The 54,316-nt window shown below is 71.8% G+C and carries 55 protein-coding genes (1 of these 55 cut by a window edge); 16 read left to right on the top strand and 39 right to left on the bottom strand.

All coding sequences use genetic code 11. The annotated features are described in order from the left end of the window. The 10 genes from ACIREE_RS29430 to ACIREE_RS29385 form a co-directional block, all read right to left on the bottom strand. Nucleotides 1-1,086, bottom strand: partial view of an NADP-dependent succinic semialdehyde dehydrogenase gene (locus tag ACIREE_RS29430; RefSeq protein WP_404158565.1) — the 5' portion only. The gene continues 309 nt to the left of window position 1, outside the view; the window shows 1,086 of its 1,395 coding nt (coding positions 1-1,086); the start codon lies at nucleotides 1,084-1,086; its stop codon lies beyond the left edge, outside the window. Nucleotides 1,087-1,182: 96 nt separating this feature from the next. Then, nucleotides 1,183-1,659 (bottom strand): NUDIX domain-containing protein, encoded by a 477-nt coding sequence (locus tag ACIREE_RS29425; protein ID WP_404158562.1) that lies wholly within the window; start codon nucleotides 1,657-1,659, stop codon nucleotides 1,183-1,185. A gap of 4 nt (nucleotides 1,660-1,663) precedes the next feature. Next, entirely contained in the window at nucleotides 1,664-2,311 is a 648-nt protein-coding gene (locus tag ACIREE_RS29420) for a response regulator transcription factor (RefSeq protein ID WP_404158559.1), read from the bottom strand. A gap of 92 nt (nucleotides 2,312-2,403) precedes the next feature. Further along, nucleotides 2,404-3,693, bottom strand: coding sequence for a sensor histidine kinase (locus ACIREE_RS29415; RefSeq protein WP_404158556.1), 1,290 nt, complete (start codon nucleotides 3,691-3,693; stop codon nucleotides 2,404-2,406). A 133-nt stretch (nucleotides 3,694-3,826) separates the two neighbouring features. After that, complete coding sequence (locus ACIREE_RS29410; protein ID WP_404158553.1) at nucleotides 3,827-4,354, bottom strand: GAF domain-containing protein; 528 nt, start codon at nucleotides 4,352-4,354, stop codon at nucleotides 3,827-3,829. 129 nt (nucleotides 4,355-4,483) lie between these two features. Next, on the bottom strand, nucleotides 4,484-6,016 hold the full coding sequence (locus ACIREE_RS29405; protein ID WP_404158551.1) for an MFS transporter: 1,533 nt from the start codon (nucleotides 6,014-6,016) through the stop codon (nucleotides 4,484-4,486). A 140-nt stretch (nucleotides 6,017-6,156) separates the two neighbouring features. Then, nucleotides 6,157-7,443, bottom strand: coding sequence for a cation:proton antiporter (locus tag ACIREE_RS29400; protein WP_404158548.1), 1,287 nt, complete (start codon nucleotides 7,441-7,443; stop codon nucleotides 6,157-6,159). 4 nt (nucleotides 7,444-7,447) lie between these two features. Next, the gene (locus ACIREE_RS29395) at nucleotides 7,448-7,918 is read right to left on the bottom strand and encodes a cation:proton antiporter regulatory subunit (protein WP_404159086.1); all 471 of its coding nucleotides are present in this window, start codon (nucleotides 7,916-7,918) and stop codon (nucleotides 7,448-7,450) included. A gap of 166 nt (nucleotides 7,919-8,084) precedes the next feature. Beyond that, entirely contained in the window at nucleotides 8,085-9,641 is a 1,557-nt protein-coding gene (locus tag ACIREE_RS29390) for an ATP-dependent DNA ligase (protein ID WP_404158545.1), read from the bottom strand. A 113-nt stretch (nucleotides 9,642-9,754) separates the two neighbouring features. Then, the gene (locus ACIREE_RS29385) at nucleotides 9,755-11,392 is read right to left on the bottom strand and encodes a sigma factor (protein ID WP_404158542.1); all 1,638 of its coding nucleotides are present in this window, start codon (nucleotides 11,390-11,392) and stop codon (nucleotides 9,755-9,757) included. A gap of 212 nt (nucleotides 11,393-11,604) precedes the next feature. Here ACIREE_RS29385 and ACIREE_RS29380 point away from each other — a divergent pair, with 212 nt between their 5' ends. Next, nucleotides 11,605-12,048, top strand: a complete 444-nt coding sequence (locus ACIREE_RS29380; protein ID WP_404158539.1) for an SsgA family sporulation/cell division regulator — start codon at nucleotides 11,605-11,607, stop codon at nucleotides 12,046-12,048. 197 nt (nucleotides 12,049-12,245) lie between these two features. Next, nucleotides 12,246-12,410 carry a hypothetical protein gene (locus ACIREE_RS29375; RefSeq protein ID WP_404158536.1) on the top strand — a complete coding sequence of 55 codons (165 nt, stop codon included), beginning with the start codon at nucleotides 12,246-12,248 and terminating at the stop codon, nucleotides 12,408-12,410. Between the two features lie 16 nt (nucleotides 12,411-12,426). Here ACIREE_RS29375 and ACIREE_RS29370 read toward each other — a convergent pair whose 3' ends face one another. Both ACIREE_RS29370 and ACIREE_RS29365 read right to left on the bottom strand, forming a co-directional pair. Then, nucleotides 12,427-13,938 (bottom strand): MFS transporter, encoded by a 1,512-nt coding sequence (locus ACIREE_RS29370; RefSeq protein WP_404158533.1) that lies wholly within the window; start codon nucleotides 13,936-13,938, stop codon nucleotides 12,427-12,429. A gap of 45 nt (nucleotides 13,939-13,983) precedes the next feature. Then, entirely contained in the window at nucleotides 13,984-14,532 is a 549-nt protein-coding gene (locus ACIREE_RS29365) for a chloramphenicol phosphotransferase CPT family protein (protein WP_404158530.1), read from the bottom strand. A gap of 69 nt (nucleotides 14,533-14,601) precedes the next feature. Between ACIREE_RS29365 and ACIREE_RS29360 the strand changes: the two genes are divergently transcribed. After that, nucleotides 14,602-15,153: a YciI family protein gene (locus tag ACIREE_RS29360; protein ID WP_404158527.1), complete on the top strand. Its 552-nt coding sequence runs from the start codon at nucleotides 14,602-14,604 to the stop codon at nucleotides 15,151-15,153. Between the two features lie 55 nt (nucleotides 15,154-15,208). Here the strand turns inward: ACIREE_RS29360 and ACIREE_RS29355 are convergent, their stop codons facing one another. Together ACIREE_RS29355 and ACIREE_RS29350 are read right to left on the bottom strand one after the other, a co-directional pair. Beyond that, a complete protein-coding gene (locus ACIREE_RS29355) occupies nucleotides 15,209-15,898 on the bottom strand; it encodes a hypothetical protein (protein WP_404158524.1) in 690 nt (229 codons plus the stop codon). Between the two features lie 41 nt (nucleotides 15,899-15,939). After that, nucleotides 15,940-16,458 carry a methanogen output domain 1-containing protein gene (locus ACIREE_RS29350; protein ID WP_404158521.1) on the bottom strand — a complete coding sequence of 173 codons (519 nt, stop codon included), beginning with the start codon at nucleotides 16,456-16,458 and terminating at the stop codon, nucleotides 15,940-15,942. Between the two features lie 160 nt (nucleotides 16,459-16,618). Between ACIREE_RS29350 and ACIREE_RS29345 the strand changes: the two genes are divergently transcribed. The 3 genes from ACIREE_RS29345 (at nucleotide 16,619) to ACIREE_RS29335 (ending at nucleotide 17,627) form a co-directional block, all read left to right on the top strand. After that, nucleotides 16,619-16,822, top strand: coding sequence for a hypothetical protein (locus tag ACIREE_RS29345; RefSeq protein WP_404158518.1), 204 nt, complete (start codon nucleotides 16,619-16,621; stop codon nucleotides 16,820-16,822). Between the two features lie 10 nt (nucleotides 16,823-16,832). Next, nucleotides 16,833-17,027, top strand: a complete 195-nt coding sequence (locus tag ACIREE_RS29340; protein ID WP_404158515.1) for a hypothetical protein — start codon at nucleotides 16,833-16,835, stop codon at nucleotides 17,025-17,027. 111 nt (nucleotides 17,028-17,138) lie between these two features. After that, complete coding sequence (locus tag ACIREE_RS29335; protein WP_404158512.1) at nucleotides 17,139-17,627, top strand: glutathione peroxidase; 489 nt, start codon at nucleotides 17,139-17,141, stop codon at nucleotides 17,625-17,627. Between the two features lie 68 nt (nucleotides 17,628-17,695). On the opposite strand, the gene ACIREE_RS29330 is transcribed toward ACIREE_RS29335, so the two are convergent. Both ACIREE_RS29330 and ACIREE_RS29325 read right to left on the bottom strand, forming a co-directional pair. After that, complete coding sequence (locus ACIREE_RS29330) at nucleotides 17,696-18,106, bottom strand: hypothetical protein (protein WP_404158509.1); 411 nt, start codon at nucleotides 18,104-18,106, stop codon at nucleotides 17,696-17,698. 175 nt (nucleotides 18,107-18,281) lie between these two features. Continuing rightward, on the bottom strand, nucleotides 18,282-19,076 hold the full coding sequence (locus tag ACIREE_RS29325) for an ABC transporter permease (protein WP_404158506.1): 795 nt from the start codon (nucleotides 19,074-19,076) through the stop codon (nucleotides 18,282-18,284). A 156-nt stretch (nucleotides 19,077-19,232) separates the two neighbouring features. Here ACIREE_RS29325 and ACIREE_RS29320 point away from each other — a divergent pair, with 156 nt between their 5' ends. Both ACIREE_RS29320 and ACIREE_RS29315 read left to right on the top strand, forming a co-directional pair. Then, nucleotides 19,233-20,318, top strand: coding sequence for an S-(hydroxymethyl)mycothiol dehydrogenase (locus ACIREE_RS29320; RefSeq protein ID WP_404158503.1), 1,086 nt, complete (start codon nucleotides 19,233-19,235; stop codon nucleotides 20,316-20,318). Continuing rightward, complete coding sequence (locus ACIREE_RS29315; protein WP_404158501.1) at nucleotides 20,318-20,965, top strand: MBL fold metallo-hydrolase; 648 nt, start codon at nucleotides 20,318-20,320, stop codon at nucleotides 20,963-20,965. Before ACIREE_RS29320 ends, ACIREE_RS29315 begins: the two co-directional genes overlap by 1 nt. A gap of 114 nt (nucleotides 20,966-21,079) precedes the next feature. Here ACIREE_RS29315 and ACIREE_RS29310 read toward each other — a convergent pair whose 3' ends face one another. From ACIREE_RS29310 to ACIREE_RS29295, 4 genes are all read right to left on the bottom strand, one after another. After that, the gene (locus tag ACIREE_RS29310) at nucleotides 21,080-21,481 is read right to left on the bottom strand and encodes an ATP-binding protein (RefSeq protein WP_404158499.1); all 402 of its coding nucleotides are present in this window, start codon (nucleotides 21,479-21,481) and stop codon (nucleotides 21,080-21,082) included. Between the two features lie 5 nt (nucleotides 21,482-21,486). After that, nucleotides 21,487-22,083: a VanZ family protein gene (locus ACIREE_RS29305; RefSeq protein ID WP_404158496.1), complete on the bottom strand. Its 597-nt coding sequence runs from the start codon at nucleotides 22,081-22,083 to the stop codon at nucleotides 21,487-21,489. A 48-nt stretch (nucleotides 22,084-22,131) separates the two neighbouring features. Continuing rightward, on the bottom strand, nucleotides 22,132-22,419 hold the full coding sequence (locus tag ACIREE_RS29300; protein ID WP_404158493.1) for a hypothetical protein: 288 nt from the start codon (nucleotides 22,417-22,419) through the stop codon (nucleotides 22,132-22,134). Between the two features lie 87 nt (nucleotides 22,420-22,506). Then, nucleotides 22,507-24,069, bottom strand: a complete 1,563-nt coding sequence (locus ACIREE_RS29295) for an FMN-binding glutamate synthase family protein (protein WP_404159084.1) — start codon at nucleotides 24,067-24,069, stop codon at nucleotides 22,507-22,509. 132 nt (nucleotides 24,070-24,201) lie between these two features. On the opposite strand from ACIREE_RS29295, the gene ACIREE_RS29290 reads away from it, so the two are divergent. Further along, nucleotides 24,202-24,897, top strand: a complete 696-nt coding sequence (locus ACIREE_RS29290; RefSeq protein WP_404158490.1) for a DUF2470 domain-containing protein — start codon at nucleotides 24,202-24,204, stop codon at nucleotides 24,895-24,897. On the opposite strand, the gene ACIREE_RS29285 is transcribed toward ACIREE_RS29290, so the two are convergent. The 6 genes from ACIREE_RS29285 to ACIREE_RS29260 form a co-directional block, all read right to left on the bottom strand. Then, nucleotides 24,878-25,972 carry an acyltransferase family protein gene (locus tag ACIREE_RS29285; RefSeq protein ID WP_404158487.1) on the bottom strand — a complete coding sequence of 365 codons (1,095 nt, stop codon included), beginning with the start codon at nucleotides 25,970-25,972 and terminating at the stop codon, nucleotides 24,878-24,880. The two genes, ACIREE_RS29290 and ACIREE_RS29285, sit on opposite strands and share 20 nt — an antisense overlap. Nucleotides 25,973-26,193: 221 nt before the next feature. Beyond that, entirely contained in the window at nucleotides 26,194-26,985 is a 792-nt protein-coding gene (locus tag ACIREE_RS29280; RefSeq protein WP_404158484.1) for an SDR family NAD(P)-dependent oxidoreductase, read from the bottom strand. Between the two features lie 8 nt (nucleotides 26,986-26,993). Continuing rightward, nucleotides 26,994-27,665 carry a TetR/AcrR family transcriptional regulator gene (locus ACIREE_RS29275; RefSeq protein ID WP_404158481.1) on the bottom strand — a complete coding sequence of 224 codons (672 nt, stop codon included), beginning with the start codon at nucleotides 27,663-27,665 and terminating at the stop codon, nucleotides 26,994-26,996. Between the two features lie 96 nt (nucleotides 27,666-27,761). After that, nucleotides 27,762-28,811 carry a PhlD gene (locus ACIREE_RS29270; protein ID WP_404158478.1) on the bottom strand — a complete coding sequence of 350 codons (1,050 nt, stop codon included), beginning with the start codon at nucleotides 28,809-28,811 and terminating at the stop codon, nucleotides 27,762-27,764. Between the two features lie 83 nt (nucleotides 28,812-28,894). Beyond that, nucleotides 28,895-29,716, bottom strand: coding sequence for a helix-turn-helix domain-containing protein (locus ACIREE_RS29265; RefSeq protein WP_404158475.1), 822 nt, complete (start codon nucleotides 29,714-29,716; stop codon nucleotides 28,895-28,897). A 449-nt stretch (nucleotides 29,717-30,165) separates the two neighbouring features. After that, a complete protein-coding gene (locus ACIREE_RS29260; RefSeq protein WP_404158472.1) occupies nucleotides 30,166-31,356 on the bottom strand; it encodes a DUF4032 domain-containing protein in 1,191 nt (396 codons plus the stop codon). Between the two features lie 79 nt (nucleotides 31,357-31,435). Here ACIREE_RS29260 and ACIREE_RS29255 point away from each other — a divergent pair, with 79 nt between their 5' ends. Then, nucleotides 31,436-32,362: an aminoglycoside phosphotransferase family protein gene (locus tag ACIREE_RS29255; protein ID WP_404158469.1), complete on the top strand. Its 927-nt coding sequence runs from the start codon at nucleotides 31,436-31,438 to the stop codon at nucleotides 32,360-32,362. Here the strand turns inward: ACIREE_RS29255 and ACIREE_RS29250 are convergent. After that, a complete protein-coding gene (locus ACIREE_RS29250; RefSeq protein ID WP_404158465.1) occupies nucleotides 32,357-33,256 on the bottom strand; it encodes a Gfo/Idh/MocA family protein in 900 nt (299 codons plus the stop codon). The two genes, ACIREE_RS29255 and ACIREE_RS29250, sit on opposite strands and share 6 nt — an antisense overlap. Before the next feature lie 242 nt (nucleotides 33,257-33,498). Between ACIREE_RS29250 and ACIREE_RS29245 the strand changes: the two genes are divergently transcribed. Together ACIREE_RS29245 and ACIREE_RS29240 are read left to right on the top strand one after the other, a co-directional pair. Next, on the top strand, nucleotides 33,499-34,962 hold the full coding sequence (locus tag ACIREE_RS29245) for an MFS transporter (protein WP_404158462.1): 1,464 nt from the start codon (nucleotides 33,499-33,501) through the stop codon (nucleotides 34,960-34,962). Nucleotides 34,963-34,966: 4 nt separating this feature from the next. Continuing rightward, nucleotides 34,967-35,578, top strand: a complete 612-nt coding sequence (locus ACIREE_RS29240; protein WP_404158459.1) for a TetR family transcriptional regulator — start codon at nucleotides 34,967-34,969, stop codon at nucleotides 35,576-35,578. Between the two features lie 35 nt (nucleotides 35,579-35,613). Here ACIREE_RS29240 and ACIREE_RS29235 read toward each other — a convergent pair whose 3' ends face one another. The 9 genes from ACIREE_RS29235 to ACIREE_RS29195 all read right to left on the bottom strand — a co-directional run bounded on the left by ACIREE_RS29235 (nucleotide 35,614) and on the right by ACIREE_RS29195 (nucleotide 45,537). Further along, nucleotides 35,614-37,497, bottom strand: coding sequence for a DUF2264 domain-containing protein (locus tag ACIREE_RS29235; protein WP_404158456.1), 1,884 nt, complete (start codon nucleotides 37,495-37,497; stop codon nucleotides 35,614-35,616). Beyond that, the gene (locus ACIREE_RS29230) at nucleotides 37,494-38,474 is read right to left on the bottom strand and encodes a hydroxyacid dehydrogenase (protein WP_404159081.1); all 981 of its coding nucleotides are present in this window, start codon (nucleotides 38,472-38,474) and stop codon (nucleotides 37,494-37,496) included. Before ACIREE_RS29230 ends, ACIREE_RS29235 begins: the two co-directional genes overlap by 4 nt. 23 nt (nucleotides 38,475-38,497) lie before the next feature. Next, the gene (locus ACIREE_RS29225; RefSeq protein WP_404158453.1) at nucleotides 38,498-39,370 is read right to left on the bottom strand and encodes a carbohydrate ABC transporter permease; all 873 of its coding nucleotides are present in this window, start codon (nucleotides 39,368-39,370) and stop codon (nucleotides 38,498-38,500) included. Continuing rightward, complete coding sequence (locus ACIREE_RS29220; protein WP_404158450.1) at nucleotides 39,367-40,350, bottom strand: carbohydrate ABC transporter permease; 984 nt, start codon at nucleotides 40,348-40,350, stop codon at nucleotides 39,367-39,369. Before ACIREE_RS29220 ends, ACIREE_RS29225 begins: the two co-directional genes overlap by 4 nt. Nucleotides 40,351-40,381: 31 nt before the next feature. Next, a complete protein-coding gene (locus ACIREE_RS29215; protein WP_404158446.1) occupies nucleotides 40,382-41,725 on the bottom strand; it encodes an ABC transporter substrate-binding protein in 1,344 nt (447 codons plus the stop codon). Nucleotides 41,726-41,828: 103 nt separating this feature from the next. After that, nucleotides 41,829-42,971, bottom strand: a complete 1,143-nt coding sequence (locus ACIREE_RS29210) for a substrate-binding domain-containing protein (RefSeq protein WP_404158443.1) — start codon at nucleotides 42,969-42,971, stop codon at nucleotides 41,829-41,831. A gap of 86 nt (nucleotides 42,972-43,057) precedes the next feature. Next, on the bottom strand, nucleotides 43,058-43,870 hold the full coding sequence (locus ACIREE_RS29205) for an arylamine N-acetyltransferase (protein ID WP_404158441.1): 813 nt from the start codon (nucleotides 43,868-43,870) through the stop codon (nucleotides 43,058-43,060). Nucleotides 43,871-43,880: 10 nt separating this feature from the next. Beyond that, on the bottom strand, nucleotides 43,881-45,179 hold the full coding sequence (locus ACIREE_RS29200; protein ID WP_404158438.1) for a cytochrome P450: 1,299 nt from the start codon (nucleotides 45,177-45,179) through the stop codon (nucleotides 43,881-43,883). A 100-nt stretch (nucleotides 45,180-45,279) separates the two neighbouring features. Then, complete coding sequence (locus ACIREE_RS29195) at nucleotides 45,280-45,537, bottom strand: hypothetical protein (RefSeq protein WP_404158436.1); 258 nt, start codon at nucleotides 45,535-45,537, stop codon at nucleotides 45,280-45,282. A gap of 112 nt (nucleotides 45,538-45,649) precedes the next feature. Between ACIREE_RS29195 and ACIREE_RS29190 the strand changes: the two genes are divergently transcribed. Further along, on the top strand, nucleotides 45,650-46,393 hold the full coding sequence (locus ACIREE_RS29190; RefSeq protein ID WP_404158434.1) for an MgtC/SapB family protein: 744 nt from the start codon (nucleotides 45,650-45,652) through the stop codon (nucleotides 46,391-46,393). A 50-nt stretch (nucleotides 46,394-46,443) separates the two neighbouring features. Here the strand turns inward: ACIREE_RS29190 and ACIREE_RS29185 are convergent, their stop codons facing one another. The 3 genes from ACIREE_RS29185 to ACIREE_RS29175 are packed head-to-tail and all read right to left on the bottom strand — an operon-like array spanning nucleotide 46,444 to nucleotide 51,481. Then, a complete protein-coding gene (locus tag ACIREE_RS29185; protein WP_404158432.1) occupies nucleotides 46,444-48,189 on the bottom strand; it encodes an ABC transporter ATP-binding protein in 1,746 nt (581 codons plus the stop codon). Next, a complete protein-coding gene (locus tag ACIREE_RS29180; protein ID WP_404158430.1) occupies nucleotides 48,186-49,988 on the bottom strand; it encodes an ABC transporter transmembrane domain-containing protein in 1,803 nt (600 codons plus the stop codon). Before ACIREE_RS29180 ends, ACIREE_RS29185 begins: the two co-directional genes overlap by 4 nt. A 38-nt stretch (nucleotides 49,989-50,026) precedes the next feature. After that, nucleotides 50,027-51,481, bottom strand: a complete 1,455-nt coding sequence (locus tag ACIREE_RS29175) for a cytochrome P450 (protein ID WP_404158428.1) — start codon at nucleotides 51,479-51,481, stop codon at nucleotides 50,027-50,029. 154 nt (nucleotides 51,482-51,635) lie between these two features. Between ACIREE_RS29175 and ACIREE_RS29170 the strand changes: the two genes are divergently transcribed. The 3 genes from ACIREE_RS29170 to ACIREE_RS29160 all read left to right on the top strand — a co-directional run bounded on the left by ACIREE_RS29170 (nucleotide 51,636) and on the right by ACIREE_RS29160 (nucleotide 54,226). Beyond that, nucleotides 51,636-52,262, top strand: a complete 627-nt coding sequence (locus ACIREE_RS29170) for a TetR/AcrR family transcriptional regulator (protein ID WP_404158425.1) — start codon at nucleotides 51,636-51,638, stop codon at nucleotides 52,260-52,262. 78 nt (nucleotides 52,263-52,340) lie between these two features. After that, nucleotides 52,341-52,796 (top strand): MarR family winged helix-turn-helix transcriptional regulator, encoded by a 456-nt coding sequence (locus ACIREE_RS29165; RefSeq protein WP_404158422.1) that lies wholly within the window; start codon nucleotides 52,341-52,343, stop codon nucleotides 52,794-52,796. Further along, a complete protein-coding gene (locus tag ACIREE_RS29160) occupies nucleotides 52,793-54,226 on the top strand; it encodes an MFS transporter (protein ID WP_404158419.1) in 1,434 nt (477 codons plus the stop codon). Before ACIREE_RS29165 ends, ACIREE_RS29160 begins: the two co-directional genes overlap by 4 nt. The last annotated feature ends 90 nt before the right edge of the window (nucleotides 54,227-54,316 follow it).

Genomic DNA, 54,316 nt, shown 5'->3' with positions numbered 1-54,316 from the left:
CATCTCGGGCCTGATGTCGGCGAGCACCGTCGGCTCGTAGAACCAGCCGCGGTCCGCGAAGTCCTTCGGCCGCTGCCCGCCGCACAACACGGTGGCCCCGGACTCGACGGCGTCGTCGACCAGCTCCTCCAGGTCCTTCCTGCCCTGCTCGCTGGCGAGCGGACCGATGTCCGTCGACTCGTCGAGCGGATCGCCCACGCGCAGCGCCCGCATGCCCTCCACGAACGCGTCCCTGAACTCGGTGAAGACGTCCTCGTGCACGATGAACCGCTTCGCCGCGATGCACGACTGCCCGTTGTTCTGCGTACGGGCCGTCACCGCCGTCTTCGCGGCCTTGGCGACGTCCGCCGACGGCATGACCACGTACGGGTCGCTGCCGCCCAGCTCCAGGACCGTCTTCTTCACCTCGTCACCGGCGATCGAGGCGACGGACCGGCCGGCGGGCTCGCTCCCGGTGAGGGTCGCCGCCGCCACGCGTTCGTCGCGCAGGATGCCCTCGATCGCGCCGGAGCCGACCAGGAGCGTCTGGAAGCAGCCCTCGGGGAAACCGGCCCGGCGGAACAGGTCCTCCAGGTAGAGGGCGGTCTGCGGGACGTTCGACGCGTGCTTGAGCAGGCCCACGTTCCCGGCCATCAGGGCGGGCGCCGCGAAGCGGACGACCTGCCACAGCGGGAAGTTCCACGGCATCACCGCGAGGACCACGCCCAGCGGCCGGTAGCGCACGTGCGCGCGGGCCGCCCCGGAGTCCTTCACGTCCGCCTCCGCGGGGTGCTCGTCGGCCAGCAGATGCTGCGCGTTCTCCGCGTACCAGCGCATCGTCTTGGCGCACTTCTGCGCCTCGGCGCGGGCGGCCGCGACCGGCTTGCCCATCTCCGTCGTCATGACGCGCGCGATGTCCGGGGCGTCCGCGTCCAGTAGATCGGCGGCCTGCTGCAGCAGCCTGGCCCGGTCGAAGAACGTCGTCGTGCGGTACGTGTCGAACGTCCGGGCCGCCAGGGCCAGCTTCTGCTCGATGTCCTCGGGGGAGAGGGCGTCGTACGTCTTCAGTGTCTCGCCGTTCGCGGGGTTGACCGTCGCGATGGGCATGGGGGCGACCTCCTGTGCGCGGATCCTTCGACCTTCCCGCGCGGCGCGGGGCCGCGCAACGCGGGGGGTACCTCCGCGTACCCGGACAAGCCACGGTCAGACCTGCTCGGCGAGCCGGTCCAGGAACACCGACTGCGCCTTGACCACGGCCGCCCGCGCCGCGTCCAGGCCGAACCACGCCACCCGGTCCAGCTCGGGGAACTCGGCGATCCGGCCCGAGCCGCGCGGCCACTCCATCGTGAAGGTGCCCGCCACCATGTCCGCCGGATCGAGATCGGCCTCCACCGCCCACACCGTGACGTGCTTGCCGCCGGACTGCACCGTGTCGCCGAGCGGCAGCGGCGTCCCGTCCGGCGCGGGCAGGCCCAGCTCCTCGCGGAACTCGCGCCGCGCCGCGTCCCAGGGCGCCTCGTCCGCCCCGTACTCGCCCTTCGGGACGCTCCACGCGCCCGCGTCCTTGCGCGCCCAGAACGGGCCGCCCATGTGACCGAGCAGCACCTCGGGCCCGTCAGGAGTGCGGCGGAAGAGGAGCAGCCCCGCACTGCGTCTCGTTCGCTTCGTCGCGTCGGCCATGCCCTCAGTCTCGGTGCAGATACCGGATGACCGCGAGTACGCGGCGGTTCCGGTCCTCGGACACGGGCAGGCCGAGCTTGCCGAAGATCGCCGCCACGTGCTTCTCCACGGTGCCCGCGGAGACGTGCAGCGACTGGGCGATCGCGGCGTTCGAGCGGCCCTCGGCCATCAGGGTCAGTACGACCCGCTCCCGGCCGGTGAGCGAGGCCAGTTCCTCGGTGCGCCGGCCCGCCCCGGCGAGCTGTGTCACCACCTCCGGGTCCAGGGCCGTCCCGCCCGACGCGACCCGCGAGAGCGCGTCGGTGAACTCGGCGACGTTCGAGACCCGCTCCTTCAGCAGATACCCGACGCCCGCCGAGCCCTCGGCCAGCAGACGGGTGGCGTACTTCGTCTCGACGTACTGGGAGAAGAGGAGCACGCCGGTGCCGGGGTGTTCCCGCCGGATGTCGATCGCGGCACGCAGTCCGTCGTCGGTGTGCGTCGGGGGCATGCGGATGTCCACGACGGTCACGTCGGGCCGGTGTGCGGCCACCGCTTCGCGGAAGGCGTCCGCGTCGGCCACGGTGGCGCAGACCTCGTGGCCGCGCATGGTGAGCATCTGGGCGAGCAGCTCGCGCAGGATGGCGGCGTCCTCGGCGATCACTACGCGCATGGGTGCAGCCTTTCACGTGTGCGGGCCCGCGTTCGAGCTCAGGCCTCGGGGCTCCGCCCCGGACCCCGCTCCTCGATCGCCGGAGGGGCTGATCATGCGTGCGGCGGCAACCGCACGGTCACCGATGTCGGCCCGCCCGTGGGACTGGCCACCTCCAGCACCCCGTCCACCGTCCGCACCCGCCGCACCAGCCCCGCAAGCCCCCCGTCCGAGACGATGTGCGCGCCGCCCCGCCCGTCATCGGACACCCGTAACCTCAACGTCCCGCCCCCAGTGGACAGTTCGACGCGGCAGCGCCCCGCCGCGCTGTGCTTGATGACATTGGCCAGCAGCTCCGCCGTGCAGAAATACGCGAGGGACTCGATCGCCGGGGTCGGCCGTACGGGGACGTCCACGGTCACCTCGACCGGCAGTGCGGACCGCGCCGCGAGTGTCGTGAGGGCGTCGGCGAGACCGCCGTCGAGGGCCGCCGGATGCAGGCCCCGCGACAGGTCACGCAGCTCGGTCAGCGCCTCCGAGGCGTTGTCCCGGGCCGACTCCACCAGGCGGCGCAGCTCCGGCCGGTCCCGGTCGTCGAGCTGTTCGCGGACCATGTCCAGGCTCATCGCCAGTGCGACGAGGCGGACCTGGGCTCCGTCGTGCAGATCGCGCTCCAGGCGGCGCAACCGCTCGTTCGCCTCGTCCACGGCGAGCGCCCGCGTCTCCTCCAAGTCCCTTACGCGATCGGCCATGTGATCGGGCCCGAGCAGTCCACGTACGAGACGACGGTCCACGGCGACGATCCCGCGGGTCAGCCACGGAGCGGCCACGAGGATCACGCATCCCGCCATCGTCGTGCCCAACGAGGCCCCAAAAGAGTGCAGTTGCGGGGAGCCGCCCCACGGCAGCGGTGTCACGAGGTTCAGGTCGTCCGGCGTGAACGCCCAGCGCACCGGCGCGATCAGGTTCACCGCGCCGACCGCCCACCACGACAGTGCGTAGAGGCTCACCATCGCCAGCGGCAGCTTCGCCATGATGTACGCCACGGCTCGCCACGCCGCTGCGTCCCGCAGCCGTGCCTCCGCGCGCGCGACGAAGCCGCCGACCGCCCGCCGCCCGCTCGGAGTCGTGACCTGCTCGCCCAACAGGCCTACGGCCAGGCGCCGTTGGAGTGCGCCCAGGGCGCGGGCGAGGCCGAGCCCGCCCATCAGGAACAGGACGCCGAGCACCGCCCCGATCAGCGTCAGTGTGAGCGCCGCGCCGAGGGCCAGAGCGACCACCACGAGCAGGAACCCCGCGACCGCGGGAACGTAGGACAGGAGGCTGTACGCCGCCTCCGTCCACGCCCGCCGCATCGGGGGAGCCCGCAGGATCGTGCGGACGACGGTCGACCGATCACGCATGACGGCATCACGACTTCCTGGTTCCGGCGCGCGTTGTGTGTGATCCACATGGTTCACGCTACGAGCGGGGGCCAGGCCGCGGAACGAGGTTGTCCTCCGAACCGGCTGGGGGAAAACCCCCAGCCGGGGCCGGTCAGAAGAGAGTGCGGGGCAGGATGCCGAGTGCGGTGGCATCCGCCAGGTGCTGGCCCAGGCGCAGTTGCAGCGCTCCGGGCGGGCCGGATCGTTCGGAGAGCAGGCTGAGCGAGCCGACCGCCATCTCCGTCGTGCGCAGCGGCACCGCCACCACGCAGGCGAAGCCGAGCGAGCGCGCCATCGCCGTGTACGACGGCCAGTTGGCCCGCGCGTAGGGATGTGCCAGAGGCACGCCACGGATGGGCTGCGCCGAGGCCCGGCAGTCCGCGCCGGGGCCCTCGCCCCAGGACAGCGAGGCCCGCTCAAGGCGCAGGCCCCGATCGTCCGACGCGGCCATCTCGACCCGCCCCGTCGGCGGCTTGAACACGGCCGACGCCGAGGGCACCCCGAGCAGCGATATACAGCTCCCGACCAGGGCCGCCAAGGCCGGCGCACCACCCCGCGCGGCGGCCTCCGCCACGTCGACGAACGCCGTCGCGAGCCGTTCGCTGTCCACCTGGTACGCCTCGTACGGCACGCCGCGCATGGCTGATCCCCCTCGCTCCCCGCCCCTGACCCGTCACCCCGCACAGGCGCCTCCGCCCGCCCGGCGCACGGCCGGGCGGGCGGACTTTGCAGAAGGGGTATGCCCCCTGGATGGCTGATCCGAACCGGATCAGACGTGCACGGCGTCATCGGCCGCGGCCGACTTCGGTACACCCGGCCGGTACAGCACCAGCGTCACCACGAAGCCGACCGCGAAGAACAGCGCCGACCACCAGAACGCGGTCGAGTAGCTCTCCATCGAGGCCTGTGCCTGCACCAGCGGCGAGGGCCGCTTGCCGACGAGGTAGTTCGTGGCGGCGCCCGTCGCGAGCGAGTTCAGCAGCGCCGTGCCGATCGAACCGCCCACCTGCTGGCTGGTGTTGACCATCGCGGAGGCGACACCCGCGTCGTGCGCGGCGACCCCTGCCGTGGCCAGGTTCATCGCCGTCGCGAAGATCAGTCCGAGTCCGAGACCGGCGACGAGCAGCGGCGGCAGCACGTGGGCCGCGTAACTGCTGTGCAGATCGAGCGCGGTCAGCCATCCCATGCCCACGGCGGAGAGGGCCATACCGAGCGGCACGATCGGTTTCGGCCCCAGCTTGGGGACCAGATAGTTCGTCGTGACGACCGAGGAGAACACCATGCAGGCCACCATCGGCAGGAACGCCACACCGGTGATCACCGGCGAGTACGCGAGGATCTGCTGCAGGTAGTACGTCAGGAACAGGAACACACCGAACATGCCCGCGCCGGAGATGAACATCGCGAGGTACGACGCCCCGCGGTCCCGGTCCAGGATCACGCGCAGCGGCAGCAGCGGATGCGGCGCCCGCATCTGCCACCAGGCGAACGCGACGAGCAGCAGTACGCCGATGACGAGGAAGCCCCACGTCAGGAAATCGCCCCAGGCGTGCGACTCGGCGTTCGAGAACCCGTAGACGATGCAGAACAGGCCGACCGAGACCAGCACCGTGCCGGGCACGTCCAGCTTCGGCCGGTCCGTGGGCCGGCCGCCGTGCAGCAGCCGTATCCCGCCGAGGATCGCGACCACCGCGAACAGCAGGTTCACGTACAGGCACCAGCGCCAGTCCAGGTACTCGGTCAGCACACCGCCCAGCAGCAGGCCGACCGCGCCGCCCGCGCCCGCGATGGCGCCGTAGATGCCGAACGCCTTCGCGCGCTCGCGCGGGTCGGTGAACGTCGTCGTCAGCAGCGACAGCGCGGCTGGTGCGAGCAGCGCGCCGAACACACCCTGCAGCGCCCGCGCGAACACCAGCATTCCGAAACTCGTCGCCGCGCCGCCCAGTGCCGAGGCCGCCGCGAAGCCGATCAGACCGGCGATGAACACGGTCCTGCGGCCCACCAGGTCGGCGACGCGGCCGCCGAGCAGCAGGAGGCTGCCGAACGCGAGCGCGTACGCGGTGACGATCCACTGGCGGTTGCCGTCGCTGAAGCCGAGATCCTTCTGCGCGGAGGGCAGCGCGATGTTCACGATCGTCGCGTCGAGGACGACCATCAGCTGAGCGATGCCGATGACGGCGAGGATCAGCCATCGGTGCTCATGGTTCCCACCGCCCGTGTACGGCACCGCGCCGCCCTCGGGTGGCGTGGTGCGTATGCCGGGCTCGGACGATGCCGCGGCGGAGTCGGACGAGCGATCCATGGTGGCCTCCAGACGCCCAGGTGCACCCCCCTGATCAAGCTCCTCCACCACGCTAAGCGCCGGGCTCACGGACGGCGACCGGGGAGGGAACGGCAGCGTTCACCGCTCCGGTCACCGTCCGTGAGCCCGGCCTCGCACGCTCAGCCGATCCGCTTGTCCACCTTCGCGGAGTCGACCTGCTCGGGGTCGACCTGCGCGGAATCCACCTGCGCGGAGTCCTCCGACGCGCGGGGCCCCGGCACCGAGACCGCCGCGGCCGCGGTCTCCTGCGTACGCCGGGCGAGCAGCCGCTGGGCCAGTGGCTGGGTGTACCGGGCGGTGAGCGGTCCCACGATCACCAGGATCAGCACGTACGCGGTCGCCAGCGGCCCGAGTCGCGGCTCGATCCCGGACGTCACCGCGAGCCCCGCGATCACGATGGAGAACTCCCCGCGCGCGACCAGCGCGCCGCCGGCCCGCCAGCGCCCCTTCAGCGAGACCCCGGCCCGGCGTGCGGCCCAGTACCCGGTGAAGATCTTCGTGCAGGCCGTGACCACGGCCAGCAGCAGTGCGGGCAGCAGCACCGGCGGAATGCTCGCCGGATCGGTGTGCAGCCCGAAGAAGACGAAGAACACCGCGGCGAACAGGTCCCGCAGCGGCGAGAGCAGCGTGTGCGTGCCCTCGGCGACCTCGCCGGACAGGGCGATGCCGACGAGGAACGCGCCGACGGCGGCGGACACCTGGAGCTGCTGCGCGATTCCGGCGACCAGGATCGTCAGACCGAGCACGACCAGGAGCAGCTTCTCCGGGTCGTCGTTCGACACGAACCGGGATATGTGCCGTCCGTAGCGCACCGCCACGAACAGGACGAGCCCGGCCGCACCCAGCGCGATCGCCAGCGTGAGCCCGCCCGCGGCCCAGCCGACCCCGGCGAGCAGCGCGGTGATGATCGGCAGATACACGGCCATCGCCAGGTCCTCCAGGACCAGGATGCTGAGGATGACCGGCGTCTCCCGGTTGCCGAGCCGCCCGAGGTCGCCGAGCACCTTGGCGATCACGCCCGACGACGAGATCCAGGTGACACCGGCGAGCACGACGGCCGCGACCGGGCCCCAGCCCATCAGCAGCGCGGCGGCCGCGCCCGGCAGCGCGTTGAACGTCATGTCGACGAGCCCCGCCGGGTACTGCGTCTTCAGATTGCTGACGAGATCGCTCGCCGTGTACTCCAGGCCGAGCATCAACAGCAGCAGGATCACGCCTATTTCGGCGCCGATCGCGACGAACTCCTCGCTCGCGCCGAGCGGCAGCAGACCGCCCTCGCCGAACGCGAGTCCCGCGAGGAGGTAGAGCGGGATGGGCGAGAAGCTCATCCGCCCGGCGAGCCGGCCCAGCAGGCCGAGCGCCAGGATGATCGCCCCGAACTCGATGAGAAAGACAGCGGAATGCATCCGATCACTCCCGACCCAGGATCGCGGCCGCGGCCTCGACGCCCTCGCGGGTGCCGATCACGATGACCGTGTCGCCGCCCGCGAGCCGGAAGTCCGGCGTCGGCGACGGGATCGCGTCGGCCCGGCGCAGCACGGCGACGATCGACGCGCCCGTCTCGGTACGCATGTGCGTCTCCCCGAGCAGCCGGCCGTTCCAGTGCGACACGGCCGGTATCTCGATGCGCTCGGCGACCAGGCCCAGGTCGGTGGTGTGCAGCAGGTTCGGGCTGTGGTGCGAGGGCATCAACGCATCGATGAGATACGCCGCCTCGCCCGAGGACAGCTTCAGCGACAGGGCACAGGCGTCCGGGTCATCGGCCTGGTACGCGCTGAGCGTGCGGCCCCCGTCCCGGTGCGCGACGACCGACAGTTGGCGTTGTTCTCGCGTGGTGAGGTCGTAGCGGAATCCGATCCCCGGCAATGGCGTCCTGCTCAGGCGTGAAGCGGGCACGTCTCTCCCCTTGTCCGTGCATGTCCGGGCTGCGGTCCCGGTGGCCGTTAGGTGGCTGATGCATCTTTCGATGCAAGTGTCACCTTATACGGTTCATGTTTTGGCAAAGAAACTGTCAGCTGTCGAGGGCCGGGTGTACGGCCGGTGCACGTCAGCCGCCGAGGGTCGGGTGCGCCGCCAGGACCGTCTCCACGGTGTCGGCCTGCTCCGGCGTCTTGTCCTCCCGATAGCGCACCACGCGCGCGAATCGCAACGTCACGCCCGCCGGATACCGCGTCGACCTTTGCAGACCGTCGTACGCGATCTCCACGACCAGCTCGGGCCGCACCGTCACCACGTGCCCGTCGTCACCTACCGCCAGCTCCCGCAGCCGCTCCGTCTGCCAGGCGAGCAGCGCGTCGGTGAGCCCCTTGAACGTCTTGCCGAGCATCGCGAAGGTGCCGTCGCCGCGCCGCGCGCCCAGGTGCAGGTTGGACAGTTTCCCCGTGCGCCGCCCGTGCCCCCACTCGGCGGCGAGCACCACCAGATCGAGCGTGTGCACCGGCTTCACCTTCAGCCAGGACGCGCCCCGCCGCCCCGCGCTGTACGGGGCTTCGAGGCCCTTGACGACGACACCCTCGTGCCCGCGATCGAGTGTCGCGGCGAAGAAGTCCTGCGCCGCCGCCCGCTGCTCCGCCTCGGCGGGGCCCTCGACCACCGTCCGCCGCACCCGCATCGGCTCCGGCACGAGCCGGGTGAGGCGCTCGTGCCGCTGGGCGAACGGCAGCGAGAGCAGATCGTGCCCGTCGGCATACAACACGTCGAAGAAGACCGCCGATACGGGCACCGCTTCGGCGGCCCGCGCCACGTCCACCCGGGACCCGACCCGCCCGGCGACCTCCTGGAACGCCCGCGGCCGCCCCGCGTCGTCCAGCGCGATGACCTCGCCGTCCAGAATGAACTGCTCGCTCTCCAACTCCCTTGCTGCCGCCGTCACTTCGGGCAGCCGATCGGTGATGTCGTCGAGCGTGCGGGTGAAGATGTGGACCTCGTCCCCGTCCCGGTGCACCTGGACGCGGATGCCGTCGAGCTTCTCCTCCACCGCGCACGGTCCCAGCTTGGCGAGCTTCTCCAGCGCCTCGCCGACCGAGCCCGCGGAGTGCGCCAGCATCGGCTGCACGGGGTGCCGCACGGTGAGCCGGAACTCCTCGAGAGCGGCCGGGCCCCCGGCGAGCAGCGCCTGCGCGACCGGCTGCAACCCGCCCGCCAGCATCACCGCACGCCGTACGTCCACCGGCGGCGCGTCGGTCGCTCGGGCGAGCCCTTCCAGCGCGACCGCATCCAGAGCGCCCTGGCGTACCTCGCCGGTCACGAGCCCGACCAGGAAACGCTGCTCGTCCTCCGTCGCGGCCGCCATCAACTCACCTACCAGGCGCCGCCGTTCGGCCTGTGATCCGGCGCCGGCCACATCGCCGAGGACGGTCAGCGCCGCGTCGACGTCCCGCACGCTCAGCCGCGGCTCGGCGGCCGGCTCCACGTGCTCGCTCAGCACCCGCCACCCGATGCCGAGCCGCCCCTGGGGGAGGCGTCCCGCCAGGTAGGGGATGACGATCGGCACGTCGTCCGGGTCCGCGTCCCGGAACAGCTCCGCGAGCAGTTCGATCTTCCGGGACCGCGCCGAGGTGGCGGCGACCTCCTGGGACACCTGAGCGAGCCGGGCGAAGAGCATGCAGCCATGGTGCAACGTGTGGTCGCCCGGCGCACCAGTAGGGCCCTGCGGCGGGCGGGGGTGCGGGGGTGCGGGGGTGCGTGGGTGGTTTTGGTTGTGCGGGGTGACCGGGATCAGCCGACGTAGCAGATGTAGATCGGACCGAGCCAAGGCGCGCAGGTTGCGGTGGGTCCAGTGGGTCCAGTGGGTCCGGTGGGTTCGGCTGGTGCGGTGGGCTCAGAAGGCGTCGTGGGCTCAGCGGGCTTAGTGGGCTGGGCGGGCTGAGTGGGTTCGCCGGGTCCAGGGGCCCCAGGGTCGGTGGTCTCGGCCGGGGTCGTCGGTGTCGTCGGTGTCGCCGGTGTCGTCGGGCTCGGCGGGGCGCCGGTCCCGGGCGTCGCCGGCCGGGCCCGGGAGGGAGGGGCCGATGGAGTGTCCGGCGCCTCCGGCGTGACCGGAGCCTCGGGCGTCGTCGGCCGCGGGGGAGCGGCCGGGGCCTTCGGCTGGGCCGGCAGGGTGGGCGTCGCGGGCGCGGCGGGCCGCCGGGTCTGGTTCTTGGCCGGTGCGGACGGTTGCGCCGGCGCCTTCGGGGCGCTCGGCGCCGTAGGTCGCTGCTGCTTCTGCTCTCGCTCTTGCCCCTGCTGAGGCTTGGGCGCAACTGGCTTATCTGAAGGGGGAGTTGACGGGCCGGGCAGCTGCGCCGCTCGCGGGGCCGGGGTCGGTGTGCCGCCCCGTTCGGTGTGTGCGTCGCCGATCGCCGCAGCGGACCGCGGCGGAGGCACCGCGTCCTCGGGCCCGGCGAGCACGAGCCCGGCCGCGACCGCCGCTCCCGCCACCGAGACCCCGAGTACGCCGGCCACCGCTGCCGGAGCCTTGGATCCACCGGCCAGCACGTGCCGCATCCCGTGCAGCACGCCCGACCCGTGCGCGCCGGACACGCCGCCGACTCCCGCACCAGCCCCGGCGGCGAGCGGCAGCAGGAACTTGCCCGCGCCGCCGAGTACGAAGATCAGGAGCGCCGGGCCCACCAGGGCCGGCAGCCGGGTGTTGGCGCGCAGCAGGATCGCGAGCCGGGCCCGGCAGTCGTCGCAGGTGTCGACGTGGGCGAGGAGTTTCTCGGACTGCCGCGCGGACGCGGCGTCACGCACGTGCGCGGGCATGCGATCCCAGTGCGCCTCGCAGGCCGGATCCTCGGGTGTGCCGGGGTGGGCCCGCAGAAATGCCTGGCGCATCCCTTCCCGCGCGCGATGCAGCAGGACGGCCGTGGCCCCGCTGCCCGCGCCGATCCGCCGGCCCACCGCCTCCAGCGGCTGTCCCTCCGCCTCGGCCAGCCACAGCGCTTTCACCCAGCGCTCGGGCAACTGCCCGAGCACCCGGGTCAGCAGATCCACGCTTGCGACCCGGGAGGCCGGGTCCTGATCCCCGTATGCACCCTCCCCGTAGGCGCTCTCCCCGTATGCACTCTCGTATGCGCCGGAGGCCACTTGTGCCGCCTCGACTCCCGTGTGGGGATCCAGCGGGGTCTCCCGTGCGGCTCCGCGCCCGGCCGTGGCCGCGAGATGGCGCACCGTCGTCGTCAGATAGGCGGCCACGTTGTCGATGGTGTGCCCGGCGGAGAGTCGTCGCCACACCCGGAAGTGCGCCTCGGCCACGAGATCGTCGGCGAGCCAGGGGCTTCCCGTCAGCGAGCGGGCGTACGCGACAAGGCGCGGCTGCTCGGCTTCGTAGACACGGGCGTACTCGGATATCGGCGCGGCGGCGGGGCCGTCGGTCATGGCAGGGATCTTCCGTCCGACGTCGGCAGAGGGGCCCGACTGCGGATCGGGCGGCATATTTGAACGTTAAGCCACAAATGTCGGATTATGAAGAGGTGAGAAGATGAGTGGCGTAGGTCACACGGACCTTTTCTGGCTTTGCCGTAATGCGTCGCCCCGCTGTCGCGTCGAACAGGCATCAGGAACCACGCAGCGCAGAAAGGGAGCCTGCCATGCCGACCACGCTGCCCGTCACCCTCGAACAGCCTGTACGGGCCCGTCTCGTCACCGCCGAAGGGCGTGGCGGCCCCGAGCGCGCCGTCACCGTCACCCTTTGCTATGCCTCTGCCGACCCGCTCGCGATTCGGTTGGCCTTTCCCGCCGCGGTCACCCTGGCCGGGGTCGAGGTCGCGTGGTCCTTCGCCCGCGCCCTCCTCGACGAGGGGCTGCGCGCGCCCACCGGAGCCGGGGACGTACATGTCTGGCCGTGCGGCAGGGCCCGTACCGTCGTGGAACTGCACGCGCCGGAAGGGATGGCCGTCGTCCAGTTCGACACCTCGGCCCTGCGCCGGTTCCTGCAGCGCTCGTACGCCCTTGTGCCGGCCGGTGACGAGGACGTGACCGCCGTCGTCGACCGCGCGCTGGCCGCGCTCTTCGGCCGCCCGCAACGCCCGTGAGTCCGCAACGCCCGTGAGTCCGCAACGCCCGTGAGTTCGCAACGCCCGTGAGTTCGCAACGCCCGTGAGTGCGCCACGTCCGTGAGTTCGCCATGTCCGTGGGTCCGGAACGCCCCCTATGTGTGGCCGACCGTCCGTCGCCGCGCGTAAGCTGACGTCCTCGCTCGGCCAACGCCGGGCGACCATGGAGGTGCAGCATGGCTCCCTTCGTTCTTCTCTTCCTCATCGCGGTCGCCCTGGGAATCGTCGGGATCGTCGCCAAGGGACTCTTCTGGCTCTTCATCGTGGGCCTGGTCGTCCTCGTCGTCGATTTCGCGTGGTTCGGATCGCGCCTGCGTCAGCGGGTCGGCCGAAGGTCCTGAGGTCAGACGCCAGGGTTCACCGGCCGTCGCCGGGCTCCAACGCCGGTGCGCCGACCCCGAGATGGGAGCGGCACTGGGGCCGGGGAGCCTCGGCGAGGCGAGGGCGGACATGCCGCGGCCGCACGAACAGCGCGGCCGCCGCGGCCGCCAGGACGAACAACAGGGCACACCCGTAAGCCGCGCGGTGGAACGAGGTGTTCACGGCGGCGGGCCGCGTGTAGGCCGCGCCCGACAACCCCACGGCCAGCGGCAGTCCGGCGACGACCAGCAGCTGCGCCACCCGCGCCGCCGTGTTGTTCACCCCGCTCGCGAGCCCGGCGTGCTCCGGGTCCACCGACGCCAGTACGGTCGCGGTCAGCGGAGCCACGAACAGGCTCATCCCGAGGCCCAGCACCGCGACAGCGGGCAGCACATCGGCGACATACGAGGAATCCGGCCCGACCCGCAGCATCAGCAACGCCCCGGCCGCGGCGATGACCGGGCCGATCACGAGAGGCGGCGTCGGCCCGACCCGCCGTGCCAGATCGCCGGCGCGGGCGGACAGCAACAGCATCAGCGCGGTCACCGGGAGTGTCGCCGTCCCCGCCTGCAACGCGTCGTAGCCCAGGGTGATCTGCAGCTGGACCGGCAACAGGAACAGGATCCCGCCGATCCCCGCGTACAGGCACAGCGTCATCCCGTTCGCCGCGCTGAACAGCCGCGACGCGAACAACGACGGCGGCAGCATCGGCGCCGCCCGCCGCCGCTCGACGCGCACGAACGCGACACCCGCGGCGACGCCGACGGCCGCGGGCAGGCCGGTGGACACGGCGGAGGCGCCGCCGGACGACCCGATCAGCGCATAGCTCACCCCGGCCAGACACACCGCGGCGAGCACGGCGCCGAGCTGGTCGAACGGGGTGTCTGCGGCCGAGGCGTCCCGGCTCTCGGGCACGAACCGCAGCGCGAGCGCCAGCACGATCGCGGCCATCGGCACGTTGATGAGAAAGATCCACCGCCACCCCGGGCCGTCGATCAGCCAGCCGCCGAGGAACGGCCCGAGCGCCCCGGCCACCCCGGTCAGCCCTGACCACGCACCCACCGCCCGCGACTGATCATCGGGGTGGAACGCCGACCGCACCAACGCCAGTGAACCCGGTGTCAGCAACGCCCCGCCGACCCCCTGCAAGGCCCGCGCCGCGATCAAGGTCCCCTCGTTCGGGGCGAATCCGCACAGCGCCGACGCGACCGCGAACCACACCACACCGAGCACCAGCGTGCGCCGCCGCCCGATCCGGTCGCCCAGCGCACCGCCCCACAACAACAACGCCGACAGCGTCAGCATGTAGGCATTGACGACCCATTGCAGCACGGACAACGACGCATCGAGGTCCCGCCCGATGGTCGGCAGCGCGACGTTCACGACCGTGCCGTCGAGCATCGCCATTCCGGACGCCAGCACCACGCACGTCAGAATCCACCGCCCACGCGCCGACGAGAGCCGAACGCCCGGGGCGGCGTCAGGACCAGGGTGCGCCGTCGCAGCCATCGGGCACATTCTCGTGCACGACCGGCAGAGGCGCGAGCCGCTTTCCTACCCGTTCTCCCGGAGCCGCATGAACGCGGTCGGGGTGGGGCGGGCCGGGAGAAAGCCCTTGATCCGCTCGGCGCAGGCGCGGGGATCCGCCGCGCCGGTGTCGCACTCCAGGTCGTAGTCGCCGTGCCGGTGCACCAGTTCGTACTGGTGCGCGGCGAGGCCCTGCGGGCGGTCGCCCCGCGCCTGTTCCCGGCGGACCAGTTCGTCGAGCGGGCAGTGGACGCCGACGAACAACACGTCCTCGCCGGGCAGCACCGCCAGGCAGTCGAGCAGCCGCCACGGCTCGCTGAGCACGTGGTCGACGACGACGTCGTTGCCCACCTCGGCCATGGCCGCGATCGAACGGTGGAAACCCATCCGGGTCAGGCGCAGGGCGGTGTCGAGCTCCTCCGGGCCGAGCTCTCGCCGGGTGCGCATCGCGCCGAAACTGTCCACCGCCATGTGGAAGAAGACACCGTCGTCCAGGATGTCCAGCAACTCCCGGGCAATGCTCGACTTTCCCGAACTGGACGTCCCGTTGAGGAAGATGATGCGGCCGCCAGTCATACCGGCATGATCACATGCTGCGAGATGTCGAGGGAGGTCCGAGAAACCTCCAGGGGAGAGTGCAGCGCCATGGAGTTCTTCTGCTACCACCGTGACCGGCCGGGTTCCCTCGCCTTGCGCGAGGAACTTCTGGAGGACCACTGGTCCTACATGGACCGGTACGCGCGGGAGTTGATCGCTCGCGGCCCGACCTTCGCCGCGGACGGCGAGACTCCTACCGGCAGCGTCCACATCGTCGACCTGCCGGATCCCGCGGCCGCCCGCGCGTTCGCCTTCGACGAACCCAACTACCAGGCCGGCGTCTACCAGGACGTGCTGCTGCGCCGCTGGCGCAACACGCTGGGACGAACCATGTGGGACTTCCCCGGCGGACCGGCCGACGGCGACCGCTACCTGGTGCTCGGCCTCGGCTCGGGCCCGGCCGCCGACCTCGACGTGCCGTCGGACCGCGGTGACGACCTGATCGCGTACGGCCCGCTGGTCTCCGACGACGACGCCACCTGGCTGGGTACGGCGGCGCTCCTCAGAGCCCCGGACCGGGACGCGGCGCGCGCCGTCCTGACCGCGGACCGGTACGCCGGGATCGAGATCCATGACTGGGAGCCCGGCGGGAGGCGATAGCGAACCCTCGTGATGCGAGGACGCGTCCGACCTGTGCCGGCCGCCCGTACGCCGTCTATACGTTCCTGAGCGCACCGCTGATCAGCGTGGTCACCGACTCCAGATGGTCCGCCGGGGGCAGGCCGTCCGTGGTGAGGGCGAGGGTGGCGTGCGGGGGGATGGAGATGAGGAGCTGGGCCGGGTTGCGGGGCGGAGGGCCGAGGTGGAGGTCGGCTGTCGCGCAGCCGAGGACCGAGGCCACATGTTGGGCGACCAGTCGGACGACGTCGGCGGCCGTGGCGGCCGTGCTGGTCGCCACGACGAGGGCGTGCAAGTGGTCGAGTCTGGCGTGGGCCGCGGCCAGCGACGAGGTGAGGGCGAGGCGGTCCTCCGTGGCGCGGAAGCGGAGGCTGCGCTCCCGTTCCAGGGCGTTCACACGCTCTTTGAGGGTGAGGAAGCGGTCGCCGGGGTCGATGCGGACGGCGCGCAGGTGGACGGCGGGCGTGGGCACCCATTGGGCCCGGGCACCGAAACAGCGGGAACGTACCCGGGTGCCGTCGAAACCGTGCAGGGTGAGGCCGGCCGGGGTCGGATTGCTGGTGCGCAGCCACTGCCGGACGAACAGGGCGACGTCGTCGCCGGGTTCGGAGACGAGGTTGCTCAGCGTCGGACCCTCCCTGACGCCCGGCAGCAGCCGAACCGCCGCGGGGTTCGCGGCCAGCACCTGGGTGTCGGCGGCGACGAGCAGCACGGGTTCCGTGAGCATGCCGGTGATCTGGCGGAACAGTCTGAGCGACTCGGCGCAGATCACAGAAATTCGCCGTAGTACTCACGCCCCGCGTCCTGGCCCGGTTCCGAGGGGGGACGCAGATGGACGACGACGCGACAGCCCACGTCCCAGCGGGCGATGGTCTTGTCCAGCTCCACGCGCGCGTAGCCGAGGTTCTCCGCGGCGATCGTTCCGAAGAGGTTCGACGTCATCATGCACATCGAGGGGCGGCCCACGACCTTCTCACCGAACGGGCACACCCGGTTGCCCAGCACGATGCGCTGGTCGTTCTCCTCGATGACGAAGAAGGCGCCGCCGAGGCGCTTCTTGAGATCGACCATGACTTTCGCGACCTGTTCCCGGTCGAAACGGTCCACCGAAAGCGCCTTGGTGTACTGGCGGTTGATGTCGTCGCCGATGGTCTGGCTGACGAGGCTGACGTATCCCGCGGCCTCCTCCAGACCGACCACGTCCTCCAGGACGCGCGCCAGTTCGCGGATCAGGCTGCGCATGAAGACGTCGCGGTCAAGGGCGATGGGTGCTTCGGACGGTTCCACTCGAGACCCCCTCGCGGCGGCCGCCCGACCTGGGGGCGCCCACCTTGTGTCACTGCATCATTGCGTAACGTGACGAATGATGGAGACGCTTTCGGCACACCGCGCCACCTCTGGGAGCGCCGCTTGCGCCTGAAATCGAACATGCGATCTAATCCCGGTTATGCGGCACACCATCACCGATGACCTCGTACAGACACGGCAGGAATGGACCGAGACCTACCGGGAGCTGGCCGAGCATCCCGGCCGCACGGCTCTGCGCCGCCGTCTGCTGCACCTCTCCCGCGTACTGGCCGGTGAGCGGCTGACCCCGGCGGCCGAGGCGGAACTGCGGCTTCGGGCGCGACAGAGCGAGAGAAGGCCGTGACGTGGTAGTCGTGCACCGCCCGTCCCCGAGCGGCGGGCGCAGCGTCACGGTCGGCAACACCACCCTCGGACTCGCGCACTCCGACGCGGACGTCGTCGAGTTCCTGCGCCGCGCGGGCCTGGAGAACGCGGAGGACATCGTGCTCGGGGACTCCCCGCACATCGAGTGGCGCGGCGGGCCCGCCCACGAGTACGGGTCTTCCTGAGCTCACACCCGGCCCGGCCGGGCCGGGCCCCCGCACGAGCCCGGTCGCAGGACATGCGCACAATGGGCCGATCGACAGCACTTCGTGAGCACCGCATACGCAAGGAGTTTCATGTCTGTCCTCGACACCGAGATCGCCGCTCTCGCCGGCGGCCCCGCCGACCTCACCCAGCACAAGGGCAAGGCCGTACTGATCGTCAACGTCGCCTCCAAGTGCGGCCTGACCCCGCAGTACGCCGCTTTGGAGGAGCTCCAGAAGCGGTACGCCGACCGCGGCTTCACGGTGCTGGGCGTGCCGTGCAACCAGTTCATGGGCCAGGAGCCCGGGACCGCCGACGAGATCGCCGAGTTCTGCTCGGCGACGTACGGCGTGACGTTCCCGATGACGGAGAAGGCCGACGTCAACGGGGCGGACCGGCACCCGCTCTATGACCAGCTGGTCGCCACTCCCGACGCCGAGGGGTACACCGGTGACGTGCGCTGGAACTTCGAGAAGTTCCTCGTCGCCCCCGACGCGACCATCAAGGCGCGCTTCTCTCCGCAGACCGAGCCCGACGCCGACGAGGTCACCACCGCCATCGAGGCCGTCCTCCCTCGCTGACGACGACGGCCCCGGTGGCGGGCCAGGGCCCGCCACCGGGGCCGGAGGCGCAGGGGCCCTTCTGGTCCCTAGGGTCGCAGCGCCTCCAGGACCTCGCGGCATGCGGTGGCCGCGTGGTCCGTGGCCTGCGAGCAGAGGCGGCAGTGTTCGTGTTGCGCGGCGTGCCGGCTGCACAGCTCGTGGCTGCGCTCGCAGGCGAGGGCGCACGCCTGCAACTGCGTCGCCAACAGGGCGGGGTCGGCGTCGGTCCCCCGGGTCAGGACCCGCCGGGTGGCGGACGCCACGTCGGCGCAGTCCAGGTCCCGGTTGATGGAGACGCGGAGTTCGTCGGCCTCCTTTTCGGCGAGCATCCCTGTAGCGCAGGCGGTGACGGCTTGTTCGCACGTCGAGAGGGCGTCGGCGGTCGCGGCCAGGATCTGGTTGTCGAGGTGGTCTGCCCGGGAGGCAAGGCTGTCGAACAACTCACGTGTCTGGAGCATCGTGTCTCCAACGGAGCGGTCAGCGGTTGCGGGATGGGTTCGTGGTTGCGGGATGGGTTCGTGGGTGAGTGATGGGGTCGTGGATTTCTGGGCCTTCGACGCTAGTCCTGGCATCGCGGACAGTGAAGGGCGGACACGGGCCATCCCCGTGCGCCGTCGCCTGGTGTGCAGTGGCTCAGCGGGCGGGGCGGTGCAGGTGTCCCCTCGCCACCAGCTCGACCGTCGTCGCCACCGCGATCGCCTGGACGGCCATGAGGGCCACGAGGACGAAGAGCTGGACCACGCCTGCCATCACCGGGGACGCGCCGCCCAGGAGCATGCCGACGAACGCGCCGGGCAGGGTGACCAGGCCGACCGTACGGGTCTGGTCGAGGCCGGGGAGCAGGGCGTCGGACGCGGCGGGGCGGGCTATCTCCAGGCGGGCGTCGTGGGGGAGCAGGCCGAGGGCCAGACAGGCTTCCACCTCGCCGTGGCGCGCGGTGAGCTCGTCCAGGGCGCGTCGGCCCGCGAGGACGGTCGCCGTGAGCGCACCGCCTATGAGAATGCCGGTGACCGGGATCAGCGCGATGCCGCGCGGCGGCAGCAGGCCCGACGCGACGAGCGCGCCGACGATCGGGGCCACCGGCGCGGCGATCGGCAGAGCCGCCCATATCCAGCTGCGATCCGGGGTGATGCGGCGGCCCGCCGTGCGCGCCGCCACGCAGAACATGAGGAGGACGAACCCGAGCAGCGCCGCCCCGTGCCGGACCACCCAGCCGATCACCAGGGAGACCGCGCCGAGTTGGACCGTCGCGCGAAGGCCCGCCACCGAGATGTCCCTGGCCCGGCGCCACGAGGCGTCGGGCGCGAGTCGGAACACCGCCGCCACGGACGCGGCGAGAAGCAACAGCACGACGAGCGTGACCGTGAGGACACCGTTGACGGGCAGGAGGGGGGACGCCGCCACCGGTCGAGCAGGGAGATCAGGCATCCCGGCAGCCTAGAACGCTCCGACCTGGGCACCGGTGCTGTTCCAGGCCGCGCGCGTGCGCGACGATGGGTGCGCTGTACAGCGCGGAGAACAGCGTAGAGACAGCGCAGAGAACAGCGTAGAGAGACGACGCCGAGAGAAAGAGGGCTGACCGTCATGGCACAGCAGGTGCAGGGCGTGATCGCGCGATCCAAGGGCGCGCCGGTGGCGATCGAGACGATCACGGTGCCGGACCCGGGTCCTGGCGAGGCCGTGGTCAAGATCCAGGCGTGCGGGGTCTGCCACACCGATCTGCACTACCGGGAGGGCGGGATCAACGACGAGTTCCCGTTCCTGCTCGGGCACGAGGCGGCCGGTGTGGTGGAGTCCGTGGGGGAGGGGGTGAGCGAGGTCGCGCCCGGTGATTTCGTGATCCTCAACTGGCGCGCCGTGTGCGGCCAGTGCCGGGCCTGTCGGCGCGGCCGGCCCCAGTACTGCTTCGACACGCACAACGCGAAGCAGAAGATGACCCTCTCCGACGGCACCGAACTCACCCCGGCGCTCGGTATCGGCGCGTTCGCCGAGAAGACGCTGGTCGCCGCCGGGCAGTGCACCAAGGTCGACCCGTCCGCGTCGCCCGCCGCGGCCGGACTGCTCGGCTGCGGTGTGATGGCCGGGCTCGGCGCCGCCATCAACACCGGTGAGGTCGGGCGCGGCGACTCCGTCGCCGTCATCGGCTGCGGCGGTGTCGGCAACGCGGCGGTGGTCGGGGCCCGTCTCGCCGGCGCCGCGAAGATCATCGCCGTCGACATCGACGACGCGAAGCTGGAGACGGCGCGCTCGCTCGGCGCCACGCACACGGTCAACTCCCGCTCCACGGACGCGATCGAGGCCGTGCGTCAGCTGACCGGCGGCTTCGGCGCGGACGTGGTCATCGAGGCGGTCGGCCGCCCGGAGACCTATGAACAAGCCTTCTACGCAAGGGACTTGGCGGGCACCGTGGTGCTCGTCGGGGTGCCGACCCCCGAGATGCGCATCGAACTGCCGCTGCTCGACGTGTTCGGACGCGGCGGCGCGCTCAAGTCGTCCTGGTACGGCGACTGCCTGCCCTCCCGCGACTTCCCGATGCTCGTCGACCTGTACCTGCAGGGCCGTCTCGACCTCGACGCGTTCGTCACCGAGACCATCGCGCTCGACGACGTGGAGAAGGCGTTCGAGCGGATGCACCAGGGTGACGTGCTGCGTTCGGTGGTGATGTTCTGATGGGCGCCTCCGCCGACAGCGGTGCTCGCGTCGAGCACCTCATCACCTCCGGCACGTTCTCCCTCGACGGCGGCACCTGGGACGTCGACAACAATGTGTGGCTCGTGGGCGACGACTCCGAGGTCCTCGTCATCGACGCGGCACACGACGCAGACGCCATCGCCGCGGCCGTCGGGGACCGGCGGCTCGTCGCGATCGTGTGCACCCACGCCCACGACGACCACATCGACGCCGCGCCCGCGCTCGCCGCGCGCACGGGCGCACCGATCCTGCTGCACCCCGCCGACACGGAGCTGTGGAAGCGTACGCATCCGGATCGGGCACCCGACGGCGAGCTCGCGGACGGGCAGCAACTGGCCGTCGCAGGAGTCGAGTTGACCGTGCTGCACACGCCGGGGCACTGCCACGGGGCGGTGAGTCTGTACGCGCCCGCGCTCGGCACCGTCTTCTCCGGGGACACCCTGTTCCAGGGCGGGCCCGGTGCGACCGGGCGTACGTTCAGCGACTTCCCGACCATCGTCGAGTCGATCCGCGACCGGCTGCTGACCCTGCCGTCCGAGACCGTCGTGCGTACCGGACACGGGGACAGCACGACCATCGGGGCGGAGGCGCCGGGGCTCGACGAGTGGATCAAGCGCGGCCACTGAGAGGGTCCTCTGCGCTCGGGCCGGGCGGCAGCCGTGCGCTGTCGTCCGCGCCTGCCCACCCGTCAGCACGAAGGCGCGTCGAAACGTCAGAACGTCACAAAAGGAAAGATGAGGTCAGGACGGGGCGAAGACCGCTCGTACCGTCTTGCCGCCGCGCGGGTCCGGCTCGACGCTCCAGCGCTGGGCGAGCGCGTGGACCAGCGCGATGCCGCGGCCCGACTCGGCCGTCTCGGAGGCGGGCCTGAGGTGGGGGAGCCCCGGCCCGTCGTCGCGCACTTCCACGATCAGTTCGCCGGCGTCCACGCGCAGACTCATCCGGCAGCGGTGGTCGGACACGCGCGTGGCGTTCGTGACGAGCTCCGACACCACCAGTTCGGCGTCCGCCGCCGCCTCGTCCGTGCGCCCCGCGAGGAACGACCGGGTCAGGCGCCGGGCCCAACGGGCGGCGCCCGAGCCCCGCGGCATCAGGTACTCCACGCGTGCGGCACGCCGTTCGGCGACCTTGAACGCACGCATGACGATCACTTCCTCTCGTTGTCTCCTGCATGGGCCTTGTTCCGGTAACGGGCCACCTTCCCACGCAACATGATCGGCAAGCGGGTCCGTTCGGGTGGCGGGCCCGCCAGCGCGTGGTAGCCGTGCCCGATACGCCGGCCGACCAGGACGTACGCGATGAGCGCGCCCGCCGTGTTGAGGATGACGTCGTCCACGTCGAACGCGCGGCCCTGCACGAGCGCGCCCTGCGCCAGCTCCACGAGCACCATGACCACCGCGGTCAGCAGCAGTACCCGAACCATCCGCATCCGCCGCGCCACGAGCACCGGCAGCAGCAGCCCGAACGGCGCCCCGAGCAGGAGGTTTCCGCCGATCTGCTTGCACGCGGCCAGGAAGGTGTACGACTCCGCGTACTGCCGCAGCGAGGCGCCCGGCCGCAGATTCGATCCGGCGATCCGGTCGGACGCGGGGGACGGGGTGAGGGTGAGACGGGCCAGCACGGCGGAGAACAGGACCAGGGCGAGGAACGCGACGAGCGCGACCGCCGCCCGCACGAGAATGCGCCACCAGCGCCCCGAACGGGCCCGGTCCGCCTTACTGGGTGGTGCCGTCGCCGATGTCATGCACTCCGGATGCCCCGGCGTGGCCGGAACACGCGGATTGACGGTACGTCAGTCTCCTTCGGTGGGGTGCGCCAGCGTGTCCAGGAAGCGCTCGAGGGCCGGCGACGAGGCGCGGCCCCCGCAGCGCGCCCGGTCGACCTGCGGTATCGACAACTTCCCCAGGTGCAGGGCCTGGGCCTCGATGGCCTCCGACAAGTGCAGCCGCTCCAGGGCCCGTTCGGCGGCGGTGCGGCGAACGTACTCGACCACTGTCACCCCCAGATGATCCGCGTGCCTGCTCACCGCGTCGTATTCGTCGGGCGTGAAGAGCTCCCGCAGAAGCGCAGTACCGTCCATGGCGGCATGATGCCGTTCCGGATCGCGGCGCGTGGGCGGATGGCATATTCACCCCTCGTTCGCGTGGAGTTGGTGCAAGCAGGTGGCTCAGAAGCGATCGGGATGCGCCGCGGCCCAGTCGGCGGCCCAGGTCGCGGGGGGTTCGCCGATCAGGCTCCCCGGTTCCAGCCACTCGTAGAGCTGTCCGTACGAGCGCACCTCGTGCGGTGCGATGCGGCGCATGAGCAGGTCGGGGCGGAGTTCCCGGGGATCCTGGATGCCCATCGCGGCCATGATCTGCATCGCGCTGTGCACGGTCGCCTGCTGGTAGTGGTGGGCCCGGGCGGCTTTGTCCTCGACGTCCAACGCCCGTGCGCGGCGCGGGTCCTGGGTGGCCACCCCTACCGGGCAGGTGTTCGTGTGGCAGCGCTGCGACTGGATGCAGCCGACGGCGAACATCATGGCGCGGGCCGCGTTCGTGAAGTCCGCGCCCTGGAGGAGCCGTTTGACGATGTCGGCGCCGGTGGCGACCTTGCCGCTCGCGCCGATCCGGATCCGGGACCGCAGCCCCGTGCCGACGAGCGCGTTGTGCACCGTGATCAGCCCCTCGGTGAGCGGCGCGCCGAGGTGGTCGGCGAATTCGAGGGGCGCCGCGCCGGTGCCGCCCTCCGCCCCGTCCACGATCACGAAGTCCGGCGTGACCCCTTCCGCGAGCATCGCCTTGCACACCGCGAGGAACTGGACCCGCGAGCCCACGCACAGCTTGAACCCGACCGGCTTACCACCCGTCAGGCTTCTCAACTCCGCAAGAAAGCCCATCAGTTGGCGTGGAGTGTCGAACTCCTTGTGATACGGCGGTGAGACCACCGTCTCGCCCTCGGGAACGTCCCGCACGCTTGCGATCTCCGCCGTCACCTTGCCGCCCGGCAGGACCCCGCCGATCCCCGGCTTCGCGCCCTGCGACAGCTTCACGGACACGCACTTGATCTGCTCGTGGGCCGCCTTCTCGGCGAACTCGGCTCGGTCGAAGCGGCCGTCGTCGGTACGGCACCCGAAGTAGCCGGTGCCGATCTCCCACACCAGGTCGCCGCCGTGGGCCAGATGATGCTCGGAGAGGCCGCCCTCGCCGGTGTCGTGCGCGAAACCACCCAGGGCGGCGCCCTTGTTGAGGGCGCGGAGCGCGTTCCCCGACAGGGCGCCGAAGCTCATCGCCGAGACGTTCAGGAGCGCCATGTCGTACGGGAGCGCGCAGTCGGGCCCGCCGATCCGTACGCGCGGCGGCCGTTCGGGCGGGTCCGTCGGGTGCATCGACGGCACGAGGTACTCGTATCCCTCCTCGTACACGTCCCGCTCCGTGCCGAACGGCTCCTCGGCCTCCACGTCCTTCGCCCGCTCGTACACGATGCTGCGCACGTCCCGGTCGTAGGGCCGCCCGTCGTAATTGCGCTCCACGAAGTACTGCTGGATCTCGGGGCGCAGCGTCTCCATCAGGAACCGCAGGTGACCGAGGAGCGGATAGTTGCGCAGCACCGAGTGGCGCGGCTGGGCCAGGTCCCAGGCGCCGAGTGCGGCGAGCGCGAGCAGCGGGCCCGCGGCGAACCACCACCACGGCGAGAGCAGCAGCGACAGGACCAGCGTCCCGGCCGCGCCGGCGGTGACGAACAGGAGCAGGAGAAATCGGCGCACGTCGTGAGTCAACCGCACCACCGCTCACCCGGCTCGTCGACGACACCGGGCGTCGGGGTGGACCACTGTCGGCGATCTCGGATAAGTTAGGCAAGGCTTACCTAATGGAGGTTCGGGATGGGTGTCCGACAGATCGCTACCGCCGTGCCCACCACGGCGGCCCGCGCACGCTCCGTGCTCGCCGCCGCATGGACCTGCGGCGTCACCACCGATGTGGGACAGGACGACCTCGTCGGCGCGCATCGCGTCACCGAGGACGGCACGGTGCGGATCGCGCCGCCGCCGGACAGCGTGCTCGCAGCGGCCGTGCTGATCTCACCGCACGGCCGCCCCACCACCCTCATGGAGTTCGCCGACGCCGCGCCCGTCCCGGTACGCGACCGGGTCCGCGCCCGGCTCTGGCTCTCGGGAGAACTCGTGCCCGACGGTGAGGAAATGGTGCTGCGCCCCCAGCGCGCCGTGCTCCAGACCCGCACCGAACGCCTCGGTATCGACCTCGACGAACTCGCCGGCGCCGCCCCCGATCCGCTGGCCCTCGCCGAGCCCCGCCTGCTGACACATCTCGCCGACGCGCACCCCGAGGCCGTCGAGCAGCTCACCCGGCTCGTCACCCCCGACAGCCTGCACGGCGTCGTCCGCGTCCAGCCTCTCGCCGTCGACCGGCACGGACTGACACTGCGTCTGGAGCGCGCCCGCGGACAGGCCGACGTACGGATCCCGTTCCACAGCCCCGCCGACGACATGGCCTCCCTCACCGAGCGCATGCACTGCCTGCTCGCCTCGGCGCAGGCCGTCAGCCGCCGCCGGAGGTGACCTTCTCGCGCTCGGCGGGCCGCTCGGGCTCCGGCACCGGCTTGGCGCGCCGGAACGCCCAGTCCATCCGCGGCTCGACGACGAACCGGAAGACGCGTCGCACCGGGTTCGTGCACAGCAGGGTGATACCGATGACCGCCGTCGCCGTCACGGCCAGCTCACCCAGCGGGGTGTGCAGCCAGGGGTGGTGGTACCAGCCCCCGAACCGCGCGGACTTGATGACGAAACCGTGCAGCAGATACGCGTAGATCGTCCCGGTCCCCAGCGCGGTGAAGAACAGCTTGCGCCCCGGTACCCACGCCAGGAAGCACGCCGTGAGCACGAGCGCGAGGACGAACAGGGCGGGCGTCGCGAACAGCCCCGCCCACCCGGGCACCCCGCGACCTTCCACGGCCCCGCGGTGATAGAACCAGCCGGCGTCGAACCACGGCGCCACCCAGTACGCGGCCGCCACCGCGGCCAGCGCCACCGGGACCATCGCCCTGCGTACCCGCCAGGTGCGCAGCCGCGCGAAGTGCTCGGGCCGCAGCACCAGACCCGCCACGAAGAACGGCAGGAACTGCATCACCCGCTGCAGCGCCATGTCGCCGCCCGCGTCCGGCATCATCGACACGCCCGTCGCCAGCGCGAGCGACACGATCACCGGGTGGCGCATCTGCAGCCACAGCGGCGTCGAGAGTCGCCAGATGAACAGCGCCAGCAGGAACCACATCAAATACCACGGATCCAGCAGGCTGATCGGATACCCGGGATCATCCTGCCGCCATCGGTAGAACAGTGTGTACGCCACCTCGAAGACGACGTACGGCACGGCGACCCCGGTCACCAGCCGCGTCAGCCGACGGGGAGCCATGTCGAAGCTGCGGGAGAAGTATCCCGACACGAGTGCGAACGCCGGCATGTGGAAGGCGTACACGGTGAGATACACCGCCGTCACCGCGCGACTGCCGTAGGTCAGCGGTTCCCACGCGTGCCCGCACGCGACGAGCACGATGGTCAGGAACTTCACGTTGTCGAAGTACGACTCCCGTGCCTTGCCGCCGCCGGATATGCCTTGTGCTGCCTGCCGTTCCATCGCGCCCCTGCGCCCCTCCTCGTGCCGGACCAAACCCCGCGCCTGCCCCGTACAGACCGTTCCATGACTGAAGCTGTGAAACAAGTGCCGCAGGTTGACAGTGGCGACAGTGGTGACGGCATCGACGACCGTGACGTCAGAGCGTGCGATGGGCCCTGGGCGACGAGATCGGTCTCGTCGCCCAGGGCCCATGAGGTGAGGGGCTTCGGCGTACCGGCGGATCAGACGGCGGTGTAGGCGCCGTCCACCAGGTGGTAGCTGCCGGCGATGAACGAGGCGCGCTCCGAGAGCAGGAACGCGATCAGCTCCGCGACCTCCTCGGACCGACCGAGCCGGGCGGCCGGGTGCAGGCCGACGAGACCGTCGTAGGCGGCCTTGTCCATCTCCTTGAGGAGCGGGGTCTCGATGAAGCCCGGACCGACCGCGTTGACACGGATGCCCTTGGCCGCGTACTCGGCGCCCGCGGTCTTGGTCAGGCCGACGACGCCGTGCTTGGCGGCCACGTACGCGGGGGAGCCCGCGAAGCCGACCGACCCGAGGATCGAGGCGACGTTCACAACTGCGCCGCCCTTGCCCGCCGCCTCGATGGCGGGGAGCTCGTAACGCATCGAGTAGAAGACGCCGTCGAGGTTGGTCCGCACGACCCGGTTGTACACGTCGATGTCGTAGTCACCGGTGGGGGCGCTGGCGCCGCCGATACCGGCGTTGTTCACGGCCAGGTCGAGTCCGCCGAAGGTGTCGACGGCGAACCGCACGGCGGCCTCGACGGAGGCGGGCTGCGTGACGTCGAGCGCGACGGCGGCGGCCTCGATGCCCTCGCCCTTCAGGGTCTCGGCGGCTTCCTTCGCGCCCTGCTCGTTGAAGTCGGCGATGACGACGTTCGCGCCGCCGCGGCCGAGGCGGCGGGCGGTGGCCAGGCCGATGCCGGAGGCGGAGCCGGTGACCAGGGCAGTCTTTCCGGCGAACTCGGCGGCGTACTCGGTGACCTGGCCGGTGGTGGGGGTGGTGCTCATGGTGCGTGTCACTCTCTGGTTGCGATGTCGGAGGTCGCCGCCGATCGGGCGGCCTCCCCGATGAGAGCGTCGTAGGCCTGCGTCACCAATGCGGCGAGGTCTTCGGCGTCCTTGTTCGTACCGCGCGCCCAGGTGCGCAGCGCGGCGGTCAGTACACCGGCGGCGGCGCCGACGACGACCTCGGGACGCAGGTCCCTCGATGGGTCGGTGCCGAGCCGGTCGGCGATGATGCGCACGGACTCGTCCTGGGCGTCGACCCGGATGCGCTCGTACGCGGCGAACAGTGCGGGCTCCTCGTCCACGGCGGCGTACAGCCGGCGCAGGCTGGGGCGGTGGTGCCAGCCGGGGGTCTCCCGGTCGGCCAGCCAGTCCCCGACGGCGCCGCGGTACGCGAGCAGCGGGGATTCGTCCTCGGGGCGGGCGCGCAGCGCCGCGTTGATCCGGGCGCCGTCCGCGCGGGTGAAGTCCAGCGCCGCGTCCTCCTTGCCGGCGAAGTGCCGGCTGAAGGTGCGGCGCGTGACGTCCGCGCGCTCGGCGATCGCCTCGACGGTCACGTCCCCGAGCCCCCGCTCGAGCACCAGCTCGACGGCCGCCTCCGCCAGCGCCTCGCGCGTCCGGCGGGCCTTGGCCTGTCGACGGTCCTCGGGGGGCCGGGCGGGGTGGGGCTCGTTCGCCTTCATAGGTCCAGGGTACACCTTGATGTCCCGATGGGACATGAGTCCCGGCGGGACATCTTTCTGGGCGGAAGGCGGTTCACGTTGTCCTGGACGGGTGCGTCAGGCGTGCCAGTGGCCGTGCAGGGCCGCGGTGGCGAAGCCGGGGCCGTAGGCGACCATCGTGCCCCGGGCGCCCGGCTCCGGCGGTTCGTCGTGCGTGCGCTCCAGGACGCGGAGCACGCTGACGCCGCCCAGATTGCCCTCGTCGGTGAGGGTGTCGGTGGAGTGCCGGGCGGCGCGCTCGTCGAGACGTAGTGCGGCGGCGGTGTCGGAGATGATGCGCGGGCTGCCGGGGTGGATGACCGCGAAGTCGGTGCGGCGGCCGCCGAGCCAGTCGGTGAAGGCGGGCAGTGCCTCGCGGGAGGCGGCGCGCCCCTCCTTCGTGGCGTCGAAGTGAAGCCCGTCGGGGGTGATCCGGCCGCCCAGGTGTTGCATGGTGCCGGGGAGGACGTGCTCGAAACTGTCGCCGATCGCGAAGCCGGGACCGAGCGGCTCGCCGCTGACGACGGCGGCACCCGCCGAGTCGCCGAACAGGGCCTTGTAGATCATCGCGTCGATGCCGGTGTCGCTGTGGTGGTACACGGCGGAGATCACTTCCGCGGCGACGACGAGCACGGCGCTGCCGGGCCTGGCGGCCACCATGTCCGCCGCGCGGATGAGCGACTTGGTGCCCCCGGTGCACGCGAGCGTCGTGTGCGCGAGGGCACGGGCGCCGGGACGCATGCCCAGGCGGGTCATGAGGTGCACGTCGAGGTTGGGCACCGACCAACCGGTGGAGTGCGTGGTGACGATCCCGTCGAGGTCCGTCGCCGAAAGGTTCGCGTCGGTGAGCGCCGCTTGGGCTGCTTCGTGGGCGAGTTCCAGCGCGTCGGTGAACGCGGCGCGGGCACGCTCGCCGACACCGCCCGTGCCCGCGACGGTCTCCGAGGTGAGCGGACGCGTGAAGTGCCGGGTGCGTACGCCGCACCCGTGCACCGCGCGGACCGCGGCCGCCAGCCGCGGATGGTCCGGGTGGTGCGCGCGTATGTCGTCCGCGATCTCGTCGGTGGTCACCTTGTGGGCGCCCAGGACGGTGCGAGGTCTGGACACGTACGCAGGTATGTCAGGCATTCGGTAGCTCCCACGGGGCTGGAGGGGGTGTGGGGGGCCACCTCAACGTACGTCACCGCCGTCGATGGTTGAAGCCGGGAGCATCAACCCGCCTGCAGCGCGGGGATTCGGGGATGTGCGCGCCGGATGCCGGGGTGGAAGACGAGGATCATCAACCGCGCCCCGGGTGTGGTGAGCGGCTGCGCCGCGCACATGGTCGCCCAGCCGGGGCCCAACCGGGCGTGCAGGAGCGGCCGTTCGTCGCCGTCCGGATGGATGGCGGAGCCGCCCGCCTCATAGATCGGGGCCGCGTCCGGGTCGGCCAGGACCTCCTTCTCGATCTGGCAGAGCGTGTCGTCGTCCGGGCGCGAGGCCAGAGCCGCCCGCAACTGGGGGAGCAGCAGCGGGGCCCACGCGGTGGCCCAGTCCGTGAGCATGCGACGGGCATGCCGGTCCAGCAGCATCCACCGCATCGTGTTCTGCGGCGGCCGGTGGCCGGGAAACAGTTCCATGAAGGCCTGGTTGCAGGCGAGCAGGTCCCAGGACGCGTCGGACACGTAGGCGATGTGGCTGATGCCGTCGACCGCCTCCTGCCACACACCCGGGATCTCCTTGCCCGACGACAGATACAGCGGACCGGGTGGATCCTGCAGCAGCGCATAACGGCACAGCAGTACCCACTCCTGCTCATTCAGCCCGAACAGCCGCGCCACGTCGCGCAGCAGATCCGCCGGTGCGCTCGGGTAGGTCCCCGACTCCAGCCGGTGATATGTCCCGAGTGTGCGATGCAGCAGCTGATCCACCTGGTGCTGCGACAGACCGGGCGCGCGCCGGCCCTGTCCCGTGGGGCGGGTGAAGCCGTGGGACTCGGGGGCTATGAGGGCGCGCCGTTCACGGAGCAGGGCGCGGAGCGCCTTCTTGTTCATGGTGGGTAATCCCTCTTCGTACACGCCGAGTTGAGCGTGAGCAGTCTAAATACTCCCATCGCCTTTGGTAATAAACATTGCCCGAAGAAAACGATCAGACGGTCCGTCATGATGGGGGCCTCGGGGTTACCCACCTGCCGGTTTCATCAACTGTGGGCATGTAGACGCAGTGATGGGGCACCTGTGCCCGGCCGCTCGAAAATGGCCGAAATTTCCCGGCGTCGGGTCACTCACGAGCCTTCGGGCTGTTCGAGGAAGAGAGAGTGGGACCGGGCCACTAAATTGTTCGATGTGGCCGGAATATGCGTTGCAGAACGCACGTCCCACGCTCGTCCGCGAGCGTTTCCGGGGGTCACTGGCTGCGGTCGGTGCCGTCACTCGCCATTACGTAGCGGCCACGGCACCGACCGCGCCCGGTCCTGAGCGGTGGTTCGGGACCAGGGCCGGGCTCACTCCGCCTTGGTCATGCCGCGTACGTAGTCCTCCGCCGCCGCGTCCAGGCCGATGTCGTGCTGGGCGCGCTCGGACAAGTACCAGCGGTGCTCCAGAAGTTCGTGGTACAACTCGGCCGCGTCCGTCGGGGTCGGGATCCGGTCGCGCACCGCGCGGACCGTCGGCCGGAACACGTCGCGCACCCACCGGTGGGCGAGGACCTCCGGGCGGGCGTCCTGCGCGTCGTCCTGGGTCGCCATCCAGCTCTCCAGATCGCCGAGCAGCCGCCGCGCCTGGTTCTCCTCCGCGTCCAGGCCCGTGAGGCGCAGCAGCTGGCGCTGGTGGTGGCCCGCGTCGACGACCTTCGGCACGAACGTGACGGTGTCGCCGAGCGGGGAGCGGGAGATCTGCATCTCGGCCACGTCGAAGCCCAGATCGTTCAGCCGCCGGATCCGGCGCTCCATGTAGTGGTGTTTGCCCGCCGGGTACACCGAGGTGCGGGTCAGCTCGCTCCACAGGTTCGCGTAGCGCTGCCCTATCTCCGTGCCGAACTCGATCGGGTCGATGGACGGGTGCAGGGCCCCGGAGGCCTCCAGGTCGAGCATCTCGCCACTGATGTTCACGCGGGCAAGATCGATGTCGTACTCGCGCTGCCCGTCACTCAGCTTCGGATGCAGCTCGCCGGTCTCCGCGTCCACGAGATACGCGGCGTACGCGCCCGCGTCGCGCCGGAACAGTGTGTTGGAGAGCGAGCAGTCGCCCCAGGCGAAGCCGGCGAGATGCAGCCGGACCAGCAGCACGGCAAGGGCGTCCATCAGGCGGTGCACGGTGGACGGGCGCAGCGTCGTCTCGAACATGGAGCGGTAGGGCTGGGAGCCGCCCAGGAACCGGGTGATCAGGACCGGTTCGAGCGGGCTGCCGTCCGGCTGCTCGCGGCCCGTGACGACGGCCAGCGGATCGACCGCCGGTATCCCCAACCGGTCGATGGTGCGCAGCAGTTCGTACTCGCGCAGCGCGGGGCGCTCGGCCAGCTCCTTCACGGCGACGACCTCGTCACCGGCGCGGGCGTAGCGCACCACGTGCCGCGAGATGCCGCGCGGCAGCGGCACGAGATGCTCCGGCGGCCACTCCTCCAGCGGGATGTGCCACGGCAGGGCGAGCAGGAGCACCGGGTGCTCGGGGTTGGTGGCGCTGATCTGGAGCGGCATGGTCGTAAGCGTAGAGGGCCCGCACGGGCGGCCCGAAATGCGATGGAAGTGCCGGTGGGCCGCGGTTAGGGTGCCGGTCATGCTGCCGCTCGTGGAGACCGACGAGGAGTGGCGCCGGGTCGTCACGGACGAGACGCTGTTGCGTCCCGGGGTGCTCGATCTGTGCCGCCGGCTCGGGCTGTCCGACGCCGAGCCGGTGCGGTTCTCCGAGGGCAGCCGGCCCGTCTACGCCCTCGGTGACACGCGCGTCCTGAAGCTCTTCCCCGCCGCGGCCGCCGCGGACGGCGTGCGCGAGGCCCGCGTCCTGGCGCACCTGCACGGCCGACTCCCCGTCACCACACCGGAGTTGCTCGCGTCGGGCACGTACGAGAACGGCTGGGCCTACGTGCTCATGGCGCGGCTGCCGGGGGAGGCCCTGTCGCCGGCGTGGCCGCGGATCCCGCGCGCCGGTCGGGACCGGCTCGTCGACGCGGCGGGCGATGCCCTCGCCGCGCTGCACGCGCTCGACCCGGCCCCGCTCGGCGACGTGGTCGGGCCCGCCGACTGGGATGCCTTCGTGGCCGGGCAGCGGGCGGGCGCCGTCCGGCAGCAGCGCGCACACGGACTCTCCGAGCACTGGTGCGGGCAGATCGCCGCCTTCCTCGACGCGGCCGCACCGGCGCCGGCGACCGAACGCGCGCTGCTGCACACCGAGTTCATGCGGCAGCACCTGCTCGTCACCGACGACGGACGGCGGCTCGGTGGGCTCCTCGACTTCGAACCCGCGATGATCGGCGACCCGGCCTACGACTTCGTGGCCGTCGGCCTGTTCGTGACCCGCGCGGATCCGCGTCTCATGACCCGCTTCGCCGCCGCGTACGGCCGCACCGTCGATCCGCGTACCGTCATGGCGTACACCCTGCTGCACAAGTACGCCGATCTCCCCTGGTATTTGAGGGAGTTGCCGCCGACCGACGGTGTGGCCGAGTTCGACCCGCTCGCCGAGTCCTGGTTCGGGACCCTATGACTCGAGCGACAGCTGCGCCGCCGCGAGGATCTCCGTGATCCGCAGCCCGAAGCGCGCGTCGCATGCCGACGGCACGCCCGTACGGGCCGACTCCAGCAGGACGTCGACGGCCACGGCGAGCGCCTCCTGCGCCGTGCCGCCCGTCGGCATCGTGAACACCCCGGCGCTGCCCCGCAGTTCGACGCAGACCCCGCCTGCGGCCTTGGGCGTCGTCAGGCTCAGTGTCGCCGTGCTGGAAGCGCCGTCCTCGTGGCCCAGGATCAGATGCACGGTGTCACCGGCGCCGCGCCGGGCCGTCAGCGCCACCACGTCGCCGAGAATCGGCAGCAGCACCGACAGGGCGTGCGGGCCCACGTCCCACAGGGCGCCCCGCTCGGCACGCCACGGCGTCGAGGCTCGCACGTCGGCGTCGTCACCTGGCGTGTACAGCGCGCCGTACCAGTCGGCGCGGCCGGTGAACCAGCCTTCCACAGCGGCCTGTTCGGTGATCCACGCCGAGGTGGCGGGCGCGTAGCGCATGGTGCAGAAGACGGCCGAGGCCACGCCCGCCACGTCGGCGGCCTCCACCACGGCGCGGGCAGCATCCGGTTCCGTGGCGAGGGGCTTGTCGAGAAGCAGATGACAGCCGGCCGCGGCGGCCCTGGCGGCAAGCGGTGCCTGCACGTCGGGCGGCACGGCGAACGCCACCGCGTCGCACGCCGCGAACAGCGCGTCCACGTCGTCGTACGCCGTCGTGGAGTGCCCGGCCGCGAGCTCGGCGGCGGCTTCCGGGCGGCGCCCCCAGACGCCCGTGAACTCGGCGTGCGGGTGGGCGGCGAGCGTGGGGGCGTAGGTCCGCCGGGCCCAGGGGCCCGTGCCGACCAGTCCGAAGCGGAGCGCGTCAGTCGAGGTCATGATCGGCAGTATCGCCCGGGACCGACAGGAACCGAAGGCGTCGGCGCGCCGATCGTGCGGCGCGCCCTGGCGGCGCTCGCGGCCACGCTCGCGCCCGCGCTGCGGGCGGCGGCCGGGCCCTGACGGGGCGCAGACAGCGGGGCAGGAGTTGGTGAATACTGATTCACCAACGGGGTGAATGCTGATTCACCCCCTCTCCCCGATGGCCGCGCCGCCACGCGCCGTCCCCGAGCAGGAGCCCCATGGACCCCGCCACCGCCCCGATACCCGTGCCGCCGCGCCTGCGCGAGCGCCTCACCGTGCCCGTGCTCGCCTTCGGCGGCATCCTCATGGCGGTCATGCAGACCGTCGTCGTGCCGCTGCTGCCGGATCTGCCCCGGCTCACCGGCGCATCCCCCGCGGCCGTCTCCTGGATGGTCACCGCGACCCTCCTCGCCGGTGCCGTCCTCACGCCCGTCCTCGGCCGGGCCGGCGACATGTACGGCAAGCGGCGCGTCCTGCTCATCGCGCTCGCTCTGATGACCGGCGGCTCCGTGCTGTGCGCGCTGACCTCCGACATCCGGATCCTGATCGCCGCCCGCGCGCTGCAGGGCGCCGCCGCGGCCGTCGTGCCGCTGTCCATCAGCATCCTGCGCGACGAACTCCCGCCGCACCGCACCGGTTCCGCCGTCGCCCTGATGAGCTCCACCGTCGGCATCGGCGCCGCCCTCGGCCTGCCGCTGGCCGCGCTGATCGTGCAGTACGCGAACTGGCACGTGATGTTCTGGGCGACCAGCGCCCTGGGCGCGCTCGGCCTCGCGCTCGCCTGGTGGGCGGTGCGCGAATCGCCCGTCAGATCGCCGGGCCGCTTCGACGCGGTCGGCACCCTCGGCCTCGCCGCCGGCCTGATCAGCCTGCTGCTCGGCGTCTCCCAGGGCGGGCAGTGGGGCTGGGGCAGCGCCCGTGTCGTCGCCCTCTTCGCCGGCGCGGTCGCGGTCCTCGCCCTGTGGGCGTGGCACCAACTGCGCACCGCACGGCCCCTGGTGGACCTGCGCCTGGCCGTCGGCCGACGCGTCGGACTGCCGCACGTCGCGGCGCTCTTCACCGGCTTCGCGTTCTACGCCAACTCGCTCGTCACCGCGCAACTCGTCCAGGCCCCCGTCGCCACCGGCTACGGTCTGGGCCTGTCCATCGTCGCCACCGGCCTGTGCATGCTGCCGAGCGGCGTCATCATGCTGCTCTTCTCCCCGGTCTCGGCTCGCGTCTCCGCCGCCCGCGGGCCCCGCGTCACGCTCGCCATCGGCGGCGTCGTGCTCGCACTCGGCTACGCCGTGCGCATCGCCGACAGCACCGACCTGTGGGTCATCCTCGTCGGCGCGGCCGTCGTGTCGACCGGCACCACCCTGGCCTACTCGGCGCTGCCCACGCTGATCCTGCGCGCCGTCCCGGCGGCCGCGACCGCCTCCGCGAACGGCGTCAACGTCCTGATGCGCACGATCGGGCAGGCCGTCTCCAGCGCCGCCGTCGCCGCCGTCCTCGTACACCACACGACGCGCGTGGGCGGCGCCGAGGTGCCGGCCCTGTCCGGCTATCGGCTCGCGTTCGCCATGGCGGGTACGGTCGCCCTCGTGGCCACGGCCGTCGCCCTGGCCGTCCCGTCCGACCGCGCGCGGGACGGCGCGGCGGCCGGAGCGCCGGTCCAGGTGGCCACGGCAAAGGGAGCGTGAGGCGATGACCACGGCGTACGCCGACGAACGGGAGCCCGGTGAACGGGGGCCCGCGGCCCGGCGTGACGCCGAGGCGACCAAGGCGGTCATCGTGAAGGCGGCCCGGTACCTGCTCGCCCGGCACGCGCACGGCGACATCACCCTCAAGGCGGTCGCCGACCGGGCCGGCGTCAGCCCGCCCCTCATCCTCAAGTACTTCGGGAGCAAGGACGCCCTGTTCTCCGGCGTCATGAACTTCGAGGCCGACGTGGAGTCCTTCCTCGACGCGCCGCCGGCCGACCTGGGCCGTCACATGGTGCGCCACGTCCTGACCGGGCAGGCCGAGCGCGGCGCCGACCCGATCCTGCGCATCGTCTTCGCCCCGCTCCACGGCGAGCAGGGCGAGATCCTGCGGGCCAACTTCCGCACCCAGGTCAGCGGCGCCCTCGCCGGGCGCCTCGCCGGCGAGGACGCGGGCCTGCGCGCCGAACTGGCGGTATCGATGCTGCTCGGGCTCGGCGTCATGTACGGCATCGCCCGCGGCCCGCATGTGTGGGCCGCGGACATCGAGGAGGTGGTCGACCGATACGCCCCTGCCGTGCAGGCCGTCCTACGTGCGCCGGGCTGTATCGCATAGCGGCTCCGCCGCGGCGCGATCGACCCCGCGCACCGTCACTGGACCCGCAGCGGCTCGAACCCGACAACGGTCTCGAAACCATCGGCCCAGCGCACTGTCAACTCCCCGCCGATGACGGTCACTTCGCTCACCGCCTCGGCGAGCGGCTCGCCGGACTCCCCGCCCAGGGAGGCCAGGGCCACGAGAACCACGGTCCCCTCGACACCGGCGGAGAGCCGGGGCATCCGCACCCACGGCTCGTACGCCGTACCCTCCGGAGCCCGCACCCGGTCCCCGCCGTCGTCCCAGCCGTGCACCCCGACCAGCTCCGAGCGGAGCGCCTCCGTGGCCCAGCCGGTGAGCGTCGCCCGTGCTCCGTGCGGGGCGCCGACGACCCGGTGGATCCGCAGCTCGTGGCGGCCCCGGACCACGGTCACGTTCTCCACGCGCAGACCCGGCACCATCGGCGGCCCGGACGCGAACACGGGACGGTGCCAAGACGCGGCCCAGCCCCATCCGTCGCCCTGGCCGGCACCCAGCGGGTAGATCCTGCGCCGGGTGCTCGTGGCGCCGCCGACCTCGACGGCGAGCTGGTTGTCCGCGGTGTTGGCCCGGGACGTCGGCCCGGTGTGCGTGGAGTACGCCTGGCGGACGTAGAGCGCGTCGTCCTGGGCCGCGAACTCGCCCTCGTGCGGCCGGACATGGTCACTGCCGTGGTTGTGCAGGCGGACGATCCCGTCGGCCTGCGTCGACTGCACGAGCAGCCCCGGCGCCGGCAGCGCGAGCACCCGGTCGGGGCCCTCGCTCGGGGCGGGCTCCTCGGTCGCGGTCCACAACGGGTCGCCCTCGGGTGCGAGCAGCGCCACGAAACCCTTCGACGCCCAGTACGGGGACGCGGGCCCGGAGTACGGCTGGAGCGTGGCGGCGTGCGGGCCGTGCCAGCCCAGGCTCAGCAGGCCCTGGTCCGTCACGCCGCCCCGGTCGAGGAAGTAGCGCAGGTTGCCGCTGATCAGGCGGCGTGACGTGCCGGGTGTCAGCGGCGTGTGCCCGGTGACCGCGCCGGCGCCGATCGCCGCCGACGCGGCGAAGCGGTAGGTGAGCGAGCGCCCGAAGTGGATCGGCGCGCCGTCGCCGCCGAAGAGCAGCGAGAAGCTCTCCAGGTGCTCGCGCAGCCGGGGGCCGAAATGGGCCGCCGATGCCGTGTCGCCCGACAGGTGCGCGTGCAGCATCGGGTACAGGTGCAGCGCCCAGCCGTTGTAGTGGTCGAAGGCTCGTCCGTCGCCGTCCTGGTACCAGCCGTCGCCCCGGTACCACGTCTCCATCAGGCCGAGTGCCCGCTCCATGGCGCGCGCCGTGGCTCCGTCGCCGCGTCCCACCGAATCCAGGAACGACGCCACCATGAAGGGGAAGAGGTACCAGTTGTTGGGGGCGGGCGTGTGGGTGATCGCGCCGCGCAGCCACTTCTCCGCCCGGTCCTGTACGTCGCTGTCGAGCCGGTCCCACAGCCACGGCCGCGTCAGCATCAGGCCGAGCGCCACCGATGCCGACTCGACCATCGGCTGGCCCTGTACGTGGTGGTCGAGGATCAGCGGCCACGACTCGGCGTCGTCGGCGCCGGGCGTGCGGGTGCCCGCGGTGAGGCCGCTCGCGTAACGCTCCAGCCAGCCGTGCGGATCCTTGCCGTCGGCGCCCGCGACCCGGAATCCGGCGGCCAGGAACGTACGGGCGAAACCTTCGAGGCCGTCCGAGCGGACCCCCGACGCGGAGGGGCGGCCCGGCAGGTCGAGCAGGGCGCCCTGCGGGGTGGCCCAGCGCCAGGCGGCGCCGAGCAGTCCGTCGGCGACGGCTTCCCAGTGGGCGCGGGTGTATCCGGTGTACGGGCTCAACGCCCGGTTCTCAGGGGGAAGTTCGAACGGGATGGTCACACCGGGAACGGTCATGCCAGGAACGCCAGCCTTTCGCGTCGTACGGGATGGGCGAATCCGTCGCCCGCGGCCCACCGCGCCACTTCGCCGACGGCCGTGTCGGCGAGCCGCTCCCACTCGCTGCCCTGCGAACCGGCGAGGTGCGGGGTGATCAGAGCGTTCGGGCAGTCCCACAACGGGTGCTTCGCGGGCAGCACTTCGGGGTCGGTGACGTCGAGCACCGCCCGGATGCGGCCCGCGCGCACCACGTCGGTGAGCGCGTCCTGGTCGACGACGGCGCCGCGCGAGGTGTTGATGAGCGTGGCACCGGGCCGCATGGAAGTCAGGAGGCTGCGGCTCACCAGTCCGCGCGTGGCGGGAAGAAGCGGCGTGTGGACGCTCAACAGGTCGCTACGGGTGAAGAGTTCGGGCAGCTCGACCCACTCCACGCCCAGCTCGGCGGCCTCTGTCGGGGTGACGTACGGGTCGTGCAGCAGGACTTGGAAGTCGAAGGGCCGCAGCAGTTCGACGACCCGGCGGCCGATCAGCGACGCGGACAACAGGCCCACGGTGCGACGGTAGTTGCCGACGTCGTGCGACGTGAGCAGCCATGCGTCGCGGGCGCGGTCCTGCCGGAAGTCGCGGGCCCGTTCCAGGACGTGCTTGCCGTGCAGCAGGATCATCGCGAGGGTGTACTCGGCGACCGGCAGCGCGTTGGCCGCGGCCGCCGAGGTGACCTCGATGCCCCGTTCCCAGCAGGCGTCGGTGACGTGCCCGCGCACCGAACCGGCCGCGTGCACCACGGCCTTGAGGTGAGGAGCCGCGGCGAGGACGTCCGCGTCGAGCCGCGGGCACCCCCACCCGGTGACGAGGACGTCGACCCCGGCGAGGATCTCCTTGGCCCGTACGGTCGTCAGGTCGTCCAGGACGGGCAGGGGCGCCAGGTCGCAGACCTTCGTGAGCGCGGCCACGGACCGCGGCGTGAAGACGGCCGCCGCGGCCTGGGGGGACATGGCCAACGCCACGCGAGGCTTGCTCACTTGACCGCCCCCGCCGTCAGGCCGGACCGCCAGAAGCGCTGGAGGAAGATGAACGCGAGGACGAGAGGAAGGACCGCGAGGAGCGAGCCCATGATCACCACCGGGTAGTACTCGGGAGAGACGGTCGCCTGACTGTTCCACTGGAACAGGCCCAGGCTCACGGGGTACAGGTTCTGGTTCGACAGCATGACCATCGGCAGGAAGAAGTTGTTCCAGATGGCGGTGAGCTGGAAGAGGAAGACAGTGATCAGACCGGGGCCGAGCATCCGCAGGGAGACCCGGACGTACGTCGTCAGCTCACCGGCGCCGTCGACGCGTGCCGCCTCCAGAACCTCGTTCGGTACGTAGCCCTGGGCGAAGATGCGGCCCAGATACACCCCGAACGGGTTGAACAGGACGGGGATGAACACCGACCAGAAGGTGTTCACGACGCCGGTCGCGGAGGCGAAAAGGTACAGCGGCAGCGCGAGCACGGTCTGCGGCACCATGACCGCCGCGAGCACCAGGCCGAACAGCTTCTCCTTGTGCCGGAAGTGGTACTTGTCGAAGGCGTAGCCGCAGGCGACGCTGATCATCGCGCCGATCGCCGCGCCGAGGACCGCGTACAACAGGCTGTTGCCGTACCAGCGGCTGTAGAGACCGCCGTCCATCGCGAACAGGTCCTTGACGTTCTGGACGAGCGAGAAGTCGCTGAACGACAGGATGCTGCTGCTGAACAGGGCGTCGCGGGACTTCGTCGAGGCGAGTACCAGCCACAGGGCGGGAAGGACCGTGTAGAGGACGGAGATCGCGACGACGACATTGACGGTCGCCCGGCCCAGGAGCCGGGGGCGCAGCAGGGTGGACCTGCCCATCTCGGCAGTGGTCATCGGGCGCTCTCCTCGTCCGAGTTGACGCGGTTGGTCCAGCGCGTGACGCCGTAGGAGACGACGATCGTGATGATCAGGAGGATCACCGACGCGGCGGCCGCGAGCGAGTAGTTGTTGCGGCTGAAGGCCGCGTCGTAGATGTACATGCTCGGCGAGAACCGGGCATCGACGACCTGCGAGCCCGCGCGCAGCAACATGGGTTCGGTGAACAGTTGCAGCGCCCAGATCAGCGTGAACATCGCGACCATGACGATCGAGGAGCGCACCAGCGGTGCCTTCACCTGGAGCGCGGTACGCACCGGACCCGCCCCGTCGACCACCGACGCCTCCAGGACCTCCCGGGGGACCGCCTGCAGGGCCGCGTAGAAGATGACCATGTTGTAGCCGAGGTTGCTCCACACCGCGATGTTCACGATCGAGGGAATCGCGGTGTGCAGGCCGAGGAAGTTGACGGTGATGTCGGCCTTGCCGAGCACTTCGATGATGGGGCTGATGCCGGGGGTGTAGAGGTACAGCCAGATCAGCGCGGCGATGATGCCGGGCACCGCGTGCGGCAGGAACAGGCCCAACTGGGCCCAGGCACGCAGGCGTACGACACCCGAGTCGAGCAGGAGCGCCAGCGCCAGCGAGCCGATGGTCATCACCGGGATGTAGATCACGCAGTACAGCGCGACCGTGCCGAGGCCGGAGAGGAACGACGGGTCCGTGAGCACGGCGGCGTACGAGCGCAGGCCGACGAAGACCGTGCGCTCCGGGCCGAAGCCGAGTCCGGGCTGGTCGTCGCTGAAGAAGCTCAGCCAGACCGCGGTGCAGACCGGGATCAGGAAGACGAGCGCGAGGAGGACGAAGAACGGGGCCATCAGGACACCCGCGGCGCCGCCCCGGCGGCGCTTGGCCGCACGCTGCGCCTTGCGCCGGGAGCCGTCCGCCTCCCGCGGGGGCGCGGCGGCCGTCGCGGGTGCATGGGTTGTCGCGGTCATGGGACTCACCTGCCTTTCGGGGTGCGGACGTTCACGTGGAGTGCTGGGTGGTCTTGAGGCCGAGTGCCTTGAGGTCGGGCATCGTGCCGTCCTGCGCGGCGCGCATGGAGGACTCGATCGTTCCGGAACCCGCCGCCGCGCGGGCGAAGGCGTCCGACATCACCTGCCCGGTCGCCGTCATCCGAGGGCCCCAGACCCAGCCGTCGCTGATCTTCTGGGCCTCCTTCTCGAACAGCGAGTAGATGTCCTGCCCGCCGTAGTACGAGCGGTCGAAGGCGGCTCGGCCCTCCTTGATCAGCTCGGTCACGGCCGGGTACTGGCTGCTCGCGCCGCTGGACAGCCGGGCCTTGATCGCGTCGGGGCTGGAGACCTGCCACTCGATGAACTCCATGGCGGCCTCGGGGTGCCTGCTGTCCTTCGTGATCGCGAAGGTCGAGCCGCCCTGGGTGCCGAGTGCGGGCTTCGCCGGGTCCCACTGGGGCTGCGGGGCGATCCGCCACAGGCCCTTCTGCGCGGGGCGCGCGTTCATCTGCGCCCCCGCGTCCCAGGCGCCGCTGTGCCGGGTCAGGACGAGGCCGTTGCCGACCTGGGCGTCGGCCTCGCGGCTGTTGGGGGGATTGACGTAGACGAGGTCCTCGTCGATGAGGCGCTGCCAGTACCGCGACACGCGGCGCGTGGGCGCGTCGGCGAGCGACACGTTCCAGGCGCCCTTCGACGTGTCGAACCAGTGCGCGCCGGCCCCCCAGCACCAGCCCGAGAACAGGCCCATGTCCGTGGAGAAGAAGGTCGCCCTGCGCTTGCCGCCGGTGCGGCGCACGGCGCGGGCCAGATCGGTGTACTCGTCCCAGGTGGTGGGGACGTCGAAGCCGTACTTGTCGAAGAGGTCCTTGCGGTAGTGCAGCACCATCGGCTCGACGTCCAGGGGCACGCTGTACGTGCGCCCTTCGAACGTCGTCAGGCCGAGTGCCTGCGGCAGCAGTTTGGCCTTGAGCTTGTCGCTGATCGCATCCGTGATGTCACGGGCGACGCCGTCGATCGCGTAGCCCGGGACCTGCGGGTACTCGATCGTGGCGACATCAGGTGCGTTGCCCGCGCGGGCCGCGTTGCTGAGCTTGAGGTATCCGCCGGAGGTGCCGGAGGGTATCTGCTCGAAGGCGACCTTGATGTGGTCGTGCGTCTTGTTGAACTGGTCCACCACTTCCTGGCTGCCGCGCAGCGCGGACCAGAACGTGATGGTGGTCTTGCCTTTGGTACCGGACGTGCTGCTGCTCCCGGATGACGCGCTGTCGTTTTCGCTGCAGGCGCTCAGGGCGCCCGTCAGTGGCAGCGCGGTGATCGCGGCGAGCATGGATCGACGGCTCTGTCGACCAGGCATGGGCGCCTCCCGCGGCTCCTGCGTGTTCGAGTCACGGGAATACTGATCGGCTGAGCGGACCTGGTCAATAGATCGATCAGAAGAAAATTAAACGGTCAAACGCTCACGCCGGGGGAGTAGTTGGTGCCGGGACGGCAGGGGCGGCCGGAGCCTGCGTCGAGCCGCGCACCATGAGCGCCGGGAGCAGCTCCATGCGGCGCGCCGGAGCGTTGGAGCCACCGGGGGTCCGGTCGTCGATCCGGCGCAGCAGCAGCTCCGCCGCCGCCCGCCCGACCTCCGCCTTGGGTGGTGACACCGCGGTCAGCGGGGTGCTGCCGAGACCCGCGACCACATCGTCGTACGCGATGGCGGAGCAGTCCTCCGGGACCCGCACCCCGCTGTCACGCAGCGACTGCACCAGCATCAGCGCATCCACGTCGCCGTGCAGCACGGCGGCCGTCGCGCCCAACTCGTCGAGCAGAGCCGGGAGTTCGATCGCCCTCTCCGCGCTCTCCGCCTCGGGGTCGGGAGCCGCGCCGGGCGAGCTGAGGGCCACCGCCCACGTGTCGACGTCCGGGTGGCCGGCCGCGATGTCCGAGAAGGCCGCACGGATGGCGCGCGCCGTCGGACTGTCGTCGCGCGCGGCGAGCACGATACGCCGGTGACCCAGGCCCGTGAGGTGCTCGACGGCGAGATGGATGCCGTACCAGTGGTCCGTGCAGACGGTGTCCAGGGCGTGCAGCGCGCTCCCGCGCCGGGGCCTGCGCTCCATGACGACGGCCGGCACGTCCAGACGTGCCAGCCACGCGTAGTCGGCCTCCTCCGTGGCGCGGCTGCGCCAGCGCGGCGCGATCAGCAGCCCGCGCGCGCCTTCCGCCAACGCCCGTTCCACGATGGGTTGTTCGGCGCCCGGGACGGTCGGCGCGATGTGCAGCGCGATACGGATGCCGACCTCCTCGAAGGCGGTCCGGGCGCCGTGCACGGTCTCGTACAGATAGGCGTGCCGCTCGGGCACGACGACCGCGACCGGGCCGCCGTCCGCCGGCGCCGGCGCCGGGGCAGCGGCCTGCTCGGTCTCGGTCAGGACCGGGCGGGCCACCCCGTGGCCGCGGCGCAGCTTCCCCTCGCGGGCCAGCTCCTCCACGTCGCGTCGGAGCGTCACCACCGACACCGCGAGCTCCGAGGCGAGATCGCTGACCCGGGTCGCGCCGCGCGACCGCACGACGGCGAGGATCCGCTGCCGCCTGAGATCGACCGGTTCGCGCATGCTGATGGCCCCCTCGCTTCTGCTGTTCGTTTGAGCGCTTCACTGAGCGCTTCGACGGCAGCATAACCAGCGGGCGGCGGGCGGGGTCAGCCTTCGGCGATGTCCGGTTCCGGCGGGACGCGGTCCAAGGCGATGCCGAAGTGCTGGTCGTAGGCGTCCAGGACGGCCGCGTCCGTGGGCAGCTCGGTGCGCGTGCGCTCCGCGCCCACGGTCGTGGTGAGCGTATGACCGCTGAGAGTGATCCGGCCGCCCTCGGTCAGCAGCGAACAGACCAGTGACCGGGTGAAGTGGGAGGCGGGTGAGGTGCGGTGGTACCACGCGCCCGCGGTGAAGTCTCGCAGGGCGCGCGGGCGTTGATCGAGCAGGTACTGCGGCTCCCCGTCGCGCAACACGAGCAGGTCGCCCTCGGCGGCCTCCTCGACGCGGAAGACCCCGCCGGGCTCGCTCTGGTCGCCGCGTTCCTCGTAGGCGAGAGGGAAGTGAGAGTGCGTACCGAAGCCGACGTCGGCCAGCCAATCCTCGCCCTCGGTGTCGCGCACACGCAGCGCGAGGTGGTCGTACGGGATACCCGGCCGGCCGCCCTCGCCCACGCCGCGCGCCTGCAGGAGCGTCACCTCGAAGCCGAGGGCGTCGAGCAGCGCGGCGAACGCGCCGTTGAGCTCGTAGCAGAAGCCGCCGCGCCGTCGGTCGACCAGCTTGGCGACGAGCGTGTCCGTATCGAGCGTGATGTCCTCTCCCAGGTGTACCGAGAGGTTCTCGAACGGAACGGTCCGCAGATGCGCCAGGTGCAGGGCGCGCAACGCCTCGGCGGTCGGCGCCGCCGGACGGGCAGCGCCGATACGGGCCAGGTAGGCGTCGGTGCGGGTGCGATTCAGTCGGGTGGGATGCGGATGATCCATGCCGACATTGTCACCGGTTCTCCGCGTCGGGCCCCGGCCGCACCGGCAGCCGCCGGACACTGTTGCCGACGAAGCCGGCGTGTGCGGGCAGCTCCTCGTCCGGCACGGCGAGATCGAGGTCGGGGAACCGGGCGAACAGCCGCTCCAGGGCGACCGTCGCCTCCAGCCGGGCCAGCGGCGCGCCCAGGCAGTAGTGCGCCCCGTGCCCGAGGGAGAGGTGCCGGGTCTTCGCCGGGCGGGTGACGTCGAAGCGGTCGGCGTCCGGGCCGTGGGCGGACCGGTCGCGGCCCGCGCCCGAATATCCGGCGAGTACCGGGGTGCCCTGCGGGATCACCGTGCCGTCGACGGTGAGGTCCCGGGTCGGATAGCGGAACGGGAAGTAACTGACCGGGCTGTCCCAGCGCAGCGTCTCCTCCACGACGTCCGTCCACGTCACCGTCCCGGCGCGCACCAGCGCGAGCTGGTCGCGGTGCCCGCACAGGGCCCGCACCGCGTTCGTCACGAGGTTCAGTGTCGTCTCGTGCCCGGCGATGACGAAGAGGATGAGCGTGCCGATCAGCTCCTCCTGGCTCAGCCGGTCGCCGTCCTCCTCGCGCGCCGCGATGAGAGCGCTGGTGAGATCGTCCCCCGGCGCCTTCGCCCGTGCCGCCACCACCTGGGCGAGCGCCGCCACCATCTCCTTGTTCGCGGCGAGGGAGTCCTCAGGTGTCGTGTCCGTGGCGACGACCTGGCTCGACAGATGGTGCAGCCGGCCCCTGAACTCCTCGTCCACCCCGAAGAGTTCACAGATGACGCGCATCGGCAGCGGCAGCGCGAACCGGGACCGCAGCTCGACCACGCCGTCGTCGGCCGCCGCCTGCCGGGCGACCCCGTCGAGCAGTTCGTCGACGAGCCGCTCGATCCGCGGCCGCAGCCCCTCCACCCGCCGGACCGTGAACGCCCGGCTCACCAGCGAGCGCAGCCGCCGGTGGTCGTCGCCGTCGGCCGTCGTCATCCCGCGCACCGTGGCGAAGGTGCGCAGCGGCCAGCCCGGCGGTATCCGGTCCTCGGCCAGCGCCGTGAAATGACGGGCGTCCTTGGCGACGTCGGGGTGCGCAAGGAACTCCTTGAGCGCGTCGTGGCCGAGGACGAGCATGCCGGGCACGTCACCGGGGAGTACGACCGGGGCGACAGCGCCGCGCTCCATCAGTCGTGCGTTGCGCGCGTGCGGGCAGCCGCCTGCGGGGTCGATGCGGTGCGCGACGGGGTTCGCGGCGTCAGTGCCGGTGCCGGTGCCGGTGTCGGGGAAGTCGGAGGGGGAGGGGGTCAAGGGGGCTCCTGACAGGTCGGGTGACGAGCACAGGGGAGTGCCTGGTCCTGACCGGTCCCGACCGGCCCGTCAACTCCCCCAAGTGCGACGGCTTCGGATCCTACGGTGCCTGCGGCCCGAGGCCCAGGTCGTAGATCCGATCGAGCAGCCACTGCTCGTTGCCCGCGAGGCCCGCCCGGTGCAGCGCCTCGTCGGCCTCCGCGATCGGCACGGCGAGCACGGACGCGGTCGCGGGCGGTTCGGTGCCGGAGAGCGCGGCGCGTGCCGTGTGCAGCAGTCGCAGACAGGCCTGCGCCGCGGCCACCTCGTGGTTCTTCGCCTGCCGGCCATGGTGCTCGACGTTCCTGGTCCCGTTCATGGTTCCCACTCTTGCGCACGGGTCTGACAATCCGTCTCCAATGGTGCGGGACTAGCCTCGTGAGAGCCCCGGGGCACGTTCCGGGGCGAGAACGGAAAGGAGGGTTCCGCTGGTGACGTCGCTCGCAGTGCCCCTGTTCGACCCCGCGGCGGGCCAAGGCCTCCGGCAACTCGCCGAGTTGGGTCTCGCGCTGGTCCTGTCCACGCTGATCGGCGCGGAGCGTGCCGTGCAGCAGAAGAGTGCGGGGCTGCGCACGCACACGCTCGTCGGCGTGGGCAGCGCCCTGTTCATGGAGGTCTCGCAGCACGGATTCAACTCCGTCCTGGCCCTGGAGGGAGTGTCGTTCGACCCCTCCCGGGTCGCGGCGCAGATCGTCTCCGGTATCGGGTTCATCGGCGGTGGACTCATCTTCGTACGAAGGGATGCCGTACGGGGTCTCACCACCGCCGCGACGGTCTGGCTGACCTGCGCCATAGGGATGGCCTGCGGTGGCGGCCTGCCGCTGCTCGCTTTCGCCGCGACCGCCTGCCACTTCCTTGTGGTGCGCGGCTACCCGTGGCTGACCCGGCGCGTCCCGGCCCTGGTCACGGAACGGCGCTCGGGCCTGCACCTCGCCTACCGGGTCGGCAGCAGTGTCCTGACCGGCGTTCTTGAGGAGTGCACGAGGCGGGGCTTTCGCGTGGTGGAGTTGCGCACCGACCGCACCGAATGGGAGCAGGGCCCCGACCGCCCCGGCACGATGGCCGTCCGCATGGAGATCGAGGGTGCAGCCGACGTGCCCGAACTCGTCGCGGTACTGGCCGAACGCGACGGGGTGCTCGATGTGGCGTCCATGGAGTCGGCGCCGGACGAATAGCGGGGGCCGCCGACGAGCGAGCCCTGGCCCCGTGCGCTGCCCCTCCTGCGCTAGACCTCCCCGTGCCACGACCGCCACAGCGCCGCGTACGCTCCGTCCGCCGCCACCAGGTCGTCGTGCGGGCCGAGTTCCGTCAGCCGGCCGGCCTCCATGACCGCGACCCGGTCGGCGTCGTGGGCCGTGTGCAGGCGGTGCGCGACGGCTATGACGGTGCGGCCGCGCAGCACCGCCGCGAGGGCGCGCTCCGTGTGCCGGGCCGTGGCCGGGTCGAGCAGCGCCGTCGCCTCGTCGAGGACCACGGTGTGCGGGTCCGCAAGCACCACGCGGGCCAGCGCGAGCTGCTGCGACTGAGCGCCGTCGAGGCGCAGGCCGCCCGCGCCCAGCTCCGTGTCGAGGCCGTCCGGGAGGCCGTCCGCCCACTCCGCGCCGACGGCGGCCAGCGCGGCTGCGAGGCGGGCGTCGTCCGCGTCGGGCGCGGCAAGACGCAGGTTGTCACGGACCGGGCCGAGGAAGACGTGGTGCTCCTGCGTGACGAGAACGATGTGCCGCCGCAACACCTCGGGTGCCAGTGCGGTCACCGGGACACCACCGACGTCGACCCGGCCGGCGCGCGGCGCGTCGATGCCCGCGAGCAGCTTGCCCAGCGTCGTCTTGCCGGCGCCTGACGGGCCGACCACGGCGAGCCGTTCGCCCGGCCGTACGGTCAGGTCGAGGCCCTGGACGACGTCGTCGCCGTCCGGGTACGCGTAGTGCACGCCGGTCAGTTCGATGGCGTCGCCGACCGGCTCGAACTCGTAGGACGCTGTCCCGCGCGGCTCCCCGCCGATGCCCTCGACGCGCGCGAACGAGGCGCCGGCGCTCTGCAGTTGCTCCACCCAGAACAGGATCGTGTCGAGCGGTCCCGACAGCTGGCGCAGGTACAGCGCGCAGGTGACGACGGCGCCCAGGCCGATTGCGCCGTGCGCGTGCAGGGCCCCGCCCGCCAGGAGAACGGCGACGACGGGGACGGCGTACGAGAAGTCGACCGAAGGAAACAGGACGCTGCGCAGGAACAGGGTGCGCATCCGGGTGTGCCGGCTGTGCCCGACGGCGCGTTCGCACGCGTCGATCCGCCGCGTCTGCAGTTGGAACGCCTCCACCGTGCGGGCGCCTGACGCCGTCGCCGCGAGCTGTTCCGCGAGCTGCGAGTCGGCCTCGCCCTGTTCGAGATACGCCGCTCGTGCCCGGCGCAGGTACCAGCGGACCGTCACCGGGATGCCCGCAAGGCAGACCAACGACAGGGCGCCGAGCAGCGGCTCGACGACCCACACGGCGCCGGTGAGGAACAGCGCCTGGGCGAGTGACACGAGCACGTCCGGGCCCGCGTCGCGCAGCGCGCCCGCCACGGCCGCGACGTCGTTCGTCCCCCGGTTGGTGAGGTCCCCGGGGCCCGCCGAATCGACCACCGACGCGGGCAGCGCCAGCGCCCGGTCCACGAACCGGTCCCGTACGCGCGCGGCGGTCCGCTCCCCGAACCGGTGCCCCACCAGACGCGCCCACCGTTCGAACGCCAGTCGTGCCACCGCGCAGCAGAGGATCACCGCCGCCAGCCGGTCCACCTGCCCGACGGAGGTGCCCGCGCGCACGTCGTCGACGATCCGCCCCAGCAGCCACGGTCCGACGATCCCGGAGCCGGCGGCGAGGCAGTTGAGCAGCAGCAGGCAGGTGAACGCGCGACGGTCGGTACGGATCAGCTCCAGGGCGGCGCGGCGTACCGTCGCCCGGTCGGCGACGGGCAGGGACGGCGACCGGCTCATGCGGCGCCCCCGCCGGCCGTCGGCACCTCGTCCGTTCCGCGGGCCATCAGGCGCCGGTACTCCGCGATCCCGGCGGTCGCGGTACTGCCGGTGTCCCCGGTGCTTCTGGTGCTCCCGGCGAAGAGTTCGCGGTGGCGCCCCACCGCCCGCACCGCGCCGTCCACCAGGAAGCACACGGTGTCGGCCCGGTCGAGGAGGAGCGGCGACGTGCCGGTCACCAAGGTGGTGCGGCCGCGCCGGGCCGTGCGCAGTCGCTCGGCGACCCGGGCCTCCGTGTGCGCGTCCAGCGCCGAGGTGGGTTCCACGGCGAGCAGGATCTCCGGGTCGGCCAGCAACGCCCGTGCCAGGCGGACCCGTTGGCGCTGGCCGCCGGAGAGGTTGCGGCCCTGCGCGAAGAGTTCGGAGTCGATACCGCGCGGGAGCCCCGCGAGCACGTCGTCGGCCGCCGCCGCGTGCAGGGCCCGTGCCACCGCCGCGTCGTCCGGGGCCTGCCGCCCCGCCACCGTCTCCCGCAGCGTCCCGTGGAACAGGTCGGCCTCGGGGTCGGCGACCAGGATCCGGCGTCGCACCTCCACCAGGTCGACCGCGTCCAGCGGCACGCCGCCCCACGTCACGGTCGACGGCGCGAACCTTGCCAGCCGGTCCACGACGGCGGTCGCGTCCTCGGGGCGCGCCGACACCAGCGCGGTCAGCAGGCCCGGCGCCACCGACACGCCGGAGACCGGGTCGTACAGCACCGCACCCTCCGGCGGCACGGACGCTGCGGTGCGCCGCCCGTCCGTCTGCGGCGGCAGCGACAGGAACCCCAGCACCCGGCGGCCCGCGACGAGCCCGCGCCCCAGGTCGTAGCCGCCCTCGATGAAGAACTGCACCGGCACCACCAGCATCGCGACATACCCGTACACGGCCACCAACTCGCCGACGGATAGCGCCCCTTGAGCCGCCATGCGCGCGCCCAGCCACGTCACGCAGGCGAGGAACAGGGCCGGGAGCCCGACCGCGAGCGCCTGGATCCAGCTGATCACCCGCGCCACCCGGTACCCCTCCTCGCGCAGCCGCCGTGTGTCGCGTCGCAGCCGCCGCGCGTAGACGTCCTTGCCGCCGAGCCCGGCCAGCACACCGAGCCCGCCGACGAGGTCCGCGAGGTGTGCGGCGAGTACCCCCTGGCGGTCCCGGTAGCCGGACTCCGCGCCCTGCAGCCGGGTCAGCAGCGGGCCCAGCGAACCGGCCAGCAGCGGTACCCCCAGCAGGACCACCACCGCGAGGAGCCCCGAGATGGACAGGAGCAGCCCGGCCACCACCCCGTACGCGACGACCGCGCCGACCCCGGGACCGGCGATCGTCAGGGTCTGGCTGATCCGCGCCACGTCGCCGGAGCCGATGGTGACGACCTCGCCGGCCGCGACCCGGCGCGGCAGTACGGCGCCGAGCCTGGCCGCGTGCCGGGTGACGAGCCGCGTCGTGCGGAAGGTGGCGTCCATCCTGACGCGGGTCATCGTGCGGTGCCGCATCATCGCGAGCCACGCGTTGACCGCGCCCACCGCGGCGAGCGCGCCGCACCATCCGTACAGGGCGCGGGAGTTGCCCGCCCGGAGCCCGTCGTCGATCGCCCGCGCCAGGACATAGGGCGGCAGCGTGAGCCCCACCATCCACAGGCTGCCGAGCAGCGCGCCGGCCGCGACCCGCCCCCGCTGCCGCATCATCAGCCACCAGAAGTAGCGGAGGGGACCCCGCAGATCCGGTGTGCCGGGGTCACGTCCGGGCGGCTCCGCGGCAATGTCCTTGTACGTGACAGTCATCGACGCACCCTATGAGGGCGCCGACCCCGCCGGAAGACTCAGCGCCGCGTCAGGCGCAGCCGCAGATCGCGCGGCATCAGCGTCAGCCGCTCCGCGATCCTCAACTGGTACCCCGGCTCCGCGTGCAGGTCGTAGCGGCGCAGCAGCAGGCCGAGCACCAACATGGCTTCGTGCAGGGCGAATTGTCGGCCTATGCAGGCCCGGGCGCCCGTGCCGAACGGCTTGAACACGTGCGCGGGGCGCCCCCGCACCGCCTGCGGCGCGAAGCGTTCCGGGTCGAAGGACTCGGGGTCCTCGCCCCACGCCGCCGGGTCCCGGTGCAGCATGGTCGTCAGGACCAGCGCCCAGGCGCCGCGTCGCATCGGATGCGTCCCGCCCAGCGTCGTGTCGGCGACCGCCTCCCGCGCGAACGCCGGAGCAGTCGGCCACAGCCGCAACGACTCGTCGAGGACCCGCCGCAGATACCGCAACTTGGCGACCTGCTCGTACGCGGGCACGTCCACATCCCCCCAGACCCGGTCGACCTCTTCCTGCGCCTTCGCGAGCACCGCGCGGTCCTGCGCGAGGTAGTGCAGTGCGAACGACAGGGCGCCCGACGTCGTCTCGTGCCCGGCGACCAGGAAGGTGATCACTTGGCGGCGGATGTTCTCCGGCGCGAGGCGCTCGCCCGTCTCCGGGTGCGCCACCTCCAGCATCCGGTCGAGCAGATCGCCGGGGCCGCCGCCGGACGCGCGGCGCGCGGCGATCACCTCGTCGACCGCGTGGTTCAGGTAGGCGCGATCCGCGGCGTTCCGTTTCTCCGCGCCGCGCAGCAGCATCGAGAGCAGCGGCGGCACCACGTTGCGGCGCTGGGCGAACGACAGGGCGCCCACCATCGCCGTCACGAACGGATGCGGCCCCTCCCGGTCGAAGTCGCGCTCGAACGACCCGAAGTCGTGCCCGAAGCCGGTCCGCGCGATCGTCTCCAGGGTCAGCTTCGTCATGTCCCCGGGCACGTCCACCGCCTGCCCGGCCGCCTCGCTCGCGTCCCACGCGGCCGTCAACTGCCCCGCCACGTCGAGCATCAGCGGGTGGTAGCCCGCCATCGCCTCGCGGCTGAAGCCGGGGGCCAGAATGTCGTGCGCCAGCTGCCAGTTGGGCTCGTGGTTGTACGCCGTGAACAGTCCGTCGCCCGCCACCGGCCGCAGATTGGCGACCCCGAGCCCGACATGCTTGGCGAACCGGGACTCGTCCGCGAGCTCCGCTGCCAGCCCGGCGCCCGCCACGAAGACGATCTCCTTGCCGAACCCCTTGCGCCGGAAGATCGGCCCGAGCTCGGCCGCTATGCGCATCGAGTCTTGCAGCGGCGTGCGGACATTGGCGCCCACCACGTCACCGATCAACGGCACCCGGCGCGCCGGGCGTGGGATCCGGTCCAGGCGCGGCCAGCCCTGCTCGGCGCTGCGAAAGCCCCGTGGCAGCACGCCCTCCGCCGTCTGCGTCACCTGCGCCATCGTGCCCATCTCCCTTGCGCGAGCGGCCGGTTGGACCCGTACCTGCGCCTTGTTAGACGTGGATTCAATAATGCGCCACAGTGTGGTCCCGCTGTTGAACCGGCGTCAAGTAAGACGTCGGGCGAGGGGAGGGAGGTCCAGTAGGGTGCCCCGCATGAGCGCAGAGCGAGGGGGAGCGCGGACGTCGGGGGAGCGGACCCGGCGCAGGCTGAGCACCGAGGAGCGGCGGGAGCAGCTGCTGTCCGTCGGGGCCAGGCTGTTCGCGCAGGACCCGTACGACGACGTCTGGATCGAACAGGTCGCCGAGATCGCCGGTGTCTCGCGCGGTCTGCTGTACCACTACTTCCCCACGAAGCGGGATTTCTTCGCCGCCGTCGTCCGCCGTGAGAGTTCCCGCATGCTGCGGCTGACCGCCGCCGTCCCCGGAGTCCCGGTGCGCGACCAGCTCGGCACCGGCCTCGACACCTTCCTGGAGTACGTCGCCTCGCATGCGCAGGGCTTCAGGGCCTTCCACCGCGCCGAGGCCGCGGGCGACCCCACCGTGCGCACCGTGTACCGGGAGGGGCTCGCCGCCCACGAGGCGCAGATCATGGCCGCCCTCGCCGCCGACCCGCAGCTGGTGGGCAGGCTGCCCGAGCCGGCCGCGCTGCGCCTTGCCGTGCGCGGCTGGCTCGCCTTCCTTGTCGCCGTCTGTCTGGACTGGCTGGACGAGCCGGAGCTGACGCGCGCGCAGGTGCGCGATCTGTGCGCGCGGGCCCTGCTGGGCGCGCTGGCCTGCTGAACGGTCCCGGTCGCGCGGCCCGGAGTCGGTCGCAAGGAAAACTTGCAAGGCTGCCTGTCTACCTCCTACGGTGGAGATATGTCAGGAACGCAGGACCCCGCTGCCGCCGAGCTTCCCACCGAGCGGATCGCCGCCGATCTCGCCACCGTCGTCGGGCGACTCTCGCGCCGGCTGCGCAGCGCGTCGCCGGACAGCCTCCTCACCCCCACCCAGCGCACGGTCCTGGCCCGCCTCGACACCGAGGGCCCCGCCACCACCGCCGCGCTCGCCCGCTCCGAGTACGTCCGGCCGCAATCCATGCGCCTGACGATCGGCGCCCTGGAGGAGCAGGGCTTCGTGGCCCGCTCCCCGGACCCGAACGACGGGCGCCAGTCCGTCATGTCGATCACCGACAGCGGCCGCGCCACCCTCGCCTCCGTACGCGCCGCCAAGCACGGCTGGCTCACCGAGGCACTCACCTCCGAGCTCGACGCGGCCGAGCGGCACACCCTCGCCGAAGCGACCCTGCTCCTCGAGCGGCTGGTGCAGAAGTGAGCGGTGACGCGCGCGAGACAACCGCCGCATCCGTCACCGCCCCTCCGGAAAAGGCTCAGGAGACCGCTCCTGAGCAGCCCGGATTCCACACCCGGCTGACCGCCCCGCTGCTGCTCGGCTCGCTCCTGAACCCGCTCAACACGACGATGATCTCCACCGCCCTGGTGGCGATCGGGCACGACTTCGGGATCGGCGCCGCCGACACGGCCTGGCTGATCTCCGGTCTCTACCTCGCCAGCGCCGTGGCCCAGCCCGTCCTCGGCAAACTGGCCGACGCCCTCGGCCCGCGCCGCGTCTTCCTCGCGGGCCTCGTCGTCGTGTGCGCCTCCGGAATCGTCGGCCTCCTCGCCCCCGCCTTCGGCTGGCTCATCGTCTCCCGGGTGCTGCTCGGCATCGGAACCTCCGCCGCCTACCCCGCGGCGATGGCCGTCCTGCGCGACGAAGGGCGCCGCGTGGGACGCCGCCCGCCGCGGCCCGTCATGGCCCGGCTCTCCTTCGCCGCGCTCGGCAGCGCCGCCGTCGGCCCGACCCTCGGCGGACTGCTCGTCACGGTCGTCGGCTGGCGGGGCATCTTCGCGGTGAACGTACCCGTCGCCGTCGTCGCGTTCGTCTGCGCCCTCGTCTGGATCCCCGCCGACCCGCCGCGCGGCACGGCCGGCGAACCGGCGCCCAGGCTCGCCCTCGACCCCCTCGGCATCGGCCTCTTCTCCACGGCTCTGACCGTGCTGGTCTTCTTCCTCCTCGACCTCGCCCACCCCATGTGGTGGCTGCTCGCCCCCGTCGTCGTCCTCGCGGCCGCACTGCTGTGGTGGCAGCTGCGCTGCCGCACGCCGTTCATCGACATACGCATGCTCGCCGGGAACGGCCCGCTCGCCCGCACCTACCTCCGCCACGGCCTGAGCTACCTGCTCATCTACTGCGTCATGTACGGCTTCACCCAGTGGCTGGAGGAGGGGCGGGGCTACTCGTCCGGACACACGGGTCTGCTCATGCTGCCGATGTCCGTCGCCGCGCTGGTCTGCTCCCTGCTCGGCGCCCGCACGAAAGGCATCAGGGCCCCGCTCACCGTCGCCTGCGTCCTGCTGACCGCGGGCGCGGGCCTGCTCACCGTCGTCTCCGGGCACACCCCGCTGGTGGTGCTGCTCCTCGCGGGCGCCTGCTTCGGCATCCCGCAGGGCCTCATCGGCACCAGCAACCAGGCAGCGGTCCAGGAGTACGCGCCCGCCGCCGACATCGGCTCGGCCGCCGGTCTGCAACGCACCGCCCAGTACATCGGCGCCATCACCGCCTCCAGCCTGATCGCCCTCGCCTACGGGCAGCGCGCCGACGACGGCGGCCTGCACCTGATGGCCGGCGCCTCGGTCGTCCTCGGTGTCCTGCTCGTGGTGGTCACCGTGACGGACCGGGCCCTGCACCGGGCGGCCCGCTAGTGTCCCGCGTCGGAGATCCGTCGTTAGTTTGTGTATGACTGCTTCTGCGGATGTGCCGGTGCCTCGTCGTGGTCCGAAGTTGGAACCGTT

It is taken from the genome of Streptomyces sp. NPDC102467, assembly GCF_044765445.1.
Classification (GTDB): Bacteria; Actinomycetota; Actinomycetes; order Streptomycetales; family Streptomycetaceae; genus Streptomyces.
The sequence above is the reverse complement of the archived record's forward strand: the minus strand, read 5'-3'. Positions and strand labels throughout refer to the sequence as shown.

What these genes read in the sequence shown, in the direction of transcription:
- ACIREE_RS29380 (WP_404158539.1), top strand. Translation starts at nt 11,605, where the DNA reads ATGCCGACCACGCTGCCCGTCACCCTCGAACAGCCTGTACGGGCCCGT.
- ACIREE_RS29220 (WP_404158450.1), bottom strand. Translation starts at nt 40,350, where the DNA reads ATGACCGCGACAACCCATGCACCCGCGACGGCCGCCGCGCCCCCGCGG.
- ACIREE_RS29280 (WP_404158484.1), bottom strand. Translation starts at nt 26,985, where the DNA reads ATGAGCACCACCCCCACCACCGGCCAGGTCACCGAGTACGCCGCCGAG.
- ACIREE_RS29370 (WP_404158533.1), bottom strand. Translation starts at nt 13,938, where the DNA reads ATGGCTGCGACGGCGCACCCTGGTCCTGACGCCGCCCCGGGCGTTCGG.
- ACIREE_RS29180 (WP_404158430.1), bottom strand. Translation starts at nt 49,988, where the DNA reads ATGACTGTCACGTACAAGGACATTGCCGCGGAGCCGCCCGGACGTGAC.
- ACIREE_RS29285 (WP_404158487.1), bottom strand. Translation starts at nt 25,972, where the DNA reads ATGGAACGGCAGGCAGCACAAGGCATATCCGGCGGCGGCAAGGCACGG.
- ACIREE_RS29245 (WP_404158462.1), top strand. Translation starts at nt 33,499, where the DNA reads ATGGACCCCGCCACCGCCCCGATACCCGTGCCGCCGCGCCTGCGCGAG.
- ACIREE_RS29275 (WP_404158481.1), bottom strand. Translation starts at nt 27,665, where the DNA reads ATGAAGGCGAACGAGCCCCACCCCGCCCGGCCCCCCGAGGACCGTCGA.
- ACIREE_RS29410 (WP_404158553.1), bottom strand. Translation starts at nt 4,354, where the DNA reads ATGCGCGGCGTGCCGTACGAGGCGTACCAGGTGGACAGCGAACGGCTC.
- ACIREE_RS29320 (WP_404158503.1), top strand. Translation starts at nt 19,233, where the DNA reads ATGGCACAGCAGGTGCAGGGCGTGATCGCGCGATCCAAGGGCGCGCCG.
- ACIREE_RS29375 (WP_404158536.1), top strand. Translation starts at nt 12,246, where the DNA reads ATGGCTCCCTTCGTTCTTCTCTTCCTCATCGCGGTCGCCCTGGGAATC.
- ACIREE_RS29175 (WP_404158428.1), bottom strand. Translation starts at nt 51,481, where the DNA reads ATGGCGCAGGTGACGCAGACGGCGGAGGGCGTGCTGCCACGGGGCTTT.
- ACIREE_RS29230 (WP_404159081.1), bottom strand. Translation starts at nt 38,474, where the DNA reads ATGTCCCCCCAGGCCGCGGCGGCCGTCTTCACGCCGCGGTCCGTGGCC.
- ACIREE_RS29290 (WP_404158490.1), top strand. Translation starts at nt 24,202, where the DNA reads ATGGGTGTCCGACAGATCGCTACCGCCGTGCCCACCACGGCGGCCCGC.
- ACIREE_RS29225 (WP_404158453.1), bottom strand. Translation starts at nt 39,370, where the DNA reads ATGACCACTGCCGAGATGGGCAGGTCCACCCTGCTGCGCCCCCGGCTC.
- ACIREE_RS29170 (WP_404158425.1), top strand. Translation starts at nt 51,636, where the DNA reads ATGAGCGCAGAGCGAGGGGGAGCGCGGACGTCGGGGGAGCGGACCCGG.
- ACIREE_RS29165 (WP_404158422.1), top strand. Translation starts at nt 52,341, where the DNA reads ATGTCAGGAACGCAGGACCCCGCTGCCGCCGAGCTTCCCACCGAGCGG.
- ACIREE_RS29195 (WP_404158436.1), bottom strand. Translation starts at nt 45,537, where the DNA reads ATGAACGGGACCAGGAACGTCGAGCACCATGGCCGGCAGGCGAAGAAC.
- ACIREE_RS29255 (WP_404158469.1), top strand. Translation starts at nt 31,436, where the DNA reads ATGCTGCCGCTCGTGGAGACCGACGAGGAGTGGCGCCGGGTCGTCACG.
- ACIREE_RS29415 (WP_404158556.1), bottom strand. Translation starts at nt 3,693, where the DNA reads ATGCGTGATCGGTCGACCGTCGTCCGCACGATCCTGCGGGCTCCCCCG.
- ACIREE_RS29265 (WP_404158475.1), bottom strand. Translation starts at nt 29,716, where the DNA reads ATGAACAAGAAGGCGCTCCGCGCCCTGCTCCGTGAACGGCGCGCCCTC.
- ACIREE_RS29345 (WP_404158518.1), top strand. Translation starts at nt 16,619, where the DNA reads ATGCGGCACACCATCACCGATGACCTCGTACAGACACGGCAGGAATGG.
- ACIREE_RS29405 (WP_404158551.1), bottom strand. Translation starts at nt 6,016, where the DNA reads ATGGATCGCTCGTCCGACTCCGCCGCGGCATCGTCCGAGCCCGGCATA.
- ACIREE_RS29270 (WP_404158478.1), bottom strand. Translation starts at nt 28,811, where the DNA reads ATGCCTGACATACCTGCGTACGTGTCCAGACCTCGCACCGTCCTGGGC.
- ACIREE_RS29300 (WP_404158493.1), bottom strand. Translation starts at nt 22,419, where the DNA reads ATGGACGGTACTGCGCTTCTGCGGGAGCTCTTCACGCCCGACGAATAC.
- ACIREE_RS29360 (WP_404158527.1), top strand. Translation starts at nt 14,602, where the DNA reads ATGGAGTTCTTCTGCTACCACCGTGACCGGCCGGGTTCCCTCGCCTTG.
- ACIREE_RS29400 (WP_404158548.1), bottom strand. Translation starts at nt 7,443, where the DNA reads ATGCATTCCGCTGTCTTTCTCATCGAGTTCGGGGCGATCATCCTGGCG.
- ACIREE_RS29390 (WP_404158545.1), bottom strand. Translation starts at nt 9,641, where the DNA reads ATGCTCTTCGCCCGGCTCGCTCAGGTGTCCCAGGAGGTCGCCGCCACC.
- ACIREE_RS29325 (WP_404158506.1), bottom strand. Translation starts at nt 19,076, where the DNA reads ATGCCTGATCTCCCTGCTCGACCGGTGGCGGCGTCCCCCCTCCTGCCC.
- ACIREE_RS29260 (WP_404158472.1), bottom strand. Translation starts at nt 31,356, where the DNA reads ATGCCGCTCCAGATCAGCGCCACCAACCCCGAGCACCCGGTGCTCCTG.
- ACIREE_RS29305 (WP_404158496.1), bottom strand. Translation starts at nt 22,083, where the DNA reads ATGACATCGGCGACGGCACCACCCAGTAAGGCGGACCGGGCCCGTTCG.
- ACIREE_RS29185 (WP_404158432.1), bottom strand. Translation starts at nt 48,189, where the DNA reads ATGAGCCGGTCGCCGTCCCTGCCCGTCGCCGACCGGGCGACGGTACGC.
- ACIREE_RS29210 (WP_404158443.1), bottom strand. Translation starts at nt 42,971, where the DNA reads ATGCGCGAACCGGTCGATCTCAGGCGGCAGCGGATCCTCGCCGTCGTG.
- ACIREE_RS29250 (WP_404158465.1), bottom strand. Translation starts at nt 33,256, where the DNA reads ATGACCTCGACTGACGCGCTCCGCTTCGGACTGGTCGGCACGGGCCCC.
- ACIREE_RS29215 (WP_404158446.1), bottom strand. Translation starts at nt 41,725, where the DNA reads ATGCCTGGTCGACAGAGCCGTCGATCCATGCTCGCCGCGATCACCGCG.
- ACIREE_RS29240 (WP_404158459.1), top strand. Translation starts at nt 34,967, where the DNA reads ATGACCACGGCGTACGCCGACGAACGGGAGCCCGGTGAACGGGGGCCC.
- ACIREE_RS29365 (WP_404158530.1), bottom strand. Translation starts at nt 14,532, where the DNA reads ATGACTGGCGGCCGCATCATCTTCCTCAACGGGACGTCCAGTTCGGGA.
- ACIREE_RS29425 (WP_404158562.1), bottom strand. Translation starts at nt 1,659, where the DNA reads ATGGCCGACGCGACGAAGCGAACGAGACGCAGTGCGGGGCTGCTCCTC.
- ACIREE_RS29310 (WP_404158499.1), bottom strand. Translation starts at nt 21,481, where the DNA reads ATGCGTGCGTTCAAGGTCGCCGAACGGCGTGCCGCACGCGTGGAGTAC.
- ACIREE_RS29420 (WP_404158559.1), bottom strand. Translation starts at nt 2,311, where the DNA reads ATGCGCGTAGTGATCGCCGAGGACGCCGCCATCCTGCGCGAGCTGCTC.
- ACIREE_RS29355 (WP_404158524.1), bottom strand. Translation starts at nt 15,898, where the DNA reads ATGCTCACGGAACCCGTGCTGCTCGTCGCCGCCGACACCCAGGTGCTG.
- ACIREE_RS29235 (WP_404158456.1), bottom strand. Translation starts at nt 37,497, where the DNA reads ATGACCGTTCCCGGTGTGACCATCCCGTTCGAACTTCCCCCTGAGAAC.
- ACIREE_RS29335 (WP_404158512.1), top strand. Translation starts at nt 17,139, where the DNA reads ATGTCTGTCCTCGACACCGAGATCGCCGCTCTCGCCGGCGGCCCCGCC.
- ACIREE_RS29315 (WP_404158501.1), top strand. Translation starts at nt 20,318, where the DNA reads ATGGGCGCCTCCGCCGACAGCGGTGCTCGCGTCGAGCACCTCATCACC.
- ACIREE_RS29205 (WP_404158441.1), bottom strand. Translation starts at nt 43,870, where the DNA reads ATGGATCATCCGCATCCCACCCGACTGAATCGCACCCGCACCGACGCC.
- ACIREE_RS29330 (WP_404158509.1), bottom strand. Translation starts at nt 18,106, where the DNA reads ATGCTCCAGACACGTGAGTTGTTCGACAGCCTTGCCTCCCGGGCAGAC.
- ACIREE_RS29385 (WP_404158542.1), bottom strand. Translation starts at nt 11,392, where the DNA reads ATGACCGACGGCCCCGCCGCCGCGCCGATATCCGAGTACGCCCGTGTC.